Source organism: Microcystis aeruginosa NIES-4325 (assembly GCF_008974145.1).
Classification (GTDB): Bacteria; Cyanobacteriota; Cyanobacteriia; order Cyanobacteriales; family Microcystaceae; genus Microcystis; species Microcystis aeruginosa_G.
In genome coordinates, this window is record NZ_BJKP01000003.1 from 70,976 (window position 1) to 128,646 (window position 57,671).

A 57,671-nucleotide genomic window follows, 5' to 3' on the forward strand; every position below is an offset into this window, starting at 1 on the left:
TAAATAAACTGCACGGCGTTAATGTGGCGGAATTTGACCTATTAGTTAGGGATGACTATCAAGGTCAGGGTATTGGTACTGAATTACTACAGCGTTTGGTCACTATTGGCAAAAAGGAAGGATTAGACGGAATTGAAGGGGAAATTTTAAGTGATAACCGCGCTATGCAGATGATAGCCGCTAAAGTGGGGTTTTCTCTCCATAAAACTGCCGATTTTGTCAAAGCGGAGCTTGAATTATGAAGTCTTTTTGACAAGCTGATCAGGCAATGGCCAGATAAATTTTGGCAAACTTATGATAAATTCTCACAAACTAAATTACTTTCATGGTGATTGATCAGATCAGCCTAGTTGTTGTTTTCCTTCCTAGGGGCTGAATCGGTAGCTGTCCTGAAGGTGGTTTGATGGCATAATAATAGATAAATATAAATTTCGTTAACTGAATCTCCCTTATCTTTAAGTTTTCGATGCCATTTCATCATTAACCCTCCTTGATTAAGAAGATGATTCCATAGGGATTGTTCATCCTTCCATCAACTTGCTCCCAGAGCTTTTAGGGTTTCTTGCAGCATTTCAGCGCGAGAGACATTACCCTGATCTTTTAATAATTGTAGGCCTTTTTGCCAAATCTCGATCGCCTCATTATAACTACCGAAAACTATATAAGCAACCCCTAGATTTTGGTAAATAGCGGGATTATCGGGGTTTAACTTAAGAGCTTTTTTATAAGCTTTAATCGATTCTGGTAGCCGGTGCAGTTGTTTGAGAACCAGTCCTAGATTATAGTAACCATCGGCATACCTAGGATCAATTTCTACGGTTTTCTCAAAGATAGATAAGGCAGTTTCGTAGTTTTCTGCTTCGTATAATAACCCACCTAAATTATTATAGGCACCCAGTTTTAACTTATCTAAAATTGGCTGCTCGATTGCTTTGATAAAATGATCAACTGATTTCTTAAATTCATCCACTGAATAATAATAATTAGCGAGATGATAATATAACTCGTATAAAATATGCGGATTAGAGCCATGGCATTTTAAACCATGTTTAAGCAGCTTAAAACCCTCTTTATCCCTGCCAATGTTGAGATATAACGCTCCCAATTTACTACACACATAGGGATCGTGGGGATGTTGCTGATAAAAGCCCTCCATCGCTTTTCTTGCCCGTGCAAACTTATCTAAGCTGGCTATTTTATCGACGGTGTAACCGTAGTGAAAGATAGCAATTTCTGGCAGTTCAACTATTTTCCAATCAGGCTCTTTTTTTAATAAAATAGCCACATTATCATCAATAATTGAGTGATAGGGACGGGTAAAAGTGACTTGAGGATGTCGGCGAAATAGTCGCGAAATTAGAGAATAAGGTGATTGTACGGCTCCGATTTCATGGCGGATTAAATTAATGACTAAATTTTCCTCTTTTTCCATCGCCCGACGCATTTTCGGTAGGATAGCCCGATTCAATTCCTCATCGGCATCCAGGACTAAAATCCAATCGCCGGTAACATATTTTAAAGCCTCATTTCTGGCATCGGAAAAATTACCCTGCCAATCGTAACTAGGGACTATGGCACCGTAACTTTGAGCAATAGCGATCGTATCATCGGTCGAACCCGTATCCATAACGATCATCTCATCCACCACCTCTTTGACGCTATCCAAACAGCGCCCGAGATTTTCGGCTTCATTTTTGACAATCATGCAGAGACTAAGTTTAGGCATAACTTTACTCACTCTAAAGGATAGCAGCTAATCAATCACCCACCGATTGCCGCTCACTGATTATTTATTATCCCCCGAGTCTACCTTAAACCGTTCTACCGAAGAAAGCAGCTCCTCGGAGATACTAACCAAATTTTGCAGAGAACCCGCCACCCGTTGGGATTCTTGGGAAGTTTCCTGAGCAGTCAATTCAACCGACTGCATAACATGGGCGACATTGAGAGAATTTTCCCGTTGTTTGACCGTATCAGCGGTAATCGATCGCACCAGCGTATCAATACGCTTAGAAACTTGGATAATATCATCGAGGGACTTCTTCGCCTGTTCCGAGCGCTCAGTCACATCGATAACCTGTTGAATCCCCTCCTCCATCGCCGTCATAACCGAACCCGTTTCCGATTGAATCTGTAAAACAATCTGTTCAATATCCTTAAGAGATTTAGCAGATCTATCAGCCAACTGACGCACCTCATCAGCCACAATCGCAAAACCCCGGCCAGCATCTCCAGCGCGCGCCGCTTGAATCGAAGCATTAACAGCCAACAAATTAGTCCGCGAAGCAATCTGAGAAATAACCGCCACAATTTTCGATATCTCCTGGGAAGCAACCGCCAAACGCTTCACCTTTCGCGCCGTTTCCGACACCGTCTCGCGGATTTGCAAAATACCCGCCACAGTTCTTTCCACCGAATCGCCCCCCTTTAGAGCAGTAATCGAAGAAGTGCGAGCGACATCCTCAGCTTCCCTAGCGTTTTCTGCCACCCTTTGAATCGAATCCGTCATCATCTGCACAGAATCGAGAGTAACAGCCAACTCCTCCGCCATCCGCAGAGCATCCCTAGACTGATTGCGAGCAAAAGATTCACTATCAGTAGTACCTTGATTCACCTGTTTAGCCGCTTTTTTCACCTGTCGGACAATTTCGCGCAAATTTTGGATAGTCAAATTAAAAGCATCAGCCACCGCACCCAAAACATCCGCACTTACCTCCGCCTCCACAGTTAGATCCCCCCTAGCGACACCTTCCACATCATCAAGAAGTCGAATCACCTGCCTTTGTAGATCTTCCCGTTCCCGTTCCGTTTCAGCAGCGCGGCGTTGAGCCGCCGTAGTAGTAGTAACCACAACCCGGGCCATCTGATTAAAACGATTAGCCATATCACCGAACTCATCATCCGAATAGATCGTCGCCTTAGCGTTAAAATTACCCTCCGAGAGCAGCTCAAATTGGCATAGCAGATCATTGAGACAGCGCTTAATCTGACTAACGAGCACCTGTAAACCTAGCCAAGTCAGAGCAAAGACACCCACCCCCGTTACTAACATCTTGGTAAGTACAAGTTGACTAAAGGGGGAAAGGCTGGCCGAGGACGGTTTCGGGACCACCTTCTCAGTTTTCCCCTGACGAATCGCAGCCGGTTTAGCAGCAAATAGAGAAGAAAGCCAAGAAGAAGTACTAACAGCAAAAATTAACACCACCGGGGTAAAACCCGCAAAAGCCGCTAAAATGAGTTGCTTTTTGCTTAAAGAAGCATTGACAAAAAAAGCTAAATGGCCGGGATTGACTTCCACCACAGGCGCTCGCCGGCGATAGTCAGAGTTAGGGGGATGACCGTCCCTCTTATCGTCAGGTACATTTAGACGAGAAGGATTAAAACCAAGCTCTCCCACACCAGAACCAGCATTAAGGGGTTCCCTCGCTTCAGGGGCAAAACCACCACTAAAAGCTTCCGATCCCGAACTGGTCTCCGAGTCCCCCAGTTCTGTGTCTAGCTCCGTCAAATCCGGTGGGGAAAAACCGTCTAAAATCTCATCATTAAGATTTGGTTCGCTCAAAACTTTAGTTTGGTCTTCCTCATATCCTTTTTTAGTGATTCCGCCCTGATTAAAGCCAGTTTTTGCCCCTTGTCGATAGGACAGTACCTGATCCATAGCAAAAGTGCTTTCCCCCATAGTGTCAGTATAGGATAAGTCTGCCACCGTCGGCTCGCCGATATCCCCCTGATTGAAAAGACCACTATCCCAATCCGTACCTTCATTTTGCCAATCGGAGTCAGCCGCTTCCGACTCCCCAGACCGAGAATTGCTAAAAAATTGACTCGGATCAAAGTCCGCCTCGCTGTAGGCAATGACTTCCGTAGCATTGATTATAGAATCTTCATCCTCGGACTCAAAAGGCAATTGCCGAATCCGCTCGAGCCCCAGTCGAGCATAATCAACTATATCGGAGGGTCTAGGAGATTTTTTAGCCAATTGCAGCACCTTTTCGTAACATTCCTCTGCTAATCTGTATTGTTGTAGTCCTAGATGAATATGCCCCTGTAAGAGGATGACATTGGCATCATCGGCATACTTGGCGATCATGTCTTTGATAATCACGGCGGCCTCCTCAAGGTTGCCCTGGCAATAGGCGCTGTTAGCCTGTCCATAGAGTTTTGCGTATTCCTTTCCTGACGGCATAAGCCTCTCCCCTAGTAAAGTTAAAGTGGTGAAGTGTTGTAGTTAGTAATTTCAAGAAAGAATTGCTATAAATCATCATCATCTGCTGCTACTTTTTTGAGATTTTAAGCCGCCCAACGGGCAGAACGGAGTAGGGCTAGATGATCGAGTAGTCTTAAGGTTTTTTGGGATTCTTGGGACAGAATCCACTCTCCCCGCACATAGGGGGCGATCTGATCGGGAATACTGGCGGCACTACCTAGTTTATCTAGGTTAAGCCATTCCATATCTCCCAAACTTTCCACCGCTAAACCAAGGACTGTATCCTGTTCTTCGATCGCAATTACGGGAATTTCGGCTCGATCAGTGTTTAAGCGTTTCTTATCCCCCAAGAATTGAGCTAGATCCGCCACCCAGATCACTTGACCCCGGAGATTGATCACGCCGAGGAGTAAGGGTGAAGCATTGGCAATGGGGGTAATGCGATCGATTGGTTGCTGCATCACCTCGCGAATGCCCACGGCACTAAGGGCAAACTCGTCCTGAGAGGGTAGATAGAATCGCAGGTGCAGTTCACCGACGGGAGTTTTTAATTCCGGAGTGTCGGGGGCGATATTTTGAGCGTTACTGGCAAAAAAATCAGCGTTGTTAAGCATTGATTTTGTTCTCTTGCAACTATATGGTTCGGGCGGCGTTTTTAGCTGTCTTGACATTAGCCATAGGGGGACTGTCCCCGGCGAGGGCAATTTTATCGGCGCAGCAGTTGTTTAATAGTGCCAATGAACTCAATTGGCTCAAAGGGTTTGACAATGTAGGCATCGGCTCCGATTTTCATGCCCCAATAGCGATCAAAAACTTCCCCTTTCGAGGAACACATGATCACCGGGACATTTTGGGTTTTTGGATCCGACTTGAGACGACGACACACCTCATAACCATTCATGCGGGGCATGACGATATCGAGGACGACTAAATCGGGATTGGCCTTCTGAATATGTTCGAGGGCTTCTACCCCATCCGTGGCGATCGTGACCTTAATGCCGCTATTGCGGAGTAGATCACAGATCAGTTCCCGTTGCGCTTGGCTGTCTTCTACCAGCAATATTTCCCTCATAACTCCCTACCTAGTTAGGATACCAAGGACAACAATAGATAAATATGCCTGATCATAGTTCCCGTTGACCCGATGCTCCGAAATTGCTCCCATTTTTGCCTCCAACACAATCTGAAATTTATGACGGGCTTTTCCTCTAAACAAGAACTTGATTGACCCTTGCTGGCTTCATCTCTATATTTCCCAATTCCACCGTCAAAAACGACCAGCTAAGGGAATTTTTTTCAGTTATCAGTTATCTTCAAGCCCTCACCCTCTCCCCCTGAACGTATTTTTCCAGCAGCAGTAATAATTCATTGTCGCTGAAAGGTTTGCTTAAATAATCGGTTGCCCCGACCATTTTGGCTTTTACCCTTGCCAGCAGTCCCTCTTGACTGGTTAACATAATGATCGGGGTATGGCGCAAAGTTTTGGTTTGTCGCCAGAGATGACAGAGTTGATAACCGTCTAGTTTGGGCAGGGCGATAGCGCAGAGAATGAGATCGGGTTTGATCGCTACAGCTTGACCGATAGCTTCTAGGGGATCACCGAAAATACTACAGGAGTAGTGAGAATTTTCTAAAATACTCCCGACTTTCTCACGAATACTGGCATCGTTATCGATGAACAGAATCCGAGGTGAGGGGGTTAATTTTTTCCGGCTATCTCCTCCATAAGTTCTCCAGCTATCCACCAGACGCAACCAGCCCCTTTGGGCGTAGGGATAAAGATTACGGGCAATTGTTATCGGTTCTCGCCTTAAATGGCGCGATAGTTGCCGTAGGGTGAGGCGGCGTTTAACCCATTGACTGAGATTACTGTAGGCCTGCCCTGGCAAAACCAATTCTAATTCTTCCGGCCGGCTGATAGTGATAAACTGGTCTAGGTGTTCGATCTGGGGATAAAATCGCTGCCACTCTTGCCTTTGTCTGGCAATTTGGGGAATTAAGGGGCTGATTTCTAGGGTTAGGAGCGGAGGAGCGATCGCAGTCCCCAAACTAAAGCTAAAGTCACCTTTTGCTAAACTAAACAAATCGAAAAGGGTTTCGAGAATCATCGCCGTCAAAATTTCTCGACCTCGCTGGGGAGTTAAGCTATTCTTGGCTATTAATTGCCATATATAGGCGTATTCAGGGATATTGATGATTTCTCTCCTGTTATCGTCTCCTTGTTCTTCCCTAACTTTGATTCTGTCGGGATATAAATAATCTTGCAAACGGGCGAGAGGAGGAGTACCAGACTCGATCCCATAGGCAATTTGACCGTTGACAAAAAACAAGAACCATGATCTCCCTGGACAGGCAAGGGCGGGGGCCTCAATTAATAGTTCTCCTGTTCTTTGTCCTAATTCAATCAATTGTAAGATACTGCGAGTGTCAATCTCACTTAAGCTTCCTTGCATAATTTCTTGGAACTTCCCCCACCACATGCTATTTCTTTTAGTCTAGGAGAATGTATTCTCTCCTCTTGTCACTAACAATGGATATGATAAGCTAATTATATAACATATTTTTCAGTAAGCTTGACTGCACTCAAACTGTCCTCAAAAAAATTAGTACAAAAGTCCTAGCCTGTTGTCCTTGCTTCTCGCTCTCATGGTGTCTTAACCGCTCATTTAGATGTAGATGGGGGGTCAGCTGATTCAAACTTCAGTCGGAGGAGAAAAGAGGCAGAAAACACGCACCCGTTTATGAGCTTGACAGGAGATTTTTTTGAGACTAGAACAGTAAGTCAGCTCTGAAAAATCTGCCCAAAATTTCCCCTGGCTAAGAGGAAAATTGATAACAAGTCTATGTATTAAAAAGAGAAACTATCTCGAGGGATAGAAATTAAAAATTTTTTGGGATCAGATGGTTAGAATAAAACCATAGAGGGGCTGCTCCTAGTCTTGAGCGCTAAGTCTTTCTAAAACCAATTACAAAAACTTTTATGATAGAGGACGACTACTCGTGTTATACCTTGCAGAAGTAAAAAAACAGACTAGGGGTTTTATCGGCGGTTACAAAACCGAGGTAAAACTTTTGGCTTGTCAGCATAACGATCAGACGTGGAGTGCCATACCAGGGGACGATATCTTAACTTACGACGAAACCAAGTCCATCGGTGAAGGTGCGCTTCTCTTGGTCAATTTGAGCAATAATCGTCAACTGCAAGGAAACCCAGAATTAGCGGGAGCGGAGATGGTGCGGCAACTGCAAAAGATTTCCCGTTTGATGGAGCGCAGCAAGCAAGATCAAGATAAAATCGAGCAGTGGAAACAATCCCTCACCTATCAAAGCGAGATTCTCAACCGCCAGAAAATGGAAATGGAGGCAAGAATTGAGCAAATAGAGCAAGTAGAGGCAGAATTCGAGTATTTAGAGCGACAAAGACAACAAGAACTGGAAACCCTAAAACAACAATTAAAGGATCAACAGCAAGACCTGGAAGAAGGACAAATAAATTTCAACTCCGCCCCCAATCTTTCCCCAGAACAACAACAATTTATTCGTTCTCTAGCGGAACGTTTAGCCAATAATCACGATCTGGGCAATTCTCCCTTACAAATTCTCGATTCCACTCTTGAATCCGTGCAGGGACAACAGGCAATTTTAAACAGTTATTGGCGGGATTTAGAGGAGCAGAAAAAGGCAGTAGAAGATCGTCAGGTCGCTAACGACGAAATGCTCAATCATCTCGAACAAAGAGCTAGGGAATTACAAATGAGTCGCAGTGCTTGGGAAACAGCTAAAGTACAATTACAAATACAAGAAACTATTCTGAGTCAAAAACAGGAATTATTCGAGAGCCTTAACCTCACCCTACAAACCACTGATTCTACCCGACAAATGCTCCTTAGTCTCGCCCAAGGGCAAGACCTAGACTTTGAGTTTACAATCGATCTAGAACCTCTTGAAAAAATGCCTTTAGAAGAATTAGAGAGCTTAGTTAAGAATTTACAAATAGACCTTGATCGCTTAGAAAATTTTGTCAACGACCAAGAGGAAGAATTAACTCTCCAATCCCAAACCGTGGCAGAATTAGAAGCAAGAATGACCACAATAGATGAATCCGAGCGAGCTAATTTAGAGGCAGAATTAGCCGAGGAACAGGAAAGAAAAGGAATGCTGACGCAAACTTTAGTGGGACAAAGACGTAATCTCCAAGAAAGGCAAGCTATTCGCTCTCAACACCTGAAAATTCTGCAACGGAGACAGGGAATTTTATCCCCAGAAGATGCCCAAAAAAGTGGCTTTGAACCAGTGTTAATTCTCTTGGCTGATCATTATCAAAATAATCTCGCAGAAAGTCAACGTTTAGCAGCAGAAATCAAGCGACTACAAGAGGATTTACAAAAAAGCAGCGATAGTATTGATGGTCAATGGTCGGATTTAGAGCAAAAAACTCGTGAATTTGAAGAACAGGATCGACAATGGCGCGATGCTAATCTGGCATTATTGCGCTTAAAAACTCAGGTACAACAGTACGAAACTTTCCTGCAACCCGTGCAGGATCATCTCGATCAAATCCGTCAAAAACTAGAGACTATCTCCCAGTGGTTGACACCTATGGAATCTAATTCACCCTATTAACAGTTAGGCTTAATTGGGGCTTCTTGAACAGATAATATAGGGCAATCCAGACAAAGATGTCGCTGTTTTTGCCGATGACTTTTATAGCTTTTTATCTATGAATAAAATAATTTAGAGCAATTTAACTCTAGGTCAGATGTGGTGTAGACTAGGATTAGTAATTTATACTCAGATAGTTATGAGAGAATCCGATCGAGAAATAATAATTTTAGCGGCTGTGGCCTCCCTCTTGGCAGTGGTGGCGGAAGTAGTGATCGCTTTTTAGATAAAAAAAACTGATTGATGGGGTTAAATTCTGGCAAAATTGACAATCAATGACTAGGAAAGATATCGATAAAATGCCTGTAACAGTGGCATCAATTGCGATCGCCTCGATCGGGGAAATTAAAGCATGAATATTAGTGTAACGGGTCAGGTAAAAAGAATCGAAATAGGCACGGGAACTTGGGCATTAATTGCTGATAACGGTCAAACCTACGAATTAATGGAACCGACCGCCGAATTAATCCAAACAAAGGCAAAAGTCACAGTTATAGGTCAAATTCGCTCGGATGTGATGACTCTGGCCATGATCGGGCCAATTTTACAAGTGACCTCCTTTCAATCCCTGGCATGAAGCCGAAAAATACTGCTTAAAAACGGACAAAAACCGCTTTTTAAGCCTGTAATCTCGAAAAATTGCCGTAATTGTCCCTCAGCTATCCCAGAAAGAAAAATTGTCAAGAATACCCTAGAGGTTGATTTTTTTCGAGAATAATCTCGAAATTTTGGATAATAATACTACAATAGACAGCAACTTTGTCTTAGGAACATCGGAATAACCTAAACCGATCTGTCTGATTGGTTCAACTCGTAGTTACCTAAGTTGGCGTGAGGAGAGGACTGAATGAATTTGCGCGATAATGCTTTAACGATTCTGCAAGAAACGAGTCGAACTTTTTATATTCCCATAAGTCGTTTACCAGATCGTCTGCTCGAGGCAGTAGCTTCAGCTTATCTCTGTATGAGGGCGATCGATGAAGTAGAAGACCATCCCGACCTAGATAACTTCAGTAAAGCCCAGATATTAAGACAAATTAGCCTGAATTTACAAGCAGGTACTGAAAATTCTACCAAAGAGGATTTTACTTTTGGCTTAGTCCATCGGGAGATTTTGCCGGAAGTAACCCTGAGAATTGGCGAATGGGCCCTGTTAGCACCGGATTCGATCGCCCCCCGGGTTTGGGATGCCACGGCGGCCATGGCCGATCGCATGGCCTACTGGGCTGGGAATAACTGGGATATTCGCACAGAAGTGGAATTAGATCAATATACCTTTAGTGTCGCCGGTGCCGTGGGTTTATTGCTGTCTGACCTCTGGAATTGGTACGATGGCACCGAAACTAATCGCAGTTATGCCATTGGTTTTGGTCGGGGTTTACAAGCAGTTAATATTGCCCGCAACCATGGGGAGGATCGGCGCCGGGGGGTAAGTTTTCTGCCCCAAGGTTGGACAATTAGTGATATTCATAATTATGCCCGTCGCAATCTGAAATTAGCCGATTATTACACTCAATCGCTGCCGAAAGGGCCAGCCCTTGATTTTTGTAAGATTCCCCTTGCTTTAGCCCATGGCACTCTCGAAGTCCTAGCTTTAGGTAAGGAAAAACTCAGTCGCAGTGATGTTATCGCTTTGGTACAACAAATTACCCGTTAGAGGAAATCACAATTAAAATTGCCCACGATCGCTCTTCCAAAGTCAGGAATCACAAGCGTGGGCAAAAAACTCCTGGAGTTCAGTAACTTAGAACAAACCGAGAGTTAAAGATATATCGATGGGGAAAGTGGCACCAATACCTAACCAAATCGTGACCACGGTACCGAATAGGAAGATAGCGGTGGCGACGGGACGACGGAAAGGATTTTGGAATTTATTGACGCTTTCAATAAAAGGAACTAACATCAAGCCTAGGGGAACGCCGGCCATGCAAGCGATACCTAAGAGTTTGTTAGGAAGAATACGGAGAATTTGGAAAACCGGATAAAGATACCACTCTGGCAGAATTTCTAGGGGAGTAGCGAAAGGATCGGCAGGTTCACCGATCATGGTGGGATCCATAATCGCTAAACCGGTGCAGAGTCCGATCGTACCAAAGATAACCACCGGGAAGACATAGAGCAGATCGTTGGGCCAAGCGGGTTCACCGTAGTAGTTGTGACCCATACCTTTAGCCAACTTAGCGCGTAGAGCGGGATCGCTGAGATCGGGCTTTTTTAATGTGGACATGGATAATGTCTCCTAAAAATGATTTCGGATCGACAGAGATATTTTTCTGAATTATAGAGGCCCAGAAATGCCTTGTTTACGGATCATCAAGAAATGTAGCAACATGAAGACCGCGATCGACCAGGGTAGTACAAAAGTATGTAAGCTGTAGAAACGGGTTAAAGTTGCTTGACCGACGCTTTCGCTACCGCGCATCAGGGTGACGAGTTGATCACCGACGACGGGAATAGCAGCCGGTACACCAGAAACGATTTTAACCGCCCAGTAACCCACCTGATCCCAGGGTAAGGAGTAACCGGTGACACCGAAGCTAACGGTGATCACGGCCAAGACAACCCCAGTTACCCAGGTTAATTCGCGAGGTTTTTTGAAGCCACCGGTCAGATAGACGCGGAAAACGTGCAGGATCATCATTAAGACCATCATACTGGCGGACCAGCGATGGATAGAACGAATTAACCAACCAAAGTTGACTTCGTTCATGATGTACTGTACGGAGGAGAGGGCTTCTGCTACAGTTGGTTTGTAGTAGAAGGTCATGGCGAAACCAGTAGCAAACTGGATCACGAAGCACACAAGGGTGATACCACCAAGACAGTAGAAGATATTGACGTGAGGGGGGACGTATTTGGTGCTGATATCATCAGCGATCCCTTGAATTTCTAAGCGTTCCTGAAACCATTGATAGGCTTTAGAATCCGTTACTTGTTTGGTAAACATTGCGTAACCAGTAAGAAAAATGAAAGATTTAAGGTTTGACCTTTAAAAAATGTAACACAGTTTTCAGGGCTAATTCTCGCTCCGGTCAGGTTTCTCCACCAGTGGGGATCGATTGGCGATCGCTGGGACGAAAAACCGCTAACTTCCTAAAATTTACCTTAAAATGTCTCCTAGACTACAAAAAATCAGGCCAATTGTCCGACACTGGGAATAGGTAAGGTATGCAATGAGGTCAGTGTGCTATTAAATACCTACGATCCCGAAGGCTTCTACGACGAACTATTCTTAGATGATGGTCAACCTCGTCCCCACGCATCCCCTTTAATCAAATGGTTGCAGAATCTGCCCCCCCGAGAACTTCAACAACACCGGGAAACGGCTCAGTCGGCCCTGTTTGAATTGGGGGTGACTTTCAATGTCTATAGCGACAATCAAGGGGTAGAAAAAATCTTTCCTTTTGATATTATTCCCCGAATTGTCGCGGCTGAGGACTGGGATTATTTAGAAAGGGGACTGAAACAACGCATCAAAGCTCTCAATCTTTTTCTCTCGGATATCTACAATGACCAGTTAATCATTAAAGATGGCATTATTCCCCCCGAATTAATCGCCTCGGCGACGGGATTTCTGAAACCCTGTCTGGGACTGAAACCCGCCGGAGGTATCTGGTGTCACATCACGGGAACCGATTTAGTCCGCGATAAGGATGGTCAATGGTACGTTTTAGAGGATAATTTGCGGGTTCCTTCCGGTATTTCTTATGTTCTCGAAAATCGTCGGGTAATGAAAAGCACCTTCCCCGATATTTTCCAGACAATGAATGTTAAACCGGTGGATGATTATCCTTCCCATCTGTTGGAAACTCTCCTTAATTTAGCACCGCCCCAATTGCCTAATCCCACAGTGGTGGTTTTAACCCCCGGAACCTATAATTCTGCCTACTTTGAACATTCTTTTATCGCCCAACAAATGGGGGTAGAATTAGTGGAAGGGCGTGATTTAGTCGTCTTTGATGGTTATCTACAAATGAAAACCACCAAGGGATTAAGGCGAGTAGATGTGGTCTATCGTCGCCTCGATGATGACTTTTTAGATCCAGCAGTTTTTCGTCCCGATTCGATGTTAGGTGTACCCGGATTATTAAAAGTTTTCCAGGAAGGCCGCGTCGCTTTGGCTAATGCCCCTGGTACGGGAGTCGCCGATGATAAGGTGATTTATGCTTTTGTCCCCGATATGATTCGTTATTATCTGGGAGAAGAAGCGATTTTAAATAACGTTCCTACCTATCTTTGTTGGCGAGAAAAGGACTTAGATTATGTCTTAAATAATCTCGATAAATTAGTTGTGAAAGCTGCCAATGAATCGGGAGGTTATGGGATGTTAGTCGGTTCTCAATCTACCTCGAAAGAACGAGAAGAATTCGCCTCACGTATTGCTGCTAATCCCCGCAATTATATCGCTCAACCGGTGTTAAGTCTTTCTCGGGTTCCGACTTTAATTGACAGGGAAATTGAAGGTCGTCATGTGGATTTACGTCCCTATATTCTCCATCGGGGCGATGAAATTTATGTTCATCCTGGTGGTTTAACTCGCGTAGCTTTGAAAAAGGGTTCTTTAGTGGTTAATTCTTCTCAAGGTGGTGGCAGTAAAGACACTTGGGTTTTAACCAAGTAATCAGGACAATAATCGAAATTTTGCTGGGTTACGGCGAAAATTAAATTATCAGTCAACTGCATAAATTATTGTCGCCTAACCCAACCTACCCTTTTCACTTTTTCCTCGTTAATTATGCTTAGTAGAGTTGCCGATTCAATTTATTGGTTAAATCGCTATATTGAACGGGCAGAAAATGTCGCCCGGTTTATGGATGTTAACCTTAATTTAATGTTGGATATTCCCACCAGCGTTTTGCAACAGTGGGAACCTTTGGTTTTAACCACGGGAGATTTAGAACAATTCAAGGAACGTTACGGCACAGCCACCGCAGAAAATGTGATCAATTTCTTGACATTTGACACGGAATATAGTAGTTCGATTATCTCTTGTTTGCGCTGGGCCCGAGAAAATGCTCGGTCAGTTCGCGAGATTATTTCTTCGGAAATGTGGGAACAGGTTAATGGTTTTTTCTTGATGGTAAAAGATGCTTCCTCTTACCATCCTCAAACTACTTTACCTAACTTTTTTACTCAAGTTAAATTGGCTAGTCACCGTTTTGCGGGGGTGATGGATGCGACGATGACTCATAATGAAGGTTGGCATTTTGGCGTTATGGGAAGATTACAGGAACGCGCCGATAAAACCGCCAGAATTCTTGATGTTAAATACTATTATCTCTTGCCTTCCGCCCAATGGGTAGGAACTTCTCTAGACCAAATTCAATGGATTGCTTTACTGCGGTCGGTGAGTGCCTACGAAATGTATCGTAAATGTCAACGAAGGATTACTCCTAGTGACGTGGCCGAATTTTTAATTCTTAATCGAGAGTTTCCTCGTTCAATTCACTTTTGTCTGCGGGAATTAGACCACTGTTTGCATCAAGTTACTGGGACTCCTATAGGAACTTGGGGGAATTCCGTAGAAAGAAGTTTAGGGAGACTTTGTGCAGAAATGAGTTATCTAACTATCGAGGATATTATTGAAATGGGATTACATGAATTCCTCGACCATATTCAAAAAAGAGTTAATGATGTGGGAATAAAAATGACGGAAACTTTCTTTGTTTTTAATCCCGAACTTGCCCCACCTCTGCCAGTAAATAACTTTCAATATCAATCCCAATTAACAACTTAATGCGTTATCACATTCGGCATCAAACTAACTATTTCTATAATCAACCCGTGATTTTATCGCCCCATCTGCTGCGCTTGCGACCAAAATCCGATGGTGGGCAAACTTTGCGAGAGTTTACCCTCAAAATTAACCCAGAACCTTTAACAATAACTAATATTATCGACCTCGATGGTAATTCTTGTTTACAAATTTGGTTTAATCAACCGACGGAAGAATTATTGATTGATGTGGTGAGTGAAGTGGAAACCCATGGGATTAATCCTTTTCAGTATTTGTTGGAACCTTGGGCGACCTGTTTGCCCTTTGATTATCCCATTTCTCTCCACAGTCAATTACAACCCTACAGACAATTTTATGGGTTAAATAATGACCCTGATATGACAGCATTAGCCCAGGAAGTTATGCAAGAAACCGAGGGACAGGTGCTATCTTTCTTGTTTAATCTTAATGACAAAATTTACCGCAATTGTCAGCAAATTATTCGTCTTACTGGAGAACCCTATCTACCCGGAAACACTTGGAAAAATAAGCAGGGTTCCTGTCGCGATTTTGTGGTTTTATTTATGGATGTGTGTCGCTGTGTGGGATTAGCTTCCCGTTTTGTCAGTGGCTATCAAGAAGGAGATTTAGACCAAGGAGAAAGACATTTACACGCTTGGGTAGAGGTGTATTTGCCGGGGGGCGGCTGGAAAGGTTATGATCCTACCCATGGATTAGCGGTGAGTGACCGTCATATAAGCCTCGTTTCTAGTCCAATTCCCCTTTATTGCGCGCCGGTAGAGGGAAATGCTCGACCGGTTAATCTCGGTCATCAAGTGATAGAATCTCAGCTATCATCGACAATTTCCATCGATTTGTTATCTTGAGGAGAATTTTTTATGGCTAAAGGATTTGGCACAGCAACAAAAGGACATTTAGGCTATGTTTTATTGTTGTGTCCTACTGCTAATGTTTATCGAAAAAATCGGGTCTAAAACCTCGCTTTAAGGCGAAAAGTTTTGGGAGCGGGGCATAAATCCCCGTTACAAAAACGGCCGACCGCCTCCTGCCTTCGTTAAGAAGCCGCCGCCCTCGCCTTCTTGGGAATCTTGGCGAAACTACAGCTATCTTACCGAAAAGAAAGTCTGCCGCCATCGTTCAGGGGGTTGACGAAATGAATTCCCTCAATGGTAGCCCCGGAATTAAAATCCTCGCTATAGACCGTGGTGATTTGATTTAAGCGAGCGGTCGCCCAGATCTGGGCATCCCAGTAGGAAAACCGGTAACTTTCTACTCCACGGGTGGCTTCCAGAACGATCAACTCGGTGATCGGAACTACCTCACAGGCTATTAGATATTGACGGATGCGGGCCAGAGCTTCTTCGTGGGTTAGCAGGGGGCGACGGCTGCGGGTGACGGCCTGAAAGAATTCTCCCATCACCTGCGGACTGATGACAGCGCGGGTGGTGCGGATCAGGTCATCGACAACGGTTAATGCCCGTTCCCGTTTGCTTTTCTCGGCGATATCGTAGAGATAGACCAGAATATTGGTATCGAGCAGGACTCTATCGTTCATAGAGATCCTCCCTTCGCCAATCCCTTTTACCCGGTTGTGATGGGCGGTTTTCGAGACCGGCGATAAAGGCCTTTTCTCGCTCCCAAGCGCTCAAGCTCGGGGTGAGAGAGTTGACCCTGAGCGAAGCCGAAGGGTCAACGTCGAGCGAAGTGGCCTCTGAGCTACGCCGAAGAGTCGAGACGTTGACGGAAATTATGTGTCGGTCGATCGCCTGTCGGATGATCTCGGCCTCACTCAGTCCCGTCTGTCGGGCTTTCTCTTTCAGTAAATTATTCTGCTCGGCTTCGATATAAATTTGCTTGCGGATTTTGCTGACCATAGCCGGTTCAAGTATATACATCACATTATACATTACTATAAGCGTCGTGAATCGTAATCACCAGTTTTTTTATATATCTGAATCTGCTTAGTGCGCATATACTATTAAAACCGAAAACCCCTATCTATCAATGGATACACCCATTAACCTTTCTTAATCTACTAAGTAATTTTCTATGGAGAGTTAAATTATGTCGTCAACTGCCTACGAAACTGATTATAATCAATGGCTAAAAGAGACGGTAAAACAGTTACAAGAGCGTAATTTTGAGCAGGTGGATTGGGATAATTTAATTGAAGAAATCGAGAGTATGGGAAAAAGTGATAGACGAGCTTTAATGAGTCTGTTAACCCGTCTTATCGAACATCTTTTAAAGCTGGCTTATTGGCAAGAAGAAAAAAAGCGGTCAGGTAATCATTGGGCGGCAGAAATAGTCAATTTTTGCGCCCAAATTCAGCATCGTTTAGAAGATAGTCCCAGCTTACGGCCAGAATTAGCGGCTATGTATGATAAAGTTTATCCAGTGGCAATTAAATCGGTTTATCAGCTTTTTTCCCTCAATTCAGACGCTCATATATCCCTCGAACAAACATTAGATGATAATTGGTTTCTCCCAGCAGAAAAATAGTTCTTAATTATAAAAACTGATGGCCCCACCCTCATACTTATTAAAACTTAAATTTTAGGGTAAAAAAAGAGGAATATAATATCAGGCAGTCAAATTAAGGATATTTTCTGGATGAGAATCTTAACATCTACCACTATTGCAGTTTCTCTCTCTTTATCCCTTATCGGCCCCAGCTTTGCGGTTAGCTTGGTAACTAATCGTGCCGACCTCAAGGGTAATGATTCCATCGATTGGTCGAGTCTTGGTAAGGTTTTAAACCCTTTTAACCCTAATTTCGCTGATTTTCTCGGTTTTTCCTTTTCCGGTACCTCCGCTGGAGGATTGGGCTTAGATGTAGATATTAATCCGATAAATCCGCCGATTACACCGCCTTTTGTCTTTAAAACGGCTCCTATTCCGCAGGGCATCCCGACTAACTTTGCTAACGGTGATTTTCTCTTGTTTACGGGGCTGCAGTTTGGTATATTTCCCGCTCCGGGCAACCCTGGCCCGATTTCGATTAGCTTTGCGCAACCGGTTAGGGCTGCTGGAGCGCAAATCGCTGTGGATGATGAGCCGAACTTTGTTGGTACTATCAAAGCATTTGATATTAATGACAATCTTTTGGATAGTTTTAGTGTCAATGGTACATCTTCTACAGCATTGGATAATTCTGCCATTTTTCTGGGGGTAAAAAGTGCTTTGGCCGAGATTAGCCGCATTGAATTTAGTAGTGATTTTAATAACCGCGCCATTGGCATTAATACTCTCAGTATCGATAACCCTGCCATTCCTGAACCATCCCTGACAATGGCTATCCTCGTTATGGGTTCGGGTTTGCTGTGCCTGAAAAAAAGGCTATGATAGTGGAAAGGACGAGCCTAATTTTGATGGGAAAATTAAGTTCGACTTTCTAAAAGCTGTTATCTCCACAGAATTGAATGACTTGATAATGTTCAAACTTCCTCTCTGGAACCCCAGCACTTACCACTCCTTACCCACGACTATAAAATTAGCATCCATCTGGCGGGGGTATTACCCTGATTAATACCCCCTATTTTTGGTCTGGTATAGTGTTAAGCTTCTCCTGTGATTGATAAACCCTCTACCCAAACGTAGGGACAAACACCACTGGGAGTAATAACTGCTTCCGGTTCCAGATAAACAATCGATTTCAGCAGTGTTAAAATATCCCCAGCTACGGTAGCGGAATCGATGCTAATGCGCTCATTTTTGTTAACTAACCAACCGTCAAAGGGCAAAGAGAAGGAACCTTGTAGAGAATTAACTCCCGCGTGAAGTGCCTGTAAACTATCAATTAAAACCACATTTTCTGCTGTTTCCAAAGAATAGCTCTTTGGTTGATTAGCACTAGCAAAAACGTGATAAAAATGGGGACTAACCGTTACTTTTGCGCCAATGTTACCGTTACCAGTCGGTTCTGTATTCATCCGTTTAGCGGTAATCGTGCTATGAAGAAAATTACTCAAAATACCCTCTTTAATTAATTCCACACGACGGGTGGGAGTGCCTTCACTATCAAAAGTTTCTGCGGAAATATTAGCCGGATGGAGAGCATCATCGCACAAATTTAAGGCAGTAGCGGCGATTTGTGTTCCCAAAGATTCAGGAGTAGAAAGACTCTGTTTATCAAGGACATTTTGGGCATTAAACAGATTAGAAAATGCTCCCATTAGACTCAAAAAGGCGCGGGGGGCAAAAACCACTAAATATTTACCCGTGGTAATCGGTTGATAGTCCAGATGGCTAACAGTTTTGCTAATCGCTTCCTCGATGCAACCATCGATATCTAATTTTTCCAAGCCCGGACTCACCCGAAAAGCACCGGCGCTGCGGGGTTTTTTGCCTTCCTGTTCGGTTTTGGTGTATAAATACACGCTGGCATAACTACGCGCTTCCTGACGCATTGCCCCGTCGCTATTGAGATAAAAACGTCTGACCTGCTGTTGTCCCAAACCGTTATAGGGAACACTGGCAATAGCTGGATGGGCTGATAGTAAGGATTTTTCGGCGGCCAATAACTTATCGATAAGAGTGGACACAGGTGCTTGATTAGACATTTCGCTGGCCACTTCTGTGGTAGGTGCGGTGGCAGCGGGACTAAAATCGGGGACATTTTCCTTAACCCCAAAAAAGCTGGCTTCTTGGGCGGTTTTCAGGGCTAATTGCAGTCCCACCGGGTCCACATCGGTGGTCGAGGTGACACCGACTTGATTATCCTGATTCCAGACGCGAACGATAACGCTGGAACGATTGGAAGCTTGTACCTGTTTGGGTTCCCCTTGAAACACATCCACATCGGTTTCATCCACAGAGGAACCATAGATGTCGTATTTAGCAATTCCTAAAGCTTGGGCGCTAGAATTAGCGATTTGGGCGATATCTTCGACTTTTGGCATAGATTTTTTTTGGTGTTGGAGGATAGGTGATAGGGGGATAGGGTGATAGGGTGATAGGGAAGTGGGGGAATGGGGAAATTTCAAATAAAATCCCAACATTCAACATCTTCTAACTGATAACTGAAGAGAGATGCGGCCAGGTGGTGACAATAAAGACAATAACGGCAGCCGTGGCCAGCATAGCTTTGGCAACGTGGCCGATAACCGTACCGACGACAATACCAACACAGACTTTTAGGGATTGTTGCAAACGGGGAGTTAATTCCAAATCGCGACGATAGGCGTATTCTCCCAAAAAAGCCCCCACCACAGGACCGACAAATAAGCCGATAATCGGGCCGCCAATAGGTAAAGCCGGTAAAAGCCCGAATATTCCCGCTAATAAACCCACTACTAGCCCGATTTGACTCCAATTGCTCGCCCCAACTTTTTGGGCACCGAGATAACTAGCGAGGAATTCCACCCCCAGACTGAGGAGAAGGACAACAAAGGCCACGGTTAAAGCGACCCCCATCCCCGCGAATTTGGTGACGAAACCCCACACCAGCATGGCGATTAAAATCAAACTCATGCCGGGGATAGCGGGTAGCAGTTCGCCAATTATCCCCACTATCATGATGGCAATGAGGAAATAGTAGAGAATCACTAAAGCCATGATTAACGACCGCCAACGGTAATAGAATCGACTTTTAAATGGGGTTGACCAACGGTGACATAAACGCTACCACTGACGGAACCGCAAAAACCGGCCGCTAGACCTAAATCTTGGGAACACATGGAGATTTTATTCATAATCTCCTTGGCTGAACCGATTAAAGTTGCGCCTTTCAGGGGTTTAGTCAGGTTGCCGTTTTCGATAAGATAAGCTTCCTCGACAGCGAAATTAAATTCACCGGTCGCCCCCACACTACCACCGCCCATTTTTTTGCAATAAATGCCTTTATCGATGGAATTAAAGAGATTATCGAGGGTATATTCACCGGGAGCGATGTAGGTATTCCGCATCCGACTAGCGGCCGCATAGGTGTAGTTTTGACGGCGACCGCTACCTGTGCGGGGATGGCCGGTTTTAATTGAACCAGTGCGATCGGCAATGAAGTTTTTTAGGATACCATTTTCAATGAGGAGAGTACGCTGGGCCGGCATTCCCTCATCGTCCATATCGATAGTACCGAAAGCTTTATCGGATAATCCTTCGTCCCAAGCCGTCAGGTTTTCGTGGGCGATTTTTTCGCCTTTTTGATCGAGAAAGGGCGTGGTTTTTTGCTCAATTTGCGTAGTTTCTAGCAAATGGCCGCAGGCTTCGTGGAAGATAACGCCGCCAAATTCATTGGCCATGACGATGGGATAACTGCCGGATTCTACATAGTCAGCGTAAAGCTTTTTCCCCGCCGATTCGGCCACTTCTGCCGCTGATTCCTCGGCATTCCACGTCCGCAGAAAATCGGGATTACTGGTATTACCCACCCGTTTACCAATGCTAGAACGATTAGTCCCATCGGCACAGAGGAGATTATAGCCCACGGATTGGGTGAGGCGAATATCCCGGGCAAAAGTGCCGTCACTAGCGGCAACTAAAATTTCTTGCCAATCGCGAAAATAAGCGGCGCGACGAGATTGGACGTGAGAGGCTTTCTGATTGAGTTGAACGTTAGCAGCTAGGAGAATATCACCCATTTCTCGCAAAGAACTGCAATTATTCAGCCAAATATCTTTATTTTTGACCGTGGCATAATCCCGGAACATTTCCAGATTGATTTCGGGAATATACGCGTTAGGACTGGGTAGGTTTAAACCGAGAATCGATAAACCTTTTTCTAGGGCATTTTTTAAGCCTTGGAAGCTTAAATCGTTGGTACTGACATAACAATCGGCTTTCCCGCGAAAAAGGCGGATTCCTGCCCCTGTAGATAGTTTCGGTGAGAGACTGGTGATGCTGTCATCTTCGGCTAAACAACTGATATAGTTGACTCTTTCGAGGAAAAATTCGATAAAAGTCGCCCCGGCAGCCCGTCCCAGTCCCAGAAGAGTGGACAAAGGGGCCGCCCAAGAGCTATCAAAGCGCTCCAGACTAGGATTATATTTCAGGGTGGGGAGTTCTTTGGAGATGAGTAGGGTGGGTGACATAAAGCTCGTTTATCAGTTAATCTGCTGGTTTCTAGTCTAACAGTTCTCAGTTTTTTGCGTCTTGGGGCGGTCTAACCCGGCTAAATTTTTCTCATTCATATCTCTTAATAAAAACCTTGATTCGATCGCTGATCACCCGCAAGATTAAAGTAAAGAGCGACTCAGGATCAAAATAATGGCCACAGCGACACAATTCTTAAACATTTCTGACTTGACAAAAGATGATTATTGTGTATTCGGTTTAGCGATTTGTTTTCTTAAACGGGAGGGAGAATTAGAAAAAGTGGCGGTGTTAGAACCGATTCCCTCGGCAGCCCTAGAGGCAATTGTCAAAGGAATTCCCACTTCCTACGAATTTGCCCGCGCCATGGCTTTGGGAGAGGTATTTCAGGACGATAATCCCCAAATACCCAGTAATTTTCCCGATAATGTACAATTATGCGAGAATTTTGTCGAAAGGGCGATTGCGGCCACTCGCACCTATAAAAATCAACCCCACCTGCAAGGGTTAATCCCCTTGGGCGGCCAAAAAGACGATTTAAACTTTTCCCTAGAGAAAAAACGCATCTTAAATGCTGTTCATGTGGTGCGGACGGAGGATAACGTCAAACAACATTCTCACACCCATAAGGTTTTGTAATCAAGGTGAGTTCGGGTTAGGGAAATTTTGCAATTTTCCCTGATTCCGAACTCAGGTTATAGTAGTTATCTTAAGGGTGAGGTGTAAAGTTGGGATTTTGAGGAGTCGGTCGTCAGGAGATGATTTTTATTTATTAAGGCAATGCTACACATAAATTTTTGCTGACTGAATATATATCTTCAAACAAATAATCCCATTCATGTTCTAGATGTCTAGCAATGTGGTAAGCAAGCAAGGGTGGGACAGCATTACCAATTAGTTTGTAACCCTCCGTAGCCGAAAGTGAATATTTTCTATCTCCCTTGTTTTGTGGACGCACAAATTGAAAATCATCGGGAAAAGTCTGTATTCTCGCACATTCCCGCACAGTTAAACGTCTCATTTTTAACCCTGCTGCTAACTCATTAACTATCTTTCCCCCTAATTCTAAAGATAATCTCCTAAATTCAATATTGCCGTGATGTTCCGAGCGAATAGTCGGACCTAAACCCTGTAAATTAACCTCGATTTGTCCCTGAGTTTTGCCATAATGTTTAGCTTTTGAATAGCTTTTTTGTGAGAGGTCAAATAACTCATCTTCCGGTTCTGCTAAACCTGATAATATCTGACCAACTGTACTGTAAGTTTTAAGAGGATATATTGACTCAAACAGATTTAATTGATGCCTAATAACTTGATGGGTTGGATGTGGAAAAATATCACGATTTTGTAGATGTCCTATCGCTGTCGCTTTTAAATAGGTTTTATTTAAACCGATAAAGATAATTCTTTCCCTCGTTTGGGGAATTCCGTAATCGGGAGCAAAGAGAAGTTTAGGAATAACTATATATCCATCTTTACCAATGGCACTAAAATCATCTTCAATTATATCTTTAACATTAGCCAAAGAGATTAAACCTTTGACATTTTCAGCAATAAAAACTTTAGGTAAGGTTAATTCAATAACTCTCTTCATCCAATAATAGAGTTTCCCGCGATTATCCTGAAAACTATCTTCACTCTCGTCTAGCAGTTTCCCCGTGTGACTTTTGTGAGAATTAAACCCCTTTCTTTTTCCTGAAACACTAAAATCTTGACAGGGAAAACCTCCCGTTACTACATCAATATTACTGGGAAACTGAAACTCTCCTTTTTCTGCTTGTTTGACTAAATCTACAATACTCCCCAAGTGAAATACATTCTTTTTACCCCTTTTTTCAAAGTAGGGAATCCAAGCATTATGGGCAGCTTTAGTTATATCATTAGCAAAGACAGTTTCAAACGTAGTGCGTTGAAGTTTTAGCCATGGTTCCCGTCTTTCTACTATCCAATCTTGATGAATATTTTCATTAACACAGTCTTGGTGTACCCAAAAACCTCCCTCTAATCCTAAGTCCATTCCCCCGCAGCCAGAAAATAGGGATAAAACTCGCTTTTGTTGCCTATTCATCACTATTGATTGATTGATTGAATGAGTAATTTAATAATATCACACTGATAATCAACTCGATCGAAAGGGATTAATTAAAGTTAGTTGATTGGATATAGCGGTGTGCAGTCGTATGAGGTACAGTGTCACGAGCTATAAACCATGCTAGGCAAAGCTTAGTCTGTATCTCACTCAATCGCTTACCGCTATATTATTAACCCATCCTGCATATCTTCAGAGTAAAGAATACTAGCATCGGATGCTAAGGCACTAGCTACAATTAAACTATCCCAAAAAGAAAAACTGTATTGAGTACGAAGATTAGAAGCGGATTCAAGAATTGTTAAGTTAAATTCCACCACTCGACAACGATTGTAAAGCTCTCGATTGATAGAGCTAATCCTCTCTTCCTGAAAATTAGCTTTTCTAAGCAAATTAACGGAGATTTCATTAATAACTTGAGTGCTAATAATCAAGTTTGATTCTTCAGTAATAGAAGTGGCAATAATGTGCTTTCTTTCTCTTTCCAAAACTTCTATTCGTTGATCCTCAAAGAACCGATAAAGCCAAATGTTAGTATCAATAAAGCTGGTTAACATTTTTATTTACGATTGGCGATTATAAATTTCATCACGAGAGATAAATCCAGAGAATTTAACGGGATTTTCGGTTAAATCATCGATAATTTCCTTATTTTTGAGTTCTGAATTCGTTCTAGTCGTCGTTTGTTTGATCACAATAACTTGAACTTCGCTGTCTTCCCTCAAGTCCTGTTGGTATTCTTCGGGAATTTCGATAATACCTTGTTTGATTTTGGCTTTAAATTCCACTGCATTTAACATATTGTTTCTCTTGATCGACTGTCTGTAAGCTCAATTATAACAAACCTTGCTTAATCCCAACAGTTCTGTGCTGTTATAATTTTCTTGCCGCTAATAATCTTCGGCTCAAAGGCCAGCGGATTGGCATTGAAACTATTCTTTATTAAAGGGTGAGCGCATCTCAAACGCTATTGACAATTGACCAATTTTGTGATACACCTGCCTATAAGAATTTAAAGTGATACTAGGCAATCAGAATAGTTACAAATTCGATTCATTTGGTCGATTGTTACTTAACAATTGAGACGGCAAATTCTACTCAAATATGCCTGAATCGTGGGCAAGCAACCCACAGAAGTTAATTTTATCAAGGATTGTTAAGATGCGCTTACCCTGTACCCCGAATGGAGTATTCTATGAAGATAAATCAGACAGTGATGCAATTTAGACTTGAATCGGCGCAACTCTTACACGAGAGTGAGACAATAGAAGTATATCCTCCAGAATAATCCTGTAGATGCCATTACCTCGTTATCAAGTCACCCTTCAAGATCACTCCGGTTCTATTGGACAAGCTGAATTAACAGAAGCAACTCAAGATGATATGCCCTCATTAAAACGAGGAGAGTGCGAATTCTATTGGGAGTCTTTCTGGGAAAAAGCCGATTTTCAGTATCAGGCAATAGTTAAACTGACACTTAATGGAAAGTGTTTAGGTTTAGTTCATCTTTCGGCATTTAACGATTCTATCGAAGACCTTGAAGAACTTAAAAATAAGTCTCCAGAGTATATATTCATCGATTATCTAGAAAGAATTGATAAACAGACATCTTACAAGCCAGTGGGATTATGGTTAATCTGGTATGTAGTCAATATAGCACTGTCGCTCTGTACTGGGGATTGTCATGAAACTTTGATTTTGCTGCACTCTGTCTCAGAAGCGATCCCCTATTATGAAAAGCAGGTTATGATGGAGGGTGTCAATTGGGTCACACTAGCACCAGGAGAGGAAGGCTATGCTTTCAGGTTTACTAAACAAGGGGCAAAACAGTTTTGGGACAGAATCCAACAGCGATACGGACCAGCAAACTTCTTTGAATGAAAAATATTTATCTGAAGATGCGAGTGACGTTATAAAAGCTGGCTCTAAATCTTACATGAATTATCGAGAACGGGCTGAATGGTTGAAAAAATTAAAACAGTCGAAACAGGAAAACTAAGGTTAATTGTGATTTTTAAGGATAAAATTCCCAAAAAAAAGGGATTTTAATTGCCTTTTCCGATGGGATTACCGGGTTTTACCAGTAAGTTTGCGCCAATTCAGGCTTGAATTGGCATTGTCAAATCCCTTGTTTACACCATTTTGATTTCTTCTTCCGTCATATTAAAGCAGATTACACCACAGTAAAATTAAATATTTTTGATGTTTTAGTCTAACCTAACGCAGCTTCTTTTCATTTGAATAGAAATTTTATGTATTCTCACTGTTAATTGTCTCCTTATTATTGGGTAGGCTAAGATCGTAAACTAATAGTCAATAGTTAAAGTTGATCAATAAATATGCCTAATGTAAATTGTATTCACAAATCTATATTTCTAAAGCTCATAAGTTTTTCTAGTCCCTTGCTTACTTGCACAGGACTAGCTTTATCTCAAAATTCTTGGATACCTATCAGACAAGATAGAGACGTGAAAATAATGCTCGATTCAAGTTCTCTGGATTTGGTAGAGATTCAAAAAATATCCTTCGGACGAGGAGTGACTTATTACGGAAATTCTAAAACTTTTCTCAAGTACGATACTTATAGTTTCTCGAATAAGAAACAACAATGGTTTCAAAAAGAATGGATAACTGATTGTAAACACTGGGCGACAATAACATCAGTTCAAGTATTTGATAAAGATATGCAAAAGCTTAAAAGTAGCAATGACGATTATGGAGTAAATATGGTAGACCAATATACTCAGCGTGGTTTTGGTTCTGATTTAATTCGTGCTTACTTCTTAGGTTATAAGAAAGCATGGAACATGGTATGTGAGAAGTGAAAACTCCTGAATTGAATCAAATCAATGAACCTCCTCACTGGAAGACTCCCTAGTGGGTTGTGTTCAATCGGCATATCAGACATTAGGACGATCGCCAATTTCTATCTCTTATCCTTGTACGAATCTTGTATGATAGTGGAGTAAAGAGTACAGTCTCGTTACAAGAGAAAGGCTGAAACCGTTGTTATATCTAATGGGCGGAGTCGGACTCGAACCGACATGAGGGGCTGCCTCGCCACATTTTGAGTGTGGTGCGTCTACCAATTTCGCCATTCGCCCTTGGCATTAGTTTTATCATTATAACCCATTTTTGGCCCCTTTAACAAATTTTGATAATCGGGGGAACTGGCCCAACGATCGATTTCTCGCGCGCGCAGGACGGGGAGGGGATGGGTTAACTGTTGGGTTTGCAAACCCTTTAACATTTCGCCCATTTCCGAGACGCTGACGGCATCGTAGGACTTGGCCTGATCGATAAAAGCCTCTAAATTTAATAAAGGTGCGAGACTGGGGGAACCTCCGGCTAACTTCATTAACACCGACATGACGATTTTGGGGTCTTGAACTGCCAATAAAGCCGCTCGATCGCAACTAAACTCGGCGCAGCGCACCCATGCTAACATTCTCTCCTGTAGGGATCGTGCTAACATTGTCCCCCAATTGGGTAGTAATCCCGCCGCTAGAACCATAATATTGGCTAAAGTCAGATAAACGCCGTGTTCACATTTGAGATGTCCTAATTCGTGGGCCATTACCGCTTGAATTTCTGCGGGAGTCAGCATTTCAATTAGGGAAGTGTGCATCACCATAAACGGTTTTTTGCCGCGCATGGCGAAGGTATAGGCGTTAGGAACGGGGTTTTGTTGAATGTATAATTGAGGTGGTTCTAAGTCGAGAACTCGGCAAGCTTCTAGGAGGAGATTATGCAGGTCGGGTAATTGTTTTTCCCCCACCAAAACACTAGCAGCAATATTATTTAAGTAAAAGAATTCCTCAGCGACGGAACCTAATAAACTTCTCACGGCTATATCTAAACCGGGCAGTTGTTTAAGGGAATTAGTGGCCTCTAGGTCGATAGGATGGCGAAAATCATTGGCTTTTAAGCCGAGTAATAACTGTTTTGATAATTCCATATTCTTATTCATTTAACCAAGCTTTGACGCGTTCTAAACTTTTCCAATCGGGTTTTCTAGCTAAACCATCGGCGATATTTTCATCCACTTCTTGGCGAACTTCTTTGTTTAAACTAACTAATTGTTGCACCAGTTCGATATGTTCCCTAACTCCGGCGGTTTTGGTTTCTAACATAGCCAAAACCAAATTGATCCGGTTTTGGGGGGAAACTTTATCGAGTTTAACGGCTTTTTGGGCGGCTTTTAGGGCTAATTCTGGTTTATCGGTGAGCATATATAACCAAGCTAAACAGGACCAAACGGCGGCATTTTTCGGACTGCGATCGCTTAATTGTTTAAATTCCGGCAATAAACTGGCGGCACTTTCTCCCTGTTGGTAGCGTTCTAAACCTTGTTCGAGGGTAAAATTGGCGGTTTCTGTCATTTTCAGTGGCGGGGTTAATCAAGGAGCAAATTTAACGGTTATCGGTGTATTACACGGAGTTAATACAATTTACCTTTATCTAATATTTTAGCAAAATTTGTCCCTTTGTAAGCAAAATTTTAAAAGACGATGCCCCGTTCTCGCCAGATCATCAATAGGCCACTCATCGAAACGAATAACATCACTGCTTGTTTAAATTGTTGGGTACTCATTCTTTCTAAAACTTTTTGTCCTAACCAATTGCCCGGCCAGGCCGCTAATCCTAATAATAAACCGTAACCGAGAAAGGGCAGATGTAAAACTCCAAAGGCTCCGTAGGCGATTAATTTGGCCACATGAACTACTACCATGTGAACGGATTTCGTTGCCACCATTGGTTCTTTAACTAGCCCATAGTTAATATAAAACAGGTTCATCATCGGGCCGGTACTACCGACTAATCCCGACAGGAAAGCGTAGATAAATCCCGATGGCATAAAATACCAAGTTTTAATCTCAAAAAAAGAATTTTCTTGTTGGGGAAATAATTGTTTAAGCGAGGATAAAACCAGAAAAATTCCCAAAACTAGCGGCAACCATTTGAATTGTAAATGGGCAAAGACAAAAGCGCCGAGGGTAGATCCGATAATTGCCCCGGGTAGATACCATACCGTCGAGGGCCAGTCAATGACGCGCCAATACATTCCCATGCGTTGGACGTTACCGAGTAGCATCCCCGTGGTTAAAACTGGAGGAATGACGGCAGCATCGAGAAACCAACCTAAAACGGGGAGTAGAATCAGAGGACTGCCGCCACCAGCAAGGCTACTAAAAAACCAAGCTAGACTACCTGCCAACATCAAGGTAACAATGATCATCGAGTTGTAAAGTTAAGTTAAAAAGAGTTACTTAATCTATTATGATATCTTCTTTGGGATCTTCATCGGTATAATGCCATTCCACATTGGGCATAGCCTCGAAAGCTTGCCGGACGTAATCCTCCCAGAGTTTCCGCATTTTAGCTAGGTAGGGATCTCCTAGTCGCAATTGTAACTTATGACGTAGGCTTAGGCTATTAGCTTCATACATACTCAAATAGATAGGTGGACCAACGGAAATATTCGATTTCATGGTCGAATCGATGGAAAGTAAGGCACATTTTGCCATTTCCTCTAGGGGTGTATCATAGGTAATAGTGCGATCGAGAATCGGTTTACCGTATTTAGTTTCACCTATCTGTAAAAAGGGCGTTTCTTTGGTGGCTTGAATATGATTTCCCTGGGGATAAATCAGGAATAATTGCTGGTCTTCTCCTTTAATTTGTCCCCCAAGAATAAAGTTACATTGGAAATCAATACTATCTTTTTCTAGCCAAGTTCTTTCCCTAGCTTGTACTTGACGACTTTTATCACCGATATAGTGGGCAATATCGTAGAGATGATTCAGAGAATGGAGATTTTTATCCTCTTGATTGTGCAGATCTCTTTTTAGTTCGTGAATCACTCCTTGGCTAATCGATAAATTCCCCGATGTGCAGACCATAATTACTCTTTCTCCCGACACCGAAAAGTCAAATAATTTCCGATAGGCCGAGATATAATCGACTCCCGCATTCGTGCGAGAATCCGCCCCCATAACAATGCCAAAACGATTGATAATTCCTAAACAGTAAGTCATTTTCAGTTATCAGTAAACAGTAAACAGTAATTAGTGAAGAGTGATCGGTGAATAATATCATTTAAAGCTTAAAACTTTAATCTGATAACTGATAACTGATAACTGATAACTGAATCAAGCCATAACCATTCCACCATCGACGTTAAAGACTTGACCAGTGATATAAATGGCGGCGGGATCGGCGGCTAAAAAACGCACCATTCCGGCGACTTCTTCTGGTTTTCCATAACGGGAGAGGGGGATATATTTGAGAATTTCATCTGCTTTGAGGTCATGAGTCATATCGGTTTCAATAAAGCCGGGGGCCACGGCATTAACAGTGATGCCTCGACTGGCAAATTCTTTGGCTAAAGTTTTCGTTAAACCGATAACACCGGCTTTAGCGGCGCTGTAATTAGATTGACCCGGATTACCCATCAAACCGGATACAGAAGTAATGTTAATTATGCGGCCGCTTTTCTGTTTTAACATCAATTTACTGACGGCGCGAGTGCAGAGAAAAACCCCGGTTAAATTGAGATCGATGACCGCTTGCCAGTCTTCTAATTTCATTCTTAACATTAGGGTATCCCGGGTAATGCCGGCATTATTAACTAAGACATCAATATGACCGAATTTTTCCTTGGTACTATCTACTAAATTATCCACTTCTTCGCTTTTAGCCACATCTGCTTGTAGAGCTATTGCCTTTCCCCCAGCTGCGGTAATTTCTTCAACAACGGCATCGGCAGCACTGCTAGATTTAGCATAGTTCACCACTACAGTAGCACCCTGGCTGGCTAATTCCAAGGCGATCGCTTTACCGATCCCTCGCGAGGCGCCGGTTACTATGGCTACTTTGTCTTGTAAATGCTGGCATTCTGCGGGTAATAGTTTCATAATTTTCTGCATTCCCCAAATAATCGTCAAATCTCAAGAGAAAACTTTGTACTGATAACTTTGCTCAAAACACTTAATTATCTCACAAGCGGGTTAATCTGACCGCAGCCATCCTCAATCGCGATCGCTCTGTACCCACTTTCCTCTATAGTATCAGGGAGAATTGGCCGCCACTAATTGATCGAGTTGTTGCTGCATCAAATAACAGACTTTCTCATAACATTCCCGTACATAACGGCGGTCCCGGGCTGCTTTTTTGCCGTAACGTTCAAAAATAATCGGGGGACAAACCCGCGTATGTATCGGCACAGGTAAGGGAATATTCGGCAAGGGACCGATAGCTAGTCCCCAGGGTAAACCGAAATAGATGGGACAAGTCCCGGGGTCAATACCGAAAGGCCAAGGCATACCCTGTTTATGCAATTCTTTTAATTGAGGATAAATATCTTCGAGGACAAACAGGGTCGAGTGAGCGCCGTGGGAAATGGCGGGAATAATCGGCACTTCGTACTGTAAAGCTAGTTTAACAAAAGCTAGATTACCGGCAAAATGAATTTTATTTCTTAAACTGTGGGGACGGAAAACATCCGTAGCACCTCCTGGATAAATTAGTACACTAGCACCACTATTCAAAGCAGCGATCGCCATTTTCGGATGTGCATGAACGGCCCCCATTTGGGCTGCTAGACTAGCTTGGGGTGGAAAAACTCGCCAGACTCGCGAATCCATCAAACCATAGATTAAGCGATCGCTGCCAAAGCGTTGAAACCAATCATACATCATCATAAACATATCGGGAGCCGCTAAACCGCCGTTATGGGAGCCGATGAATAATACTTGTCCTGAGGGGGGAATATTTTCCCAACCATCGGTTTTAACGCGAAAATAATGGTGATAAAACCAATCCAGAAGGGGGACAAATTTTTCGATCACTTGCGGATCCCGATCCTCTAATGACCAACCGGTGAGGGTATCAACAGGGGCCTTGGCTGCTTGTAGGGATAATTCGGCAAAAGTGACCGTAGATGAGACAAAAGAGCTAAAAATCTGCATTGATGCCAAGGGGATAATTTGAGCGCATCTTATTATCGCAAATTTCGCTTAAAAAACCCATCGTTTTAGAACGGCTTTCCTTGATGATTCTGCGATGTCGAACCTGTTTGGGGTGAAGATGTCTTTATGGTTAAAAGATCGCAAGGGACGCACCTTGTCAGATGAGGACATATTATACTATCCTTATGATAGTAGTAACCTGAGCCGAAACCATGAAAACAATTAGTTTTAAAACCCATGTAGGAGAAGATGGAACATTACAAATATCTTTACCGCCTGAACTTAAAAATACAGATTTAGAAGTAACCTTAGTTTATCAGCCAATATCTCTAAAAGAACAAGAAGAAAAAACCACATTTAGCCAATGGCAAGAAGGCTTCTTTGAAGAAGTAATTGGCGGTTGGGAAGGTGAATTATTAATAAGAGAAAAACAGCCAGATTATGAGGAAAGAGCGATCGAGAATGATTAAGGATAAAAATCAGCAAACCTATAGAGACCCTAGTATTGTCGGTTATTATGCCCAATTAACCGCACTACAGCCAGCAGAAAGGACAATTTTAACCCGGCTGCAAGAGCGTTTATCGACGATGAAAATGCTTGATTTAGGGGTAGGTGCGGGACGGACTACGAAGTATTTTGCCCCTCTTGTGGGAGAATATATCGGTGTTGATTATTCTGCGGAAATGATCGCCGCTTGTCGTCAAAAATTCCCCCATTTAGTCTGGCAAGTGGCCGATGCTAGAAATCTAGAACAATTTGCCGATAATTATTTTGATTTTATTCTCTTTAGTTTTAATGGCATTGATTATATTTCCCATGCTGACCGTTTTCTAGTTTTAGAGGAAATTAGCCGCCTCGGTAAAGCGGGTGGTTATTTTTGTTTTTCTAGTCATAATCTTCAGGGAATTATCCCAGAATTCGATTGGAAAAAAAAGATTAGTTTGAATCCTTTTAGTAGCTATGTCAATTTAGTCATCTGGGCGATTTTGCGGGTCTGTAATCCCTCTCTTAGCTACAGACAGTTATTGACTGCTGACTATGCAATTATTCGAGATGAACCCCATAATTTTCGTCTGCAAAATTATTACGCCACCCCCAAAGAACAATTAAGACAGTTAAGGTCTTACTTTCAAGAGATTAAAATTTATTCTTGGAAAACCGGTCAGGAAATTAAAAGCGAACAAGAGTTAAATACTAATCTTGATCATTGGCTTTATTATCTCTGTCTTCTTCCCTAATATTATCCCGCTTTTTTGGGGGATATTGAAGTAATGCTTGGGCAAGATAATGACCGGTGTAGGATTTTTCACATTTAGCCACGGTTTCCGGTGTTCCCACCGCGATTAATTCTCCCCCCTTGTCCCCTCCTTCCGGTCCCAAATCAATAATCCAATCGCTACAGCGAATCACGTCGAGATTATGTTCGATGACGATAATCGAATTACCCTTATCGACCAATCTTTGTAACACATCTAAGAGATGATGCACATCATAAAAAGATAACCCCGTAGTCGGTTCATCGATCAAATATAGGGTTTTTCCCGTGGCCCGTCGGGATAATTCGGCCGCTAATTTCACCCTTTGCGCTTCCCCACCGGATAAAGTGGGGGCGCTTTGACCGAGTTTACAGTATCCTAAACCCACATCCACGAGAGTTTGTAATCTGGTGGTGGCCCGGGGGACATTTTCAAAGACTTTTAATGCTTCCTCGATCGTCATATCTAAGACATCGGCGATCGAATAACCTTTATACTTAACCTGTAGGGTTTCCCGATTATAACGCGCCCCTTTACACACATCACACTGCACATAGACATCGGGGAGAAAATTCATCTCGATCACGTTTACCCCTTGGCCTAGGCAAGCTTCACAGCGTCCTCCCTTAACATTAAAAGAAAACTGCCCCGCTTTGTAACCTCTAGCTTTTGCTTCGATGGTTTCGGTGAAAATCTCGCGAATAATGTCAAAAACCCCCGTATAGGTGGCAGGATTTGACCGAGGAGTGCGTCCTATCGGTGATTGGTCGATGACAATTACTTTGTCAACCGCGTCCAATCCTTCCACTTTATCTAACTCTTTGGGGAAGGGAGTTAAACGGGTTAAATGATGTTGTAAAGCTGGATATAATAACTCATTAATTAGGGTGGATTTGCCTGAACCAGATACTCCTGTAATCGAGACTAATTTTCCTAAAGGAATCGTTACATCAATATTTCTTAGGTTATTTTGATGGCAATTTTTTAAGACTAAAGCATTACCATTCCCAGACCTTCTTTGGGGAGGAGTTTCAATAACTTTGCGTCCCGATAGGTAGGCTCCTGTTATCGATTTTTTGGACTTTAAAAGACTTTTAAAACTGCCTTGACAGATGATTTCTCCGCCATGAATCCCCGCTTTCGGACCGATATCGACCAAATAATCAGCTGCCCGAATCGTTTCTTCATCGTGTTCGACAACAATTAAAGTATTACCTAAATCTCGCAATCTTTGCAGGGTTTCTAACAATTTACTATTATCTCTTTGGTGTAATCCGATGCTAGGTTCATCGAGAACGTATAATACTCCCGTTAATCCTGAACCGATTTGAGTGGCTAATCTAATTCGTTGGGATTCTCCCCCAGATAAAGTCATCGCTGGTCGATCGAGGGTAAGATAATCTAATCCCACATCGATTAAAAATTGTAGTCTCGCTTTGATTTCTTTGAGAGCTAATTCTCCAATTAATGCTTGTCTTGGGGTTAAATGACAATCATTAATTCTCTGCAAACAATCCCGAATCGGAACTCCGGTAAAATCCGTGACCGTATATTCTCCTAAACGTACCGATAAAGCTTCTGGTTTTAATCTTTTTCCGTGGCAAACTTCACAGGTTTGGTTAACAATATATTTTTCTAGTCTTTGTTTAATAACTTCCGAGGTGGTTTCTTGATAATTCCTATCTAAAATATTGATAACTCCCGCAAATTCTCGATAGTAACCGCGACCAGTATCGTAACGGTAATCATCTTCAAAATAGATCGGTTCTTTACTACCATAGAGAATGATATCTTGCTGGGTTTTTGTTAGTTTCCGCCAAGGAGTTTGAATTTCAAAACCTAAAGCTTGTCCTAAACCGTAGAGGAGAGAAAGATAGTAGGAATTATCCTTATCTGACCAGGGGGCAATAGCAGAATAAACCGGTTGTTTCGGGTCTGGAATGACTAAATCTGCCGAAAATTTCCGTAAACTGCCTAATCCGTGACAGTTGGTACAAGCACCATAGGGAGAATTAAAAGAGAATAAACGGGGGGATAATTCTTCCATAACGGCCCCGTGTTCGGGACAGGCAAATTTCTCGGAAAAGACAATTTCTTTGGTAACTTCGGGATTAGCTTCGTTATTCTCATCGAGAATTTCCACAATCGCTACACCGTCGGAATGCTTTAAACAAGTGGTTAAAGAATCCACTAATCTTTCCTGTAAACCCTCTTTTTTGATCAGGCGATCGATAACAATTTCAATATCATGAAGATGTTTTTTATCTAACTCGATCTCCTCGGATAATTCTACTACCTTGCCGTCAATCCGCACCCGGGCAAAGCCTTGGGAGGCTAAACTAGAGATTAATTGCTTATGAGTGCCTTTTTTGCCGCGAATTACTGGGGCTAAGATTTGAAATCGGGTTTTATCGGCTAATTCCATCACTCGATCGCACATCTGATCGATGGTTTGGGGGGCAATATTGCGATCGCAATGGGGACAATGGGGTTCACCGGCACGACCGAACAATAAACGCAAGTAATCGTAAATTTCCGTAACAGTTCCCACACTAGAACGGGGATTGTGGGAAGTGGATTTTTGGTCAATGGAAATAGCCGGACTTAAACCCTCGATCGCATCCACATCGGGTTTATCTAATTGTCCTAAAAATTGACGCGCGTAGGCGCTGAGGGACTCCACATAGCGGCGCTGTCCCTCGGCAAAAATAGTGTCGAAAGCGAGGGAAGATTTGCCCGACCCTGAAACTCCCGTAAAAACAATCAACTGATTGCGGGGTAATTCAAGATCAACATTTTTGAGATTGTGTTGTCGGGCGCCACGGATACGGATCGAGTCAGTTTGAGCCATCGGATGGTGCCAAGTAGTCCTTAACAATAATAGCTTTGACGAATGGGTTTCAGCTACTAGAAAACCAGTCTTCTATCATATCAAAAGATTCTCGGGGTTAAACCGCCCGTTCGAGAAACTCGCGCATATCTCGATCGGACCCAGGACAACAGCTATGAGTCGCTTCTTCTTCTAAATGGGCTAAAACTGGGCAATTAATCCGATAATCTGGTTCTTTTGACCGTTCTAGTTGCAATTCGTACACTTGTTTTTCCAGTTGTTCAATGCGGTCCACCAAAGCGCGAATAGCCACCGCTTCCGAGTCGGGTAAATCACCGTGTTCGAGGGGTTGCACCTGCGTCCCAGCCCGATAGATTAAACGACCTGGTACACCAACAACGGTACAATCGGCGGGAATATCGCGCAGGACCACAGAACCAGCGCCGACGCGAACGTTATTACCCAGATAAATATTACCTAAAACCTTAGCCCCGGCGCCGACGACCACATTTTCCCCTAGAGTCGGGTGACGTTTACCGCTTTCTTTCCCCGTCCCTCCTAAAGTAACTCCTTGATAGATGAGGGCATAATCACCGACAATGGCGGTTTCTCCGATGACAACTCCCATGCCATGGTCGATAAAAACACCCTGACCAATTTGGGCGCCGGGGTGAATTTCGATACCAGTGAAAAAACGGGCAAGATGGGAAATTAAACGGGGAATAAAGGGAATCCCGATGTGATATAGCCAATGGGCGAAGCGATGGCACAGTAAAGCCTGTAATCCGGGATAACAAAATAGTACCTCTAACCAGTTACGGGCAGCGGGGTCACGTTCAAAAATGATCTTGAAATCGGCTAGGAGAGTAGATAACACGAGTCTTGATTCCATATTGATCGAGCTTATACTAAACCATGTTATCACTCCAGTAAATGAGCCGTTCAACTAAAAAGCGATCGAGTAAGCTGTTTTCCTAGTTCGCTTTTACTGCCCTTGGCCAAATTTTGAAGATATCCTTAATTTCTCTCTTGTTTAATCTTCCTTTAACTTGGTACTGAAAAAATGCTATTGTTTGGCGTTTTTTTGCAAGGTTTCAGCTAAAAATATGATTCAGGCTATCTATCGTCACCAGTGGAAATTTTTATTAACCTTGCTGTCAATTGCTGGCAGTATCAACATTGTTACCGAATCGGCCTCAGCTTTAAATATCACCCGATTGAGCAGTCTTGGCAATAGTACAAATGCTACTAATAACTTCGGGGCAGAAATCCCCGCTTATGACCCCGCTAGTCGAAAATTATTCGTGACCGGTCCCAATAATCGTCTAGATATTGCCGATATCAGCAATCCCGCTAGTCCAATTCGCTTACCCTCGATCGATCTTAGCTCCTACGGTGCGGGGGTTAATAGCGTTGCCATCAAAAATGGTATCGTGGCCGTGGCCATGGAAGCTAATCCCATTACCAATAACGGCAGTGTGGTATTTTTCGATACTAATGGTGTCTTTAAGAATCAGGTGACTGTGGGTGCTTTACCAGATATGTTAACATTTACTCCTGACGGTAATCGGGTTTTGGTCGCTAACGAAGGGGAAGCAGCTAACGGTGTCAATCCCGATGGTTCTATTAGTATTATTGACCTTAGCGCTGGTGTTCTCAATTCCACCGTCAACACTGCTAACTTTACCAGCTTTAATGGTCAAGAGAACGCCCTAAGAAATCAGGGAGTACGTATTTTCCCCGATCAAACGGTTTCCCAAGATTTGGAACCGGAATACATCACAGTTTCCGAGGATGGAACCACTGCATGGGTGGCTTTACAGGAAAATAACGCTATTGCCGTACTGGATATTCTCAACGCTCAAGTTACTGCTATTTTACCCCTAGGAGCCAAAAATTTTAACGCACCGGGTAATGGTTTGGATCCTAGCGATCAAGATGGAGGAGTAAATATTAATAATTGGCCGGTTTTTGGCTTATATCAGCCGGATACGATCGCTACCGTTACCATCGCCGGACAAACCTATTTAATTACTGCCAATGAAGGGGATACTAGAAATGAGGCCCGACGAGTTTCTAATCCAAATCTAATTTTAGACCCCGATGTTTTCCCTAATGCGGCCACATTGAAATTAACCCAAAATCTCGGACGTTTAGATGTTTCCACCATCGACGGACTTAATGCGCAAGGTCAATATAGCCAACTTTTTGCCTACGGTGGTCGTTCTTTTTCGATTTGGAATGTCACTAATGGACTGTCCCCGGTCTTCGATAGTGGCGATGATTTTGAACAAATTTTAGCGGCTTTTTCGGCAACTCCCCTAACTCCTAGTATCTTTAATTCTGATGGTAATCCTAGTAGCTTCGATAGTCGTAGCGATAATAAGGGGCCGGAACCGGAAGGTTTAGCAGTGGGAACTGTGGGTAATCGTCTCTATAGTTTTGTGGGAATAGAAAGGGCTGGCGGTTTCATGGTTTATGATATCACCAACCCTAGTAATCCTTTGTTCACTAATTATGTCAATGATTGGCAATTAGGCGATATCTCTCCCGAAGGATTATTATTTATCCCCGCTGCCGATAGTCCCAATGGTACTCCCCTGTTAATTGTTGCCAATGAAGTTAGTCGTAATCTGGCGATTTATTCCGTGAAACCTGTCCCAGAACCTAGCGCAGTTTTAGGATTGCTAACCCTCGGATTAGCTGGTTATAGTTTGAAAAAAAGAGGGAATTGCTAATCACATCCCGTAAAATGGTAGCGCCTCCGACCAATGGGGGCGTTTTCCCGTTTGCCAGTCCAAATGGGCTAAATCGAGGATAGCGGGGGCATTTATGCCTAAATAACTGGGTGTGGCTAATCTTTGATAGGGAATAGTTAAGTTTTCTAAAGTGTGCTGCCATTGTTCCAAAGTCATCAGGCTATCAGCTAAATAAACCCGATTACCCCGATAGATGCCTACATACAATTGTCCCCTAGTGGCGGGCATTTCTAGGGCTAGATAGGTATCGAGGGGATAAAAATCCCGTTGTGACCAAGCAAAGGCCGCTAAACTGGAGACGGTAAAAATCGGTAGCTGTAATTGTTGTGCTAGGGTTCTAGCTGTGACTATACCGATGCGGGTACTGGTAAAGCTACCTGGCCCCTTAGCTGTGGCGAGAAAGGCTAAATCTGCCCATTTTTGCGGGGCTAGGAACTGTTTTAGATAGGGGTGGAATAGGTTCGATAAATCCCTGTCTAAGTCCCAAGTTTGTTGACGACTATAATCGCTGAAATTAGAGAGGGCCAGTCCTAGTTGGGGACTGCTGGTATGCAAGGCTAATCCATAGACAGGGGAAGACAAGTCAATCTTTATCAGTAAGTTTTTATGGGTCGCCTGGGATTCGAACCCAAGACCAATCGGTTAAAAGCCGAGTGCTCTACCGCTGAGCTAGCGACCCGTTTCGTGTTCTGCACACGATTTATCAATATAACATCTTATCGGGGCTAAGTCAAGGGGTAATTTAAATTTGATTGACTCGCATTTCCACGATCGCCTCGCGGCCACTCTGGGGTTCTAAGTAGGTCAAATGTTCGCCTGTATTGAGGGCGTTGCGGGGAGCGCTCCAGGGTTCGAGACAGATATAATTTTTATCTTTCAGGGTCCAAAAAACTATAGTTGTATAGAGAGCGTCGTAACCGAGGACAATTTGGCGCTGATGATAGGAATCACTAAAACTACTTTGATGGCGAGTAATTTGCAGAAAAGCGGCATCAATTTCTTCGAGATTAAAGTCAAAGTTACCAGAGTAGGAATGGAAGGTTTTCGTTTGTTGATCGAGGTATTGGGAGGAGGGAATGTCAAAGGATAATCGGGTTTTATCGGTGACTTGAAAATAGGGATGAAACCCGATAGAAAAGGGCATTTTTTCGGGGGAAAGATTAATTACTTTTTGGTAAATTTTGAGGCTGTTTCCTTGCAGTTGATAGGTAAAGATTAATTGAAAATCAAAGGGATAGACTTGACGAGTGGCTTCACTACTGTTTAATTCTAGGGTTAAACTAGCGGCAGTTTCGCTGCTTTGTTTGCTGACTTGCCAGGGTAAATCACGAGCAAATCCGTGTTGTTTCAGGGTATAGTTTCGGCCTTGGTGTTGATAGGTATTATTGGATAAGTTGCCACAGATAGGAAATAAAATCGGGACTCCTCCGCGGACGCTGAGGTTAGGATCTTTGAATCTTTCTGTGTCCAGATAGAAAATATCTTCTCCGCAAATTTGCCAACGGGTGATGATTCCTCCTCTAGCGGGAACCACTTCCAGATAAGCGTCAGCCTCTTCATCCTTGAGACAATAGGTAAGATATTGATTTTGGTTTTGAGTGATAGTAAAGGTCATATCAGTAATCAGTTATCAGTGAATATCATCGGTCTTCGGTAGCTTGAAAGCTGAGATAGCCTAGATTGAGATGAAAATTTGGGTAAGAAAATAGGCAATGGCGGCGCTACCAATCGGTACAGTGAGATTATCTATACCTAGTTTCGAGAAAGTTTCTAGAATAGTAGCTCCGAGCGCTGTTAATAAAGATACTAAAATAATTGGCGGATTAATGCCATTAATAAAAGATAAAATAATCAAGCTGACTAAAAAACTGATTGCTAACATAGTCAGGGAACCTTCCAGACTTTTGCCACTGCCGAAAATTTTGTAGGGATGTTGACCGAAATTTTGTCCGACTAGGGCTGCTAATCCGTCTCCTAAAGCCATAATTAAAATACCCATTGCTGCGTATTCGGGGTGAGAAATTGGCCAAAAACAAGCCACGAGAACACCGATACTAACAGCATAAAAAAAAGTTCCCCAACTGCGGCGACCAACACTATTAAGACTGGGTAAAATGGGGAAAAAATAGGATAGGATAGCAATAATTGCCGCTAGGATCGCCGCACTTATTCCCACCCAAGCGGGGATATTTAACCACCAGGCAAAAAGGATGACGTTTCCCGTGCCAATGTGGACAACTTTGCGGGTAATTTCGCCATCGGTACTGAAAACCCTTTTTAATTTTTCAGCGATAAGAATCAGAACAGCTAGGTAACAGGCGACTAAACCGATCGAAAATAGGAGAGAGTGGGACAGTTCCACGTGACAAAAGCGAAAATTGACTATCTATTAGTTTAGGCGATCGAGGTGACATTGATGAAAGGAATTTTTATCGGTTTAATTAAGGGATATAGACGGTTTATTTCGCCGCTATTTCCCCCTTCCTGTCGTTTTCAACCCACCTGTTCCCAGTATGCCATGGAAGCGATTGATCGCTTTGGTGTGCTGCGGGGTTCTTGGTTAGCAATTAAGCGTATTCTCCGTTGTCATCCCTTTCACCCCGGAGGTTATGATCCTGTACCTCCCTGTAGCCACAAGCACGATTAAAAGCCACAGCAGTTATCTCAATGGTGAGATAAGAAGTTTTCGTTTTGGGGATTCAGGAGTCAGGCTTCGGCCGTGAGCTCAGCCGAACGGATTCAGGAGTCAATAGCAAACTAGGTTATACTTCATTTTTAGGGTAAAGTCTGTAAAACTATTGATATTTTTAGACCCGTTGATGACCGCCTATTTTCTTTGGGGAAAGCGATCAATATCGGCGATACCATAAAAGATAATCTGTTTATCTTTTAAACGTAGTCGATCGACCCTTAACTGAGTACCATCGAGAGCAAATTTATCTAAATCCATGAGGTTGTTAACATGGCTGATTAAAGCTTCTCCTAAAGCTTTCGATCTTTCGTCGCCTTGGTAAACCACCTCAACAAATTGAATTTTTCGCCGTTCTTCCACAACTACAGCAGTGGTCATTTCTAGAAGAATCGGTTCTTCTTCTCCCAATTTGATTAGACTTTTGAGAGTTAAAGTTTTGTCGTCATTGAGAATTAATTCCGTATTTTGACAGTGAATTGATTTACCTTCGTACTCTAATCTTTGCAGTTTTTCGACAATAAAAGGTGTATTAAAAGAGGTGGTTAAGTCTTCTTCCGTTAAAACTACCCGCAAAGTGGCCCGCGTCGGTTGACGGAGTTTCACCTGTCCGGTAAAAATGGCACTAAAATCGATCGCCACCGCTTGCACATACAATTCCATGGCTTCGATGCGTAGGCCATTGTACATCAGCATCGACTGACCGATAAAGTCAAAACCGTCGATACTGCCTTGGAGTAATTTGGCCACGGGTTCGGCGCGGACAGTCGCTGTCAGCTTGCCTGTGCGTTTGAATAATGCAGCGATCGCAGCACTCACCGCCTTACTGATGAGTTGATCGCCGCTCTGATTGGGAAAAGGTAAGCTACCAAACACGCCTGCTGTCATATCTCTCATAAGTGGGACTACAACGATCTTAACATTATTTAAAGTTTCTTTACATATCGTTTTATTAATGAAGATGATAAGCAATCTGTATGATTCTGTAGAGGTTATAAATTTTTAGCGGTCTATCCCGTGCGAGGGGATAGGATGGAAAAACGCTACTATCCCAGTGATATAGCGTTTTTCACTTAGAAAATCGGGGTTAAAAACGTGGTTGCCATTTCAGATCAACAACATTTAGCCGCTACCCACAACCACAGCGATCGAGTGGCGGTATTATTGATGGGATACGGGGAAGTGGAGAGTTATGAGGACTTCGCCAACTATAATGAACAGGCCTTAAATCTGCTGACGGCTAAGTTCGCTCCCGTACCGACTTGGGTTTATCCTCCCCTAGCGAAATTATTGGCCCTATTTGACCTACACGAATGGCAGCACCAGCATAATCACTTTATTTCACCCCATAACCACATTTTTGAGCATCAAAGACAGGAAATCGAGCGCAATTTACAGGCAAAATGGGGTAATCGGGTGGAGGTATTCAAAGCGTTTAACTTCTGCGCGCCTTTTTTACCGGCACAGGTATTAAGGGAAATCCGCGAAGGGGGATTCGAGAAAATTTTGATCTATCCTCTCCTCGTGGTTGATTCTATCTTTACCAGTGGCATTGCGATCGAACAGGTTAACAAAGCTTTAGCTCAGGGACAAACGGGGGAACATTGGGTCAAAGGATTGCGCTATATTCCCTCGTTTTATAACCAACCCGCTTATATAGATCTAATGGCGCGGTTAGTGGAAGAAAAAATCGCTGCTGAGGTAGCTAGTAGCTGTCTTCCCTCGCAAATTGGCATTATTTTAATGAATCACGGTTGTCCCCACGAAGCGAAGGGATTTACGTCGGGAATCGATGAAAGTCAAGCTTTATACGAGTTAGTCCGGGAAAAATTAATCTATCGTTATCCCTTGATTTCTGTGGGTTGGTTAAATCACCAAACCCCTTTAATTAAATGGACGCAACCGAATGCAGAGTTAGCGGCGAAGAATTTAATCGAATTAGGGGCAAAAGCTTTAATTTTCATGCCAATTGGCTTTGCTACGGAAAATCACGAAACTTTACTGGATGTGGAGCATATTATCGAAGCTTTACGCCGCAAGCACGACCAAGTTAATTATGTGCAGATGGCCTGTGTCAACGATAACCCCGAATTTTGCCAGATGGCTGCCGATTGGGCCGAGGAACATATCGAAGCTCTCGTATCACAAGAGGCTTTATCTGTCAATAGTTCTGTAACAATTCCTCACATTCATTCCGACCACCATCATCACCACGGACATCACCACCATCATTAAGCTTGGACGGCGAAAATCAGTCCCACCACTTGTCACTTTTGGAAGTACAATTTATAATTGTGCTTTCCTGGGTACGTAGCTCAATGGATAGAGCATCCGCCTTCTAAGCGGACGGTTGTAGGTTCGATCCCTACCGTACCCGTTATTGCCGACTAGGGAGCGGATAGGCTGTTTTCAAGTCAGCTAAATCTTCTAACTCAATCGGGTTGATTTCTGCTGTCTCGGTGTGAGAAGAGGAGGCAGAAAAATCTGCCTCCTCCTCCTTATAGCTAAGACAGGATCAGTTTTTGCGGTAAAAAATCTTACTGCCTTGGTCACTGACAAAATGACAATTGCGGTAGGATCGCCAGAGAGATTTGAAAATCGGTTCTTTCGAGACGCGATAATAGTCTCCTAAGACGGGACGGATAGCCTCGGTTGCTTCTTGGAGATGATAGTGGGGAATAGTGATAAAAATGTGATGGGCGACGTGAGTACCAATTTGGTGATGGATGGGATTAAAGATGCCATAATCGCGATCGATGGTAGAAAGCGCCCCTTTGAGAAAGTACCAATCTTGACCGCGATACCAGGGAATATCATCTTCGGTGTGGTGTAGGAATGTCACCAGGTCTAACCAAACCACAAAGACGATATAGGGCATGATGTAGTAGTTAAACAGAAACCAAAAGCCTTGGCTGATACCCACCCCGATTAATAGACCTAACATAAAGGTACAGCAAACGGTGCTAGTCACTACCTGCCACCGTTCCGAGGGACGAAAGAGGGGGCTTTCGGGCATAAAATGGGACCCCTGTTTATTAGGGGAACGACGGAAAAGATAGAGGGGATAAACAAATAAAATTAGCTGAAAACGAGCTAATTTTTCGTACCAAGCCATATTATTATACTGGGTTTCCGTGACGGGATACCAACTTTCGTCGGTGTCGATATTGCCAGTATTAGCGTGATGGGTGCGATGACTGATACGCCAACCGTGGAAAGGTACGAGAATGGGAGTATGACTGAGATGACCGATTAAGTTATTTAACCAACGATAACGGGAAAAGGAACCGTGACCGCAATCGTGACCGACGACAAATAAGGCCCAAAACATGGTTCCCTGCATAAACCAAAAAAGGGGGAAGAACCAAGCTTGATTAATCTGGTAAGTTATCCAGTAAAGTAGGGTAATAATGCCAATATCAAAAAAAAAGTAGGCTAAAGAGCGAAAAACGCTTGATTGGAAGCAACGGGCCGGGATAGCTAGACGGACATCCTGTAGGGTAAATGGCAAAAATTCTCTTTTTAGGGCAGGTTTAGGTAGGGTTTGGGACACTAGGTTATAACTCAAGGTAGATGACAAGGGCAGTATTGACGAAGGCTTGAGAACTAAAGTTTTCTGTTTCTCGATGCGCTATCTTTTCTCTGTCTCAGCTAGGAGCGGATAAGACCGAGCGATCGAGCGAATTTCGTCTAACTCACTAGGATTTTATTGTAGGGCTTAATGTAACTTAACAAAAGCCCCTGGGGAAAGTCCCCAGAAAGTCCTTTAGGAAGTACATTCCCTTTTTTATAGTTCAAGTCCGTTAAAACTGAAAAAAAGGGCGAACAAAATTCACCCTAACAGACAAAGTAATCATCCTACAAAGTGCCGATAAACTTATCAATGCGATCAAATCCTTTTTCAATCGTCTTTAGGTCTGTAGCATAGGAAAGACGAATACAATCATCAGCACCGAAAGCAATACCGGGGATAGCAGCCACTTTTTGGGTTTCGAGGAGTTTCTGACAAAAATCCCGGGATTTTAAACCAGTTTGACTAATATCGATAAACACATAAAAAGCACCGTTGGGAGTAGGACAATTAAGTCTGGGGAGCGATCGCACTCGTTCTAAAATATACTGTCGGCGCTCGCTAAAAGCTTTGACCATTTCCTCGATGCAATCTTGGGGACTCTCCAAAGCAGCGATCGCACCGTACTGAGCAAAAGTGCAGACATTGGAGGTACTATGACCTTGGATCTTAGTCATAGCCTTGACAATTTCCACCGGTCCTGCTATGTAACCGACGCGCCACCCCGTCATCGAGAAAGCTTTAGCAAAACCATTACTAATAATACTGCGCTGAAAGATTTCCGGACCAAAAGAAGCGATACTGCGGTGAATTGCGCCATCATAGAGGATTTTCTCGTAAATTTCGTCAGAAACCACTAAAATATCCTTTTCAACCACAATTTTTGCTAAAGCTGCGATTTCTTCGGGAGTATAGACAATGCCGGTGGGATTAGAGGGAGAATTGAGAACAAATAATTTAGTTTTCGGTGTAATTGCCGCTTCTAGCTGTTCGGGGGTGATTTTATACTGATTCTCTAGGCTAGTGTTGACTATAACCGATGTTCCCCCCGCTAACGTCACCATTTCAGGATAACTCAACCAGTAGGGTGCGGGAATAATTACTTCGTCCCCCGCTTCAATTAACGCCATGATTAGATTATAGAGAGACTGTTTACCGCCATTGGTAACGATGACATTATCGGCATTGTATGCTAATTGATTATCCCGCAGCAATTTCTCAGCGATGGCTTTTCTTAACCCCGGTTCTCCGGCAGCCGGTCCGTAGCGAGTTTTTCCCTCATCGAGGGCCTTTTTCGCGGCAGCTCTGATGTGAGTGGGTGTGTCGAAATCTGGCTCCCCGGCGCTAAAACTACAGACATCTTCGCCGTTTCTCTTCATTTCCTTGGCCAGAGAGTCGATAGCTAGGGTAAGGGAGGGGGTGACTTGATTGACTCGTGACGCTAGTTTCATAGTATTTTACCCTGAAAGGGCTTTTCTGATGACCTACACAACCTTTAGTATTGTCCATCACCTCGATTGTTCTGGGTGTTTTTTTATATAATCTACGGAATTGCGGCGCTTAGGGATGGGAATGGGGTGTGGGGTGTGGGGTGTGGGGTGTAGGGTGTGGGGTGTGGGGTGTAGGGTGTGGGGTGATGGGGAGAATAAATAAAAATAATCTCCTTTTGCCTATTGCCTATTGCCTATTGCCTTCGTTATTGAGTATTTTTTCTTTTTGCGGGTTTTTGTTTGCTGGTAGGGAGTAGGGGAGCGGTTAATTTTTCGTAGAGTTCAAAGAGGTATTCAATACGGTTTAATTCACTGGTAAAGGGTTGGGGACGATAACACAAATCAACGGCTTTGTCAAGTTTTTGGTGAGCTTTGAGCAAGTACGGGGGCATGGTTAAAGGATCGTATAAATCCGCAAGGCTACTATCGGGATATTTTATCCTAGTATCTAGCACAGCTTGAGCGCAAGTTTCGACGGTTTGTTTTTGTTTGTCGGTGATATTTTCTGGAAAGGGGTAGTTATTATAAACAATATCTTTTGAATAACGATAATCACTTTTTAATCTTCCACACACATATTTAACCCATGCCATGTGCATTTCTGAAGTAAGAATACCAAATAAATATAAATTGGCATTAGGAATTAATAAAACTTGATCATTACCAATAACATTTTTATTCATAAAACCTATTGGAATATATTTTCTTCTTTCAGATGAGACACGGGGAACAAGTAAATAATTCGTTTCGGGTTGTGCTATTTGACAGAATAGAGTAGGTGTCGCCGCAAATTTACGAGTAGAAGCAGCTTTACTTTTTAATCTAAAATTTTTAACCTTATCTACTCTTTTGATGACTTCTGGTAATGTCTTTAATTCAGTGGGAGAAATATCAAGTAACCAGAGACAGTAGCGACTATAACCATTAATAAATTCTTGCGCTCCTGTATAAGGTTTAATCCATTTTTCTGCCTTCGGCTCTAATTTTAAAAATTCTTCTTTTTCCAGTTTTGTAAAAATAAAATTACCACCATCTCTTGGCATACTACCAAAACGCATTAATGGAACATTAGACAAAGGAAAACTTCGATTATAAATAATGATATCACTTCCATCAACCAAATAGGGATTAATATTATTGGACTGAACAACTAATGATTCACCTTGAATATCTTCATAATCAAATAGGATTTTATTTGTTATATTAAAACTTCCAAAGCCAATAATAACACAATGAACTGCTGCGTTTCCTTTTGCTTCATTACTCCATTTAAAAGTACGATGGGCAAAATGAATTTTTAACTGATATTTTTGAAAAAGAATATTCCAAAGTAATGCAACTTGCTCCCCTTGAGATATAGAATTTGTGGAAACAAAAGCAACCCTGATTCTATTGCTCTGAATTATTTGAGCAGCCTTGATATACCATGCACACACATAATCTAAAACGCCTATTCCTTTCTCACCGTCGAAAACATAAGCCATATCATTCCTTTGCTGTTCGTTCATAATCATCGCACCAACAAAAGGAGGATTTCCTAAAATAAAATTGAGCTTCTCTTTTGATATAACTTCCTCCCAATCAATCCGTAAGGCATTTCCATGCACAATCTTTGCCGATTTTTTCAATGGCAAACGCACAAAATACTGACCAAAAGTATTACTAACCTTAACATTCATCTGATGATCAATTAACCACATCGCCACTTCTGCCACCCTCACCGCAAACTCATCGTATTCAATACCAGCAAACTGATTAACATCTACCTGAATAATGGTACTAATATCTGTTACTAACTGCCCCGTTTTATCTAACTCTTGTAACACCAAAATCTCTAAATCGCGTAACTCCCGATAGGTAATAATTAAAAAATTGCCGCAACCACAGGCAGGATCAAGAAAATATAAATTAGCAATCTTTTTCCGAAATTCTAGTAATTTATTGCGATTGCCTTTAATCTTCTCAAATTCTCTGGATAAATCATCTAAAAATAACGGTTTAATCACCTTTTGAATATTTTTCTCGGAGGTATAATGCGCCCCTAAATTGCGTCGTTCTTTTGGATTCATTACCGCTTGAAACATAGAACCAAAAATAGCAGGGGAAATTTTTCCCCAATCAAAAGCACAAGCTTCTAATAACATGACTCGCATCTTGCTATCAAAAGCCGCTAAGGGTAATGACTCCTCAAATAACTTGCCATTTATGTAGGGAAATTGAGTGAAATTCTCATCCAGATTTTTTAATCTTTTTTCTTCTGGTGTATTCAAAACCTGAAAAATATAAGCAATGTGCATCGCTAAATCACTGCCATCTTCTTTGGTATGTAGATCAATATATTCCCAGAAAATACCCTTATTAAAAATACCCGTATCATCGGCAAATAAACAAAATAATAAACGCACTAGATAAACTTCCAAATCATGCCCCATATAACCAATTTCTTTGAGGCAATCATGAAGTTTTCCCATTAACTCGGCTGCTTGAAGATTGACGGAATCTTCGTCTTTATAAACTCGCTTTTCGTAACCAGCAATAAAATCAAATAAATGAACGTTATCAACAAAATTACTTAATTCAAATTCCCATTGATTGCCCGAATCTAAATCATATAATTTAAACCGTTGAAAATCCGAGACTAAAATATAACGCGGTAACTCATGTTCCTTTAAATTGGGAAAATAATCCTTTGCCTGTTGTGTGGCTTTTTCTAAATCTTTCCCCTTCGATTTATGCTCAACTAAAATCGTTCCTTTCCAGAGTAAATCAATAAAACCCTGTTTATTATCTGCTTTTTTTATCGGTTGCTCAAAACTAGCTACCCTACGCCGTGAAATGCCAAAGACATTAAAAAAATCATTCCAAAAAGATTGAGATTCTGCTTTTTCTGAAGTCTCTCCTTCCCACTCTTTTTGAAAAGCGATGGCGCGATTTTTTATTTCATTCCAACTTAAAGGCATAGTTTTAAATCCTTATCTTTCGCGGGTTTGCTCAAAGATACTAGAAAATGGTGTAGGGAGCCAGATGCAGTTAGCAAGGGATACAGATAAGTAGCTGGTTATAATTAAATTGAAGATAAATTTTAGGTTCGATCCCCCCTGCCCCCCTTGATAAGGGGGGTGCCGATAGGCGGGGGGATCTCCCCTTAATAAGGGGGGCATCTGATAATTTTTAACGCCTACCTACTTAGTTTCCATTTTAGGTTATTTTTTGGTAAACTACAAGGGAAGCTAGAAATTAGTAACGCATTGAGAATTGTATCCGCTTAGTTATCAGTGCAGTTATTGACACGAACGAACAACTTATCGCTATGTCCAAGACTCTCTACGAACAAGATTTTCAATTGTGGCTCGCAACAACAATTAATCACCTACAGAAGCGGGAATTTGCTGCGCTGGATACTGATAACTTAATTGAGGAGTTAACCGAGTTTGGAAAATCGGAAAAAAGAACTTTAGAAAGTAATTTGATGATTCTTTTGGCTCATTTGCTCAAATTAAAAGTACAGCACGACGCACCGCCATCAATGAAGGATAGCTGGTATTGTTCTATTATTGAGCATCGCCAGCGAATTGAGAAAAACTTACGCAATACACCTTCCCTGAAATCCTATCTAGAAACTGCTATCGAGGAAGCTTATCCAGATGCTCGTCAAGTGGCAATTAAGGAAGGGAAACTTGCTCAATTTGGTGTTCGGATTCCCCCAGAAAATGATTATCCTCAAATTTGTCCTTTCTTGCCAGAGCAAATCTTAGATGAGAACTTCTATGGCAATTGACCAAATGTGTCTCAGCTTATAATAATATGAACAACCACAAAGGCACAAAGGACACAAAGATTAGGTTTTTCTGGCAACCCTAACTAAAACTTACCTGAAGAAAAGCCCCCAGAAAACATCACTTTCTAGGGGTTTAATTACAATTGACGGAAAACAAACTTATAGGGAGGTTAACCTCCAGCCACCGCAGGAACGATACTGACTTCATCGCCATCTTTTAAGGGGGTTTTTGTCCCATCGAGGAAGCGAATATCTTCACTGTTGACGTAGAAATTTAAAAAGCGCCGGGGTGCGCCATCTTCATCGCATAAGCGGGCCTTAATACCGGGGAAACTTGCTTCTAAGGATTCGATTAAATCACCGACATTACTAGCACTACACTCGACGGTAGCCTTATTTTTTGTAAATTGTTGCAGGGGAGTGGGAACGAGAACTTTTACGGCCATAGATATCAAGGAAAAAGTGGAAAGGACAGTAAGCTGTTAAAAATTTAAATTGCTTGTGGAGATGAGGCAAGGGGATAATCGCCCCATCATCCCTGAACATCAATTCTAGACGAGAACCTGTTGCCATTCGAGGCGTTCGAGGGTGCGGGAACGTTCTAGGGCCCGTTCAAAGCTTTCTAATTTCGGTTCGATTAACAGGGGTTCACCGATATAACCCTGTACCGCTTCTTGGGTTTTTAGACCATTACCAGTGATATAAACGACCGTGGTTTCTTCGGGGTCGATTTTACCCGCTTCTACTAATTTTTTCAAGACAGCGATAGTCGTACCGCCTGCGGTTTCCGTGAAAATGCCCTCCGTTTCTGCCAAAAGTTTAATACCTTCGATAATTTCGGCATCGGTGACGGATTCAATATTACCGCCAGTTTTACGGGCAATATCAAGGGCATAAACACCATCGGCGGGATTACCAATAGCGATCGATTTGGCGATAGTATTGGGTTTAACTGGGGCGACAAAATCCCGTCCTTCCTTGAAAGCTTGGGCAATGGGGGAACAACCCTCCGCTTGGGCGCCACTAAAACGCACTGCTTTATCTGCCACCAAACCGACTTTGACGAATTCTTGGAAGCCTTTATAAATCTTGGTAAACAGGGAACCACTGGCTAAAGGTGCGACAATATGATCGGGGAGTTTCCAGCCTAATTGTTCGGCCACTTCAAAGCCTAAGGTTTTGGAACCTTCGGAATAGTAGGGACGCAGATTGATGTTGACAAAACCCCAACCGTAGGTATTGCCCACTTCTGAACAGAGACGGTTAACCTGATCATAATTGCCTTTAACAGCCATGACCGTGGGATTATAGATTAGGGTGCCGAGAATTTTACCCGCTTCTAAGTCGGAGGGAATGAAAACACAACAGTCTAAACCGGCGTGAGCGGCAATAGCGGCGGTGGAATTGGCCAGATTTCCCGTACTAGCACAGGAAACGGTAGTAAAACCTAATTCTTTAGCCCGGGTAAGGGCGACGGATACCACTCTATCTTTGAAGCTGAGAGTGGGCATATTGACGGCATCATTTTTAATGTAGAGATTTTTTAGACCCAAGCGCCGAGCTAAACGGTGGGATTTAACTAGGGGAGTCATACCCGTACCCACATCGATAGGATTTTCACTTTCCACCGGCAAAAAAGAACGATAGCGCCAGATGGAATTGGGACCTGCTTGAATGCTTTCTCTGGTGACGGTGCGACGGATGAGGTCGTAATCGTAGTCCACTTCCAGGGGGGCAAAGGTTTCTTCGCAGATATTCAGCGCTTTCAGGGGGTAGGAGGTCCCGCCTTCCTTAGAAACCAAGCGGGTAAAGGTGGGGATGAATTTTGAGGTTTCGATGTTTGTCGCTAGGGTCATGATTTTCCTGTCTTGCCGTCAACTGAATCTACAAGCATCCTATCACCGGCAAAATCTTGGTGTCAAATATACCCGAATATTTTTGTCGGGTATAAATTTATACAAAAACTAGGGGATAATCTGGGGAGCAGCAAGGGTTAAGGGGAGATGGTTGGGCTGCCGTGTCAGGAAACTTCGGTGTAGTTTTAGGTCAAAACAAGAACTAGGAGAAGGGATTTAAGTTTTTTAGGAGGCTATAGCCTTTTTTTGCGGAATTTTATCGAAATAAATCATAATTTACGTTTAAATAGCTTAAACAGGGGGCGATTAACTGCGGTTGTCAGAAAGTTTCTCGCTTTACTCAGGATGATTGTCAAGAAAAGTGACAAATTATGTGATTTTGTTGAGAAATAATAATTTTTTCCGGACTGCCCAATAAAATTGACTATTTTCGGCAGTCGGCAGGAGATTATTTTTATTTATTCTCCCTTCTCCCCACTTCATAATTCATAATTCATATGCTTTTTGATAAAAAGTTAAGGTAGTATTGCCGTAGCGTTTTTGACGACAAATAGTTAAACCTTCTAGATTAATTGCTGGCCAAGATTTGGGATTGTGTTCCACGGCAATTTCCCCTAGGGAATCTAATAAATTAGATTGAGAGATGGCAGTTAATACCGGTAAATATAACCCGCTTTCGTAGGGAGGATCAAAATAAATTAAATCAAAACTTTTCCCCGCTAAAGTGGCTAACTTTATTACCACATCCCCCCGAATTACTTGGAATTGCTGGTGAGAAGTTGCTAAATTGCGCCAATTTTCCTTGATAATTTCGCCAGCGCGTCCTGATTGTTCAATTCCGATTACTAGACTCGCACCTCGACATAAAGCTTCCGCACCCATGGAACCATTACCCGCACAAAGATCCAACCAACGACAGCCGGATAATTTCTGTTGCCAGATATTAAATAAAGCTTCTCGCACCCTTGCTGTCGTCGGACGGGTTAATTGTCCTGCTAGGGTTTTTATGGGACGATTGCCGTAAATTCTCATTAGTTAAAAGGCAAATTCAGTTAATCTTTTTTGTAATAAATCGGGAAAAAGGGCATAGTATCTTTGATTGAGAGGAGAAGGATGGGGGAGAGGCAATAAAGTTACTTTCTTTTGCTGTTTTAATCCCTGTTCATCGGTAGCGGTAAGGGTAACTACCAGTTTTTTGGTAAAGCGTTCTTTATCAAGATAGAATTTATCTACTTCTTTGGGTTTACCATAGGGTTCAAACCATTTAAAAGCTTCCGTGCCAAGGGGAATGATATGATCACCTTGCCAATAAAAAACGAGCAGTTTTTCTATAAATGGACGAAAACGATCTTTTACTTCCCCAGAATAAGCTTTATTACCCGGGGGTTTGTAAGGAACTGTATTAGTTAGGAAAATTCGATCGCACACCGATAATAGCTCTTGACGATCATGGGATTTTCTCCCCTGCCAAGCTTGAAAAAATCCCTCTCTTACCATTCTACCGGCCGCCCCGATCAAAGGTTGTCCTGCATATACTTCATCTCGTCCTAAATCCCGGCCAAAAAAGCATAACTGACTAGCAAGATTACCAGCATACAAAACTGGTTCAAAGGGGTCTTTTTGTGCCTCATGGTAAATTAGGGTATCGATGGGAAAATCCTCTTTTTTTGCCTCTTGGTGTACCTGTTTAATTAGGGTTTTAATGTCGGCCATTATTCCAGAAATCAGTTATTAGTGGCTCTTTATTCTACTACAAAAATGAAAATTATCAGTCTTCAGGAGATTATTTTTATTTATTCTTCCTTCTCCCTACACCCTACACCCCAATTCACTCCTCGGTGCGATATCCAAATTCTGCTAAAAGTGAGCGAGATTGTCGCCATTTCGGTTCTACCTTCACAAATAATTTTAAATATACCTCCCCAGCGATTAACTTTTGAATAGCCGATCGAGCGGAAGAGCCGATCGCTTTTAACATACTGCCATTTTTACCGATGACGATCCCTTTTTGGGAATCTCGTTCCACATTGATGGCGGCAAAAACCTTGGTTAAAGCGGGAGTTTCCTCGACGCGTTCAATCACCACCGCCACAGAATGGGGAATTTCCTGACGGGTTTGCAGTAAAATCTGTTCACGGATTAATTCGCCCATAATAAACCTTTCCGGCTGATCGGTGACTAAATCGGGGGGATAGTAATAGGGACCGACTTCGAGGGAATCAATTAACAGATTTTGCAGTTCTGCGATTCCCGTCCCCTCCAGTGCCGAAAATTTGAGCAGAGGCCAGTTATTTTCCGCCGCTAAGGTGCGATAACTGTCGTCGATAGGCTCCCGGTCTTCTGGTTGCTGATCGGCTTTATTTAGCCCTAAAATCGTGGGAGTTTGGTTTTTAGTCAGTAAATCGGCAATATAGTGATCGCCATTGCCCAAAAAATTACTACTATCGACAACAAATAAAACTAAATCTACAGAATTTATGGCGTTTTCGGCATTTTTAACTAAAACTTTGCCTAATTCGTGATGGGGCTTGTGAATGCCGGGGGTATCGACAAAAATCATCTGGGAGCGCTCGTCGGTGACAATGCCGCGCAAACGGTTGCGGGTAGTTTGAGCGATGGGGGAAGTAATGGCGATTTTTTGTCCCACTAATTGATTCATCAGGGTGGATTTGCCCACATTAGGACGACCAATAATGCCAATAAAACCAGATTTAAAACCAGTGGGTGCGATGGGAATTACTGCCGAATCGAGATTAACGGCTTGGGAGTTGATCAAATCGTTCATAATTAAAGAATATTACTTAAAAAATATTTTTACCCATGCAAAGGATAATTTTGTTCTTGTTAGTATTGATTTTAGGCTGTAGTAACCATTTAGAATTGTCTATAGCGGGAAATTTAAGCGATCGCTTAACTAATTATCCTCGCTGGATGACTAAACCAGTGGTTAGTTTTGCCAGCGGAGATTTAGTTTATCCCGATTGGATGGTAGGCAATTGGACTGTCACCAGTACCCTAATCGATTTAACCGCTCCTCTTGCTCCCCAGATTATCACACCAGGTTTTGAAAGTAATCGTCGTTACCTAGAAAAATCGATCGAGTTTCCGGTGAGATTCATCGAGAAAGCTATTTCCAGACCGATAAATGCTGCCTTTTTATCCACCATTATCAGTAAACCATCAATTGTGGCCGATCGCTCCTTTAATGGTTTAGCAATTAGTCGCGCCTACTTAGGTAATCAATCGGTATTATCCGTAAAAACTGATCCTAATAATCCCAATCGTCAGATTACCTTTTTACGGGGCGCTCATCAACTAATTTCCACCGTAATTGCCAGAAATAGCGAAACTCCTAGCCAAAATCAATTTATTGCCACAGAAATCAGTCAACAAATTTTCCGGGGAGAAACCAATACTTATCTTAATGAGGTGGAAACCACCACAGCCTATCAGTTATTATCTCCTAATAAAATTCTAGGCGATCAGGTGACAGCCATTTATCTTTCCCCCCAATCCCCTGATTATTTCCAAGTGCCGAATCGTCCTGTGGCTTTGTATCGTTATCGCCTAGAATTGCTGAAAGATTAATATCACCACTGGTTAAACCCTGCTGAAACTGGCGCAGTCTTTCCCCATCCTGTTGAAAAAGTATAGGGGGAGCTTTTCAGTGATCAGTAATCAGTGGGGGATTGGGGAGAAGGGGAGAATAAATACAAGCTGACTTCTGACTTCTGACTCCTGAAATAGAATAATGAGCTTGTAATCAAAAGTTCATGTCTGCGTCACAGTAAGTTCATATCCCCCGCCTAGATTAGAGATAGTCAGTCCTCAGCCGTTTTCCGAAACACTCCTCTCACACCCACGATTATTAGGACTGACTTTTATTCCCTTCTCAGAATGGTTAAACAATAAAAACTATGACTCGCAATATTTTTAACGATAATATTTCCCCTATCAACGCAGGTAATCCCAAACCCTCCAAATCTTCTGCGATGAAAAAACTTTTTGCCTATTCCTCTTTACTGGTTTTGGGTGCCGGGTTAGGTATCGGTGCCACCTACGCCTACAGTCAAAATCCTCTAGAATTAGCCCAAAATATTGCCCCCGCTGCCACTAATCCTCGCCCCTCCACACCAGCGGCTGCCGCTCCCTCGTCTCTGGTTATTCCTACCAATTTTGTCGCTTCTGTGGTGGAAGAAGTGGGGCCGGCGGTGGTAAGAATTAATGCTTCTAGGGAAGTTAATGGAGGCAGTGATTTTTCGGAATTTGCTAACGATCCTGTTTTCCGTCGCTTCTTCGGTTCTCAAATACCAGAGCGAGGAGAAAAACAAGTTCAAAGAGGTACAGGTTCCGGGTTTATTATCAGTAATGACGGTAAAATTATCACCAATGCTCACGTTGTCGAGGGAGCAGATAAGGTCACTGTCACCCTCAAAGATGGTCGCACTATTGATGGCAAGGTTTTAGGTAGTGATCCTTTGACTGATGTGGCAGTGGTACAGGTAGAAGCGAGCAATTTACCCACGGTTAAATTAGGTAATTCTGATAGTTTACAGGTGGGAGAATGGGCAATTGCTATCGGTAATCCTTTGGGATTAGATAACACTGTCACCACGGGGATTATTAGCGCCAAGGAACGCAATGGCTCCCAAATTGGTGCTAGTGATAAACGGGTGGATTTCCTGCAAACCGATGCGGCAATTAACCCCGGAAACTCCGGCGGACCTTTGTTAAATGCTCAGGGAGAAGTCATCGGAGTTAACACCGCTATCATTCAAAATGCCCAGGGTTTAGGTTTTGCTATTCCGATTAAAACTGCCCAAAGAATCGCCGAACAATTAATCGCCACGGGTAAGGTGGAACATCCCTATCTCGGTGTTCAAATGGTGCAGTTAACTCCGGAGGTAAAAGAACAATTAGCCGATAGTCCCATGGCTGATAATTGGACTATCCCCGATGATTCTGGTGTCTTGTTAGTGCGGGTGATGAGAGATTCTCCTGCCGCAGAAGCAGGATTGCGATCGGGTGATGTGTTAAAGTCTGTAGGTGGTAAGAATGTCACCGATCCCGATGCGGTTCAGGAAATTGTTGCTAATACTCAAATCGGTGATAATTTACCCGTAGAAATTAGCCGGGAAGGACAAAAAATTAATCTGAATATTCAAGTGGGTAGCTTGAATACTGCTAACAGATCCTAGTCTGGAAGATAAGTGGGAAAAGACCGAAACTTTATAGAGAGCTTGTTAGTAAGCTCTCTATATTTCTAGTTTTACTTTTGGCTCCTAAATCTAATAGTTATACTAAATCTGGTTATTAAAGACTGATTATTTATTCCCCCTTTTGCCTATTGCCTATTGCCTCTCCTGATATGTAGCCTATACTCAACGGATTTAGTATTATAGCAGTTATCTTAATGGTGAGTTACTAAGTTTTCCTTTTGGGGAGACAGAAGAAGATGCCTTGTCAGTTTATAGCGTTTCTCACACCTATGTGGCACAGTTAAACCTTCGTTGATTAAGCTTTTAATCACCAGTAATGTACCTCTTGCAAACAGGAAACGCTATATACTTCATCTTGATGAGAAACGCTTTAAAAGTGATTCCAAGAATTCAGTGATTTACAACAAATCTAGAATATGATGTTTATTTAGAGAGTGTTTTAATTGAAATTGCTGTAGAAAGACAATAAAGATACCAAGAGATAGCATAGTGCAGAATTATGGCTCAACATATCTAACCACCTCTTGC

General features: G+C 42.7%; 56 protein-coding genes and 3 tRNA genes. 22 read left to right on the forward strand and 37 right to left on the reverse strand.

Translation table 11 applies throughout. From position 1 onward, the window contains the following. The coding region (locus tag MiAbW_RS02420) for a GNAT family N-acetyltransferase (protein WP_172967333.1) at positions 1-242 on the forward strand (242 nt) is incomplete at its 5' end. A gap of 290 nt (positions 243-532) precedes the next feature. On the opposite strand, the gene MiAbW_RS02425 is transcribed toward MiAbW_RS02420, so the two are convergent. The 5 genes from MiAbW_RS02425 to MiAbW_RS02445 all read right to left on the reverse strand — a co-directional run bounded on the left by MiAbW_RS02425 (position 533) and on the right by MiAbW_RS02445 (position 6,660). Beyond that, positions 533-1,726, reverse strand: a complete 1,194-nt coding sequence (locus MiAbW_RS02425; RefSeq protein WP_151694773.1) for a glycosyltransferase — start codon at positions 1,724-1,726, stop codon at positions 533-535. A gap of 60 nt (positions 1,727-1,786) precedes the next feature. Next, positions 1,787-4,186 carry a methyl-accepting chemotaxis protein gene (locus MiAbW_RS02430; protein WP_151694774.1) on the reverse strand — a complete coding sequence of 800 codons (2,400 nt, stop codon included), beginning with the start codon at positions 4,184-4,186 and terminating at the stop codon, positions 1,787-1,789. Between the two features lie 104 nt (positions 4,187-4,290). Next, positions 4,291-4,821: a chemotaxis protein CheW gene (locus tag MiAbW_RS02435; protein ID WP_151694775.1), complete on the reverse strand. Its 531-nt coding sequence runs from the start codon at positions 4,819-4,821 to the stop codon at positions 4,291-4,293. A gap of 92 nt (positions 4,822-4,913) precedes the next feature. Then, positions 4,914-5,279: a response regulator transcription factor gene (locus tag MiAbW_RS02440; RefSeq protein WP_151694776.1), complete on the reverse strand. Its 366-nt coding sequence runs from the start codon at positions 5,277-5,279 to the stop codon at positions 4,914-4,916. A gap of 241 nt (positions 5,280-5,520) precedes the next feature. Next, positions 5,521-6,660 (reverse strand): response regulator, encoded by a 1,140-nt coding sequence (locus MiAbW_RS02445; RefSeq protein WP_151694777.1) that lies wholly within the window; start codon positions 6,658-6,660, stop codon positions 5,521-5,523. A 547-nt stretch (positions 6,661-7,207) separates the two neighbouring features. Between MiAbW_RS02445 and hmpF the strand changes: the two genes are divergently transcribed. The 4 genes from hmpF (at position 7,208) to MiAbW_RS02460 (ending at position 10,526) form a co-directional block, all read left to right on the forward strand. Further along, positions 7,208-8,830 (forward strand): pilus motility taxis protein HmpF, encoded by a 1,623-nt coding sequence (gene hmpF, locus MiAbW_RS02450; RefSeq protein ID WP_151694778.1) that lies wholly within the window; start codon positions 7,208-7,210, stop codon positions 8,828-8,830. 136 nt (positions 8,831-8,966) lie between these two features. Then, positions 8,967-9,095 (forward strand): hypothetical protein, encoded by a 129-nt coding sequence (locus MiAbW_RS20400; RefSeq protein WP_274596517.1) that lies wholly within the window; start codon positions 8,967-8,969, stop codon positions 9,093-9,095. A gap of 126 nt (positions 9,096-9,221) precedes the next feature. Then, entirely contained in the window at positions 9,222-9,446 is a 225-nt protein-coding gene (locus MiAbW_RS02455; RefSeq protein ID WP_151694779.1) for a hypothetical protein, read from the forward strand. A 270-nt stretch (positions 9,447-9,716) separates the two neighbouring features. Then, a complete protein-coding gene (locus MiAbW_RS02460) occupies positions 9,717-10,526 on the forward strand; it encodes a squalene/phytoene synthase family protein (protein ID WP_151694780.1) in 810 nt (269 codons plus the stop codon). Positions 10,527-10,613: 87 nt separating this feature from the next. Here MiAbW_RS02460 and petD read toward each other — a convergent pair whose 3' ends face one another. Next, positions 10,614-11,096: a cytochrome b6-f complex subunit IV gene (petD, locus tag MiAbW_RS02465; protein WP_002738373.1), complete on the reverse strand. Its 483-nt coding sequence runs from the start codon at positions 11,094-11,096 to the stop codon at positions 10,614-10,616. Between the two features lie 51 nt (positions 11,097-11,147). After that, positions 11,148-11,816, reverse strand: a complete 669-nt coding sequence (gene petB, locus MiAbW_RS02470; RefSeq protein ID WP_045362199.1) for a cytochrome b6 — start codon at positions 11,814-11,816, stop codon at positions 11,148-11,150. 237 nt (positions 11,817-12,053) lie between these two features. Between petB and MiAbW_RS02475 the strand changes: the two genes are divergently transcribed. From MiAbW_RS02475 to MiAbW_RS02485, 3 genes are all read left to right on the forward strand, one after another. Next, on the forward strand, positions 12,054-13,490 hold the full coding sequence (locus tag MiAbW_RS02475; RefSeq protein ID WP_046663816.1) for a circularly permuted type 2 ATP-grasp protein: 1,437 nt from the start codon (positions 12,054-12,056) through the stop codon (positions 13,488-13,490). Between the two features lie 114 nt (positions 13,491-13,604). Continuing rightward, entirely contained in the window at positions 13,605-14,606 is a 1,002-nt protein-coding gene (locus tag MiAbW_RS02480) for an alpha-E domain-containing protein (protein ID WP_151694781.1), read from the forward strand. Then, positions 14,606-15,472 (forward strand): transglutaminase family protein, encoded by an 867-nt coding sequence (locus MiAbW_RS02485; protein WP_151694782.1) that lies wholly within the window; start codon positions 14,606-14,608, stop codon positions 15,470-15,472. The genes MiAbW_RS02480 and MiAbW_RS02485 overlap by 1 nt, the downstream gene beginning before the upstream one ends. Positions 15,473-15,714: 242 nt before the next feature. Here the strand turns inward: MiAbW_RS02485 and MiAbW_RS02490 are convergent, their stop codons facing one another. Both MiAbW_RS02490 and MiAbW_RS02495 read right to left on the reverse strand, forming a co-directional pair. Then, complete coding sequence (locus MiAbW_RS02490; RefSeq protein WP_151694783.1) at positions 15,715-16,161, reverse strand: PIN domain-containing protein; 447 nt, start codon at positions 16,159-16,161, stop codon at positions 15,715-15,717. Continuing rightward, on the reverse strand, positions 16,151-16,513 hold the full coding sequence (locus MiAbW_RS02495) for a CopG family transcriptional regulator (RefSeq protein WP_151694784.1): 363 nt from the start codon (positions 16,511-16,513) through the stop codon (positions 16,151-16,153). The genes MiAbW_RS02490 and MiAbW_RS02495 overlap by 11 nt, the downstream gene beginning before the upstream one ends. Before the next feature lie 157 nt (positions 16,514-16,670). Between MiAbW_RS02495 and MiAbW_RS02500 the strand changes: the two genes are divergently transcribed. After that, positions 16,671-17,108: a DUF29 domain-containing protein gene (locus MiAbW_RS02500; protein ID WP_151694785.1), complete on the forward strand. Its 438-nt coding sequence runs from the start codon at positions 16,671-16,673 to the stop codon at positions 17,106-17,108. A gap of 111 nt (positions 17,109-17,219) precedes the next feature. Continuing rightward, positions 17,220-17,951 (forward strand): hypothetical protein, encoded by a 732-nt coding sequence (locus tag MiAbW_RS02505; RefSeq protein WP_151694786.1) that lies wholly within the window; start codon positions 17,220-17,222, stop codon positions 17,949-17,951. Between the two features lie 212 nt (positions 17,952-18,163). On the opposite strand, the gene MiAbW_RS02510 is transcribed toward MiAbW_RS02505, so the two are convergent. The 3 genes from MiAbW_RS02510 to MiAbW_RS02520 all read right to left on the reverse strand — a co-directional run bounded on the left by MiAbW_RS02510 (position 18,164) and on the right by MiAbW_RS02520 (position 21,634). Then, entirely contained in the window at positions 18,164-19,507 is a 1,344-nt protein-coding gene (locus tag MiAbW_RS02510; RefSeq protein ID WP_151694787.1) for a TldD/PmbA family protein, read from the reverse strand. Between the two features lie 109 nt (positions 19,508-19,616). Next, on the reverse strand, positions 19,617-20,162 hold the full coding sequence (locus MiAbW_RS02515; RefSeq protein WP_151694788.1) for a DUF456 domain-containing protein: 546 nt from the start codon (positions 20,160-20,162) through the stop codon (positions 19,617-19,619). Positions 20,163-20,164: 2 nt separating this feature from the next. Continuing rightward, positions 20,165-21,634, reverse strand: coding sequence for a TldD/PmbA family protein (locus MiAbW_RS02520; protein ID WP_151694789.1), 1,470 nt, complete (start codon positions 21,632-21,634; stop codon positions 20,165-20,167). 175 nt (positions 21,635-21,809) lie between these two features. Between MiAbW_RS02520 and MiAbW_RS02525 the strand changes: the two genes are divergently transcribed. Beyond that, positions 21,810-22,274, forward strand: a complete 465-nt coding sequence (locus tag MiAbW_RS02525; RefSeq protein ID WP_151694790.1) for a hypothetical protein — start codon at positions 21,810-21,812, stop codon at positions 22,272-22,274. A gap of 133 nt (positions 22,275-22,407) precedes the next feature. Here the strand turns inward: MiAbW_RS02525 and MiAbW_RS02530 are convergent, their stop codons facing one another. From MiAbW_RS02530 to MiAbW_RS02540, 3 genes are all read right to left on the reverse strand, one after another. Continuing rightward, complete coding sequence (locus MiAbW_RS02530; protein WP_151694791.1) at positions 22,408-23,703, reverse strand: DNA cytosine methyltransferase; 1,296 nt, start codon at positions 23,701-23,703, stop codon at positions 22,408-22,410. Positions 23,704-23,888: 185 nt separating this feature from the next. Further along, complete coding sequence (locus MiAbW_RS02535) at positions 23,889-24,281, reverse strand: PIN domain-containing protein (RefSeq protein ID WP_151694792.1); 393 nt, start codon at positions 24,279-24,281, stop codon at positions 23,889-23,891. Positions 24,282-24,287: 6 nt separating this feature from the next. Next, positions 24,288-24,524: a hypothetical protein gene (locus MiAbW_RS02540; RefSeq protein ID WP_151694793.1), complete on the reverse strand. Its 237-nt coding sequence runs from the start codon at positions 24,522-24,524 to the stop codon at positions 24,288-24,290. Positions 24,525-25,020: 496 nt separating this feature from the next. Here MiAbW_RS02540 and MiAbW_RS02545 point away from each other — a divergent pair, with 496 nt between their 5' ends. Together MiAbW_RS02545 and MiAbW_RS02555 are read left to right on the forward strand one after the other, a co-directional pair. Then, a complete protein-coding gene (locus MiAbW_RS02545; protein WP_151694794.1) occupies positions 25,021-25,605 on the forward strand; it encodes a hypothetical protein in 585 nt (194 codons plus the stop codon). A gap of 458 nt (positions 25,606-26,063) precedes the next feature. Beyond that, positions 26,064-26,549 carry a hypothetical protein gene (locus MiAbW_RS02555; RefSeq protein WP_151694796.1) on the forward strand — a complete coding sequence of 162 codons (486 nt, stop codon included), beginning with the start codon at positions 26,064-26,066 and terminating at the stop codon, positions 26,547-26,549. A gap of 194 nt (positions 26,550-26,743) precedes the next feature. On the opposite strand, the gene MiAbW_RS02560 is transcribed toward MiAbW_RS02555, so the two are convergent. From MiAbW_RS02560 to MiAbW_RS02590, 7 genes are all read right to left on the reverse strand, one after another. Then, a tRNA-Leu gene (locus MiAbW_RS02560) sits at positions 26,744-26,828 on the reverse strand. Then, entirely contained in the window at positions 26,807-27,694 is an 888-nt protein-coding gene (locus MiAbW_RS02565) for a M48 family metallopeptidase (protein ID WP_172967334.1), read from the reverse strand. The genes MiAbW_RS02560 and MiAbW_RS02565 overlap by 22 nt, the downstream gene beginning before the upstream one ends. Then, entirely contained in the window at positions 27,687-28,106 is a 420-nt protein-coding gene (locus tag MiAbW_RS02570; protein ID WP_002766728.1) for a tetratricopeptide repeat protein, read from the reverse strand. The genes MiAbW_RS02565 and MiAbW_RS02570 overlap by 8 nt, the downstream gene beginning before the upstream one ends. Positions 28,107-28,225: 119 nt before the next feature. Beyond that, positions 28,226-28,963, reverse strand: coding sequence for a sulfite exporter TauE/SafE family protein (locus MiAbW_RS02575; protein ID WP_151694798.1), 738 nt, complete (start codon positions 28,961-28,963; stop codon positions 28,226-28,228). Between the two features lie 31 nt (positions 28,964-28,994). Continuing rightward, positions 28,995-29,762: a peptidase gene (locus tag MiAbW_RS02580; protein ID WP_151694799.1), complete on the reverse strand. Its 768-nt coding sequence runs from the start codon at positions 29,760-29,762 to the stop codon at positions 28,995-28,997. A gap of 114 nt (positions 29,763-29,876) precedes the next feature. Then, positions 29,877-30,653: a 3-oxoacyl-[acyl-carrier-protein] reductase gene (gene fabG / locus MiAbW_RS02585; protein WP_002782849.1), complete on the reverse strand. Its 777-nt coding sequence runs from the start codon at positions 30,651-30,653 to the stop codon at positions 29,877-29,879. Positions 30,654-30,794: 141 nt separating this feature from the next. Beyond that, positions 30,795-31,694: a lysophospholipid acyltransferase family protein gene (locus MiAbW_RS02590; protein ID WP_151694800.1), complete on the reverse strand. Its 900-nt coding sequence runs from the start codon at positions 31,692-31,694 to the stop codon at positions 30,795-30,797. A gap of 212 nt (positions 31,695-31,906) precedes the next feature. Between MiAbW_RS02590 and MiAbW_RS02595 the strand changes: the two genes are divergently transcribed. Next, on the forward strand, positions 31,907-32,164 hold the full coding sequence (locus MiAbW_RS02595; RefSeq protein ID WP_151694801.1) for a hypothetical protein: 258 nt from the start codon (positions 31,907-31,909) through the stop codon (positions 32,162-32,164). Then, on the forward strand, positions 32,157-32,933 hold the full coding sequence (locus MiAbW_RS02600) for a class I SAM-dependent methyltransferase (RefSeq protein ID WP_151694802.1): 777 nt from the start codon (positions 32,157-32,159) through the stop codon (positions 32,931-32,933). Before MiAbW_RS02595 ends, MiAbW_RS02600 begins: the two co-directional genes overlap by 8 nt. Here the strand turns inward: MiAbW_RS02600 and uvrA are convergent. Together uvrA and cysE are read right to left on the reverse strand one after the other, a co-directional pair. Beyond that, the gene (gene uvrA / locus MiAbW_RS02605) at positions 32,890-35,802 is read right to left on the reverse strand and encodes an excinuclease ABC subunit UvrA (RefSeq protein ID WP_151694803.1); all 2,913 of its coding nucleotides are present in this window, start codon (positions 35,800-35,802) and stop codon (positions 32,890-32,892) included. The two genes, MiAbW_RS02600 and uvrA, sit on opposite strands and share 44 nt — an antisense overlap. Before the next feature lie 97 nt (positions 35,803-35,899). Next, on the reverse strand, positions 35,900-36,673 hold the full coding sequence (gene cysE, locus MiAbW_RS02610) for a serine O-acetyltransferase (RefSeq protein WP_151694804.1): 774 nt from the start codon (positions 36,671-36,673) through the stop codon (positions 35,900-35,902). 214 nt (positions 36,674-36,887) lie between these two features. Between cysE and MiAbW_RS02615 the strand changes: the two genes are divergently transcribed. Then, positions 36,888-38,519 carry a choice-of-anchor I family protein gene (locus MiAbW_RS02615; protein WP_151694805.1) on the forward strand — a complete coding sequence of 544 codons (1,632 nt, stop codon included), beginning with the start codon at positions 36,888-36,890 and terminating at the stop codon, positions 38,517-38,519. On the opposite strand, the gene tsaB is transcribed toward MiAbW_RS02615, so the two are convergent. The 4 genes from tsaB to MiAbW_RS02635 all read right to left on the reverse strand — a co-directional run bounded on the left by tsaB (position 38,520) and on the right by MiAbW_RS02635 (position 40,902). After that, positions 38,520-39,122 carry a tRNA (adenosine(37)-N6)-threonylcarbamoyltransferase complex dimerization subunit type 1 TsaB gene (tsaB, locus tag MiAbW_RS02620; protein WP_151694806.1) on the reverse strand — a complete coding sequence of 201 codons (603 nt, stop codon included), beginning with the start codon at positions 39,120-39,122 and terminating at the stop codon, positions 38,520-38,522. A 25-nt stretch (positions 39,123-39,147) separates the two neighbouring features. Continuing rightward, positions 39,148-39,219: transfer RNA gene (locus MiAbW_RS02625), tRNA-Lys, on the reverse strand. A gap of 63 nt (positions 39,220-39,282) precedes the next feature. Continuing rightward, positions 39,283-40,155: an aldose epimerase family protein gene (locus MiAbW_RS02630; protein WP_151694807.1), complete on the reverse strand. Its 873-nt coding sequence runs from the start codon at positions 40,153-40,155 to the stop codon at positions 39,283-39,285. A 60-nt stretch (positions 40,156-40,215) separates the two neighbouring features. Then, the gene (locus MiAbW_RS02635) at positions 40,216-40,902 is read right to left on the reverse strand and encodes a diacylglycerol/polyprenol kinase family protein (RefSeq protein ID WP_151694808.1); all 687 of its coding nucleotides are present in this window, start codon (positions 40,900-40,902) and stop codon (positions 40,216-40,218) included. Between the two features lie 54 nt (positions 40,903-40,956). Between MiAbW_RS02635 and yidD the strand changes: the two genes are divergently transcribed. Next, positions 40,957-41,187, forward strand: coding sequence for a membrane protein insertion efficiency factor YidD (gene yidD / locus MiAbW_RS02640; RefSeq protein WP_151694809.1), 231 nt, complete (start codon positions 40,957-40,959; stop codon positions 41,185-41,187). A gap of 180 nt (positions 41,188-41,367) precedes the next feature. On the opposite strand, the gene MiAbW_RS02645 is transcribed toward yidD, so the two are convergent. After that, positions 41,368-42,126 carry an LmeA family phospholipid-binding protein gene (locus MiAbW_RS02645; RefSeq protein ID WP_151694810.1) on the reverse strand — a complete coding sequence of 253 codons (759 nt, stop codon included), beginning with the start codon at positions 42,124-42,126 and terminating at the stop codon, positions 41,368-41,370. A 198-nt stretch (positions 42,127-42,324) separates the two neighbouring features. On the opposite strand from MiAbW_RS02645, the gene MiAbW_RS02650 reads away from it, so the two are divergent. Both MiAbW_RS02650 and MiAbW_RS02655 read left to right on the forward strand, forming a co-directional pair. Continuing rightward, the gene (locus MiAbW_RS02650) at positions 42,325-43,464 is read left to right on the forward strand and encodes a ferrochelatase (protein WP_151694811.1); all 1,140 of its coding nucleotides are present in this window, start codon (positions 42,325-42,327) and stop codon (positions 43,462-43,464) included. Positions 43,465-43,533: 69 nt separating this feature from the next. Next, a tRNA-Arg gene (locus MiAbW_RS02655) sits at positions 43,534-43,606 on the forward strand. Between the two features lie 138 nt (positions 43,607-43,744). Here the strand turns inward: MiAbW_RS02655 and MiAbW_RS02660 are convergent. From MiAbW_RS02660 to MiAbW_RS02670, 3 genes are all read right to left on the reverse strand, one after another. After that, positions 43,745-44,782, reverse strand: coding sequence for a fatty acid desaturase (locus MiAbW_RS02660; RefSeq protein ID WP_151694812.1), 1,038 nt, complete (start codon positions 44,780-44,782; stop codon positions 43,745-43,747). Positions 44,783-45,087: 305 nt separating this feature from the next. Continuing rightward, the gene (locus tag MiAbW_RS02665) at positions 45,088-46,251 is read right to left on the reverse strand and encodes a pyridoxal phosphate-dependent aminotransferase (RefSeq protein WP_151694813.1); all 1,164 of its coding nucleotides are present in this window, start codon (positions 46,249-46,251) and stop codon (positions 45,088-45,090) included. Between the two features lie 245 nt (positions 46,252-46,496). Next, entirely contained in the window at positions 46,497-49,250 is a 2,754-nt protein-coding gene (locus tag MiAbW_RS02670) for a DNA methyltransferase (RefSeq protein ID WP_151694814.1), read from the reverse strand. A 350-nt stretch (positions 49,251-49,600) separates the two neighbouring features. Between MiAbW_RS02670 and MiAbW_RS02680 the strand changes: the two genes are divergently transcribed. Then, positions 49,601-50,068, forward strand: coding sequence for a DUF29 domain-containing protein (locus MiAbW_RS02680; protein ID WP_151694816.1), 468 nt, complete (start codon positions 49,601-49,603; stop codon positions 50,066-50,068). A gap of 170 nt (positions 50,069-50,238) precedes the next feature. On the opposite strand, the gene MiAbW_RS02685 is transcribed toward MiAbW_RS02680, so the two are convergent. The 5 genes from MiAbW_RS02685 to era all read right to left on the reverse strand — a co-directional run bounded on the left by MiAbW_RS02685 (position 50,239) and on the right by era (position 54,709). Continuing rightward, complete coding sequence (locus MiAbW_RS02685; RefSeq protein ID WP_151694817.1) at positions 50,239-50,514, reverse strand: MoaD/ThiS family protein; 276 nt, start codon at positions 50,512-50,514, stop codon at positions 50,239-50,241. 105 nt (positions 50,515-50,619) lie between these two features. Next, on the reverse strand, positions 50,620-51,924 hold the full coding sequence (gene thrC / locus MiAbW_RS02690) for a threonine synthase (protein WP_002783420.1): 1,305 nt from the start codon (positions 51,922-51,924) through the stop codon (positions 50,620-50,622). Between the two features lie 486 nt (positions 51,925-52,410). Further along, entirely contained in the window at positions 52,411-52,956 is a 546-nt protein-coding gene (gene rsmD, locus MiAbW_RS02695; protein WP_151694818.1) for a 16S rRNA (guanine(966)-N(2))-methyltransferase RsmD, read from the reverse strand. 3 nt (positions 52,957-52,959) lie between these two features. Continuing rightward, positions 52,960-53,637, reverse strand: a complete 678-nt coding sequence (locus tag MiAbW_RS02700; protein ID WP_151694819.1) for a uracil-DNA glycosylase family protein — start codon at positions 53,635-53,637, stop codon at positions 52,960-52,962. 115 nt (positions 53,638-53,752) lie between these two features. Further along, positions 53,753-54,709: a GTPase Era gene (gene era / locus MiAbW_RS02705; RefSeq protein WP_151694820.1), complete on the reverse strand. Its 957-nt coding sequence runs from the start codon at positions 54,707-54,709 to the stop codon at positions 53,753-53,755. 35 nt (positions 54,710-54,744) lie between these two features. Between era and MiAbW_RS02710 the strand changes: the two genes are divergently transcribed. Together MiAbW_RS02710 and MiAbW_RS02715 are read left to right on the forward strand one after the other, a co-directional pair. Further along, a complete protein-coding gene (locus MiAbW_RS02710) occupies positions 54,745-55,512 on the forward strand; it encodes a DUF6816 family protein (RefSeq protein WP_151694821.1) in 768 nt (255 codons plus the stop codon). Between the two features lie 329 nt (positions 55,513-55,841). Continuing rightward, the gene (locus tag MiAbW_RS02715; protein ID WP_151694822.1) at positions 55,842-57,122 is read left to right on the forward strand and encodes an HhoA/HhoB/HtrA family serine endopeptidase; all 1,281 of its coding nucleotides are present in this window, start codon (positions 55,842-55,844) and stop codon (positions 57,120-57,122) included. The last annotated feature ends 549 nt before the right edge of the window (positions 57,123-57,671 follow it).

Excerpts from the sequence above, each read along its gene's own strand:
- MiAbW_RS02665 (WP_151694813.1), bottom strand. The coding sequence starts at position 46,251 with ATGAAACTAGCGTCACGAGTCAATCAAGTCACCCCCTCCCTTACCCTA.
- MiAbW_RS02600 (WP_151694802.1), top strand. The coding sequence starts at position 32,157 with ATGATTAAGGATAAAAATCAGCAAACCTATAGAGACCCTAGTATTGTC.
- uvrA (WP_151694803.1), bottom strand. The coding sequence starts at position 35,802 with ATGGCTCAAACTGACTCGATCCGTATCCGTGGCGCCCGACAACACAAT.
- MiAbW_RS02530 (WP_151694791.1), bottom strand. The coding sequence starts at position 23,703 with ATGAATAGGCAACAAAAGCGAGTTTTATCCCTATTTTCTGGCTGCGGG.
- MiAbW_RS02570 (WP_002766728.1), bottom strand. The coding sequence starts at position 28,106 with ATGACAGAAACCGCCAATTTTACCCTCGAACAAGGTTTAGAACGCTAC.
- MiAbW_RS02565 (WP_172967334.1), bottom strand. The coding sequence starts at position 27,694 with ATGAATAAGAATATGGAATTATCAAAACAGTTATTACTCGGCTTAAAA.
- MiAbW_RS02505 (WP_151694786.1), top strand. The coding sequence starts at position 17,220 with ATGAGAATCTTAACATCTACCACTATTGCAGTTTCTCTCTCTTTATCC.
- MiAbW_RS02590 (WP_151694800.1), bottom strand. The coding sequence starts at position 31,694 with ATGCAGATTTTTAGCTCTTTTGTCTCATCTACGGTCACTTTTGCCGAA.
- MiAbW_RS02540 (WP_151694793.1), bottom strand. The coding sequence starts at position 24,524 with ATGTTAAATGCAGTGGAATTTAAAGCCAAAATCAAACAAGGTATTATC.
- MiAbW_RS02615 (WP_151694805.1), top strand. The coding sequence starts at position 36,888 with ATGATTCAGGCTATCTATCGTCACCAGTGGAAATTTTTATTAACCTTG.
- MiAbW_RS02515 (WP_151694788.1), bottom strand. The coding sequence starts at position 20,162 with ATGGCTTTAGTGATTCTCTACTATTTCCTCATTGCCATCATGATAGTG.
- rsmD (WP_151694818.1), bottom strand. The coding sequence starts at position 52,956 with ATGAGAATTTACGGCAATCGTCCCATAAAAACCCTAGCAGGACAATTA.
- MiAbW_RS02520 (WP_151694789.1), bottom strand. The coding sequence starts at position 21,634 with ATGTCACCCACCCTACTCATCTCCAAAGAACTCCCCACCCTGAAATAT.
- MiAbW_RS02490 (WP_151694783.1), bottom strand. The coding sequence starts at position 16,161 with ATGAACGATAGAGTCCTGCTCGATACCAATATTCTGGTCTATCTCTAC.
- MiAbW_RS02455 (WP_151694779.1), top strand. The coding sequence starts at position 9,222 with ATGAATATTAGTGTAACGGGTCAGGTAAAAAGAATCGAAATAGGCACG.
- MiAbW_RS02685 (WP_151694817.1), bottom strand. The coding sequence starts at position 50,514 with ATGGCCGTAAAAGTTCTCGTTCCCACTCCCCTGCAACAATTTACAAAA.
- MiAbW_RS02680 (WP_151694816.1), top strand. The coding sequence starts at position 49,601 with ATGTCCAAGACTCTCTACGAACAAGATTTTCAATTGTGGCTCGCAACA.
- MiAbW_RS02700 (WP_151694819.1), bottom strand. The coding sequence starts at position 53,637 with ATGGCCGACATTAAAACCCTAATTAAACAGGTACACCAAGAGGCAAAA.
- MiAbW_RS02525 (WP_151694790.1), top strand. The coding sequence starts at position 21,810 with ATGGCCACAGCGACACAATTCTTAAACATTTCTGACTTGACAAAAGAT.
- MiAbW_RS02510 (WP_151694787.1), bottom strand. The coding sequence starts at position 19,507 with ATGCCAAAAGTCGAAGATATCGCCCAAATCGCTAATTCTAGCGCCCAA.
- petB (WP_045362199.1), bottom strand. The coding sequence starts at position 11,816 with ATGTTTACCAAACAAGTAACGGATTCTAAAGCCTATCAATGGTTTCAG.
- MiAbW_RS02580 (WP_151694799.1), bottom strand. The coding sequence starts at position 29,762 with ATGACTTACTGTTTAGGAATTATCAATCGTTTTGGCATTGTTATGGGG.
- MiAbW_RS02535 (WP_151694792.1), bottom strand. The coding sequence starts at position 24,281 with ATGTTAACCAGCTTTATTGATACTAACATTTGGCTTTATCGGTTCTTT.
- MiAbW_RS02715 (WP_151694822.1), top strand. The coding sequence starts at position 55,842 with ATGACTCGCAATATTTTTAACGATAATATTTCCCCTATCAACGCAGGT.
- MiAbW_RS02630 (WP_151694807.1), bottom strand. The coding sequence starts at position 40,155 with ATGACCTTTACTATCACTCAAAACCAAAATCAATATCTTACCTATTGT.
- petD (WP_002738373.1), bottom strand. The coding sequence starts at position 11,096 with ATGTCCACATTAAAAAAGCCCGATCTCAGCGATCCCGCTCTACGCGCT.
- fabG (WP_002782849.1), bottom strand. The coding sequence starts at position 30,653 with ATGCAGAAAATTATGAAACTATTACCCGCAGAATGCCAGCATTTACAA.
- MiAbW_RS02480 (WP_151694781.1), top strand. The coding sequence starts at position 13,605 with ATGCTTAGTAGAGTTGCCGATTCAATTTATTGGTTAAATCGCTATATT.
- MiAbW_RS02555 (WP_151694796.1), top strand. The coding sequence starts at position 26,064 with ATGCCTAATGTAAATTGTATTCACAAATCTATATTTCTAAAGCTCATA.
- era (WP_151694820.1), bottom strand. The coding sequence starts at position 54,709 with ATGAACGATTTGATCAACTCCCAAGCCGTTAATCTCGATTCGGCAGTA.
- MiAbW_RS02460 (WP_151694780.1), top strand. The coding sequence starts at position 9,717 with ATGAATTTGCGCGATAATGCTTTAACGATTCTGCAAGAAACGAGTCGA.
- MiAbW_RS20400 (WP_274596517.1), top strand. The coding sequence starts at position 8,967 with ATGTGGTGTAGACTAGGATTAGTAATTTATACTCAGATAGTTATGAGA.
- MiAbW_RS02670 (WP_151694814.1), bottom strand. The coding sequence starts at position 49,250 with ATGCCTTTAAGTTGGAATGAAATAAAAAATCGCGCCATCGCTTTTCAA.
- yidD (WP_151694809.1), top strand. The coding sequence starts at position 40,957 with ATGAAAGGAATTTTTATCGGTTTAATTAAGGGATATAGACGGTTTATT.
- MiAbW_RS02645 (WP_151694810.1), bottom strand. The coding sequence starts at position 42,126 with ATGAGAGATATGACAGCAGGCGTGTTTGGTAGCTTACCTTTTCCCAAT.
- MiAbW_RS02500 (WP_151694785.1), top strand. The coding sequence starts at position 16,671 with ATGTCGTCAACTGCCTACGAAACTGATTATAATCAATGGCTAAAAGAG.
- thrC (WP_002783420.1), bottom strand. The coding sequence starts at position 51,924 with ATGACCCTAGCGACAAACATCGAAACCTCAAAATTCATCCCCACCTTT.
- MiAbW_RS02710 (WP_151694821.1), top strand. The coding sequence starts at position 54,745 with ATGCAAAGGATAATTTTGTTCTTGTTAGTATTGATTTTAGGCTGTAGT.
- MiAbW_RS02575 (WP_151694798.1), bottom strand. The coding sequence starts at position 28,963 with ATGATCATTGTTACCTTGATGTTGGCAGGTAGTCTAGCTTGGTTTTTT.
- MiAbW_RS02445 (WP_151694777.1), bottom strand. The coding sequence starts at position 6,660 with ATGCAAGGAAGCTTAAGTGAGATTGACACTCGCAGTATCTTACAATTG.
- MiAbW_RS02425 (WP_151694773.1), bottom strand. The coding sequence starts at position 1,726 with ATGCCTAAACTTAGTCTCTGCATGATTGTCAAAAATGAAGCCGAAAAT.
- MiAbW_RS02485 (WP_151694782.1), top strand. The coding sequence starts at position 14,606 with ATGCGTTATCACATTCGGCATCAAACTAACTATTTCTATAATCAACCC.
- cysE (WP_151694804.1), bottom strand. The coding sequence starts at position 36,673 with ATGGAATCAAGACTCGTGTTATCTACTCTCCTAGCCGATTTCAAGATC.
- MiAbW_RS02440 (WP_151694776.1), bottom strand. The coding sequence starts at position 5,279 with ATGAGGGAAATATTGCTGGTAGAAGACAGCCAAGCGCAACGGGAACTG.
- MiAbW_RS02495 (WP_151694784.1), bottom strand. The coding sequence starts at position 16,513 with ATGTATAATGTGATGTATATACTTGAACCGGCTATGGTCAGCAAAATC.
- MiAbW_RS02545 (WP_151694794.1), top strand. The coding sequence starts at position 25,021 with ATGCCATTACCTCGTTATCAAGTCACCCTTCAAGATCACTCCGGTTCT.
- MiAbW_RS02595 (WP_151694801.1), top strand. The coding sequence starts at position 31,907 with ATGAAAACAATTAGTTTTAAAACCCATGTAGGAGAAGATGGAACATTA.
- MiAbW_RS02435 (WP_151694775.1), bottom strand. The coding sequence starts at position 4,821 with ATGCTTAACAACGCTGATTTTTTTGCCAGTAACGCTCAAAATATCGCC.
- MiAbW_RS02430 (WP_151694774.1), bottom strand. The coding sequence starts at position 4,186 with ATGCCGTCAGGAAAGGAATACGCAAAACTCTATGGACAGGCTAACAGC.